43 protein-coding genes and 1 pseudogene (1 of these 44 running past the window's edge) are annotated in these 56,983 nt (G+C 74.8%); 18 read left to right on the top strand and 26 right to left on the bottom strand.

Annotation, left to right across the window (positions count from 1 at the left end):
* Nucleotides 1-374 precede the first annotated feature (374 nt).
* Together OYE22_RS32065 and OYE22_RS32060 are read left to right on the top strand one after the other, a co-directional pair.
* Nucleotides 375-1,136: a DeoR/GlpR family DNA-binding transcription regulator gene (locus OYE22_RS32065; RefSeq protein WP_277324417.1), complete on the top strand. Its 762-nt coding sequence runs from the start codon at nt 375-377 to the stop codon at nt 1,134-1,136.
* Entirely contained in the window at nt 1,133-2,458 is a 1,326-nt protein-coding gene (locus tag OYE22_RS32060) for a 6-phospho-beta-glucosidase (protein WP_277323705.1), read from the top strand. The genes OYE22_RS32065 and OYE22_RS32060 overlap by 4 nt, the downstream gene beginning before the upstream one ends.
* Before the next feature lie 153 nt (nt 2,459-2,611).
* Here the strand turns inward: OYE22_RS32060 and OYE22_RS32055 are convergent, their stop codons facing one another.
* The 6 genes from OYE22_RS32055 to OYE22_RS32030 all read right to left on the bottom strand — a co-directional run bounded on the left by OYE22_RS32055 (nt 2,612) and on the right by OYE22_RS32030 (nt 9,532).
* Nucleotides 2,612-3,361, bottom strand: coding sequence for a histone deacetylase (locus OYE22_RS32055; protein ID WP_277323704.1), 750 nt, complete (start codon nt 3,359-3,361; stop codon nt 2,612-2,614).
* 4 nt (nt 3,362-3,365) lie between these two features.
* The gene (locus OYE22_RS32050; protein WP_277323703.1) at nt 3,366-4,085 is read right to left on the bottom strand and encodes a 2OG-Fe(II) oxygenase; all 720 of its coding nucleotides are present in this window, start codon (nt 4,083-4,085) and stop codon (nt 3,366-3,368) included.
* Between the two features lie 234 nt (nt 4,086-4,319).
* Nucleotides 4,320-5,918, bottom strand: coding sequence for an AlkA N-terminal domain-containing protein (locus OYE22_RS32045; RefSeq protein WP_277323702.1), 1,599 nt, complete (start codon nt 5,916-5,918; stop codon nt 4,320-4,322).
* 200 nt (nt 5,919-6,118) lie between these two features.
* Nucleotides 6,119-7,027, bottom strand: coding sequence for a sugar phosphate isomerase/epimerase family protein (locus tag OYE22_RS32040; RefSeq protein WP_277323701.1), 909 nt, complete (start codon nt 7,025-7,027; stop codon nt 6,119-6,121).
* Nucleotides 7,024-8,247 (bottom strand): dihydrodipicolinate synthase family protein, encoded by a 1,224-nt coding sequence (locus OYE22_RS32035; protein ID WP_277323700.1) that lies wholly within the window; start codon nt 8,245-8,247, stop codon nt 7,024-7,026. Before OYE22_RS32035 ends, OYE22_RS32040 begins: the two co-directional genes overlap by 4 nt.
* 160 nt (nt 8,248-8,407) lie before the next feature.
* A complete protein-coding gene (locus OYE22_RS32030; protein ID WP_277324416.1) occupies nt 8,408-9,532 on the bottom strand; it encodes a Gfo/Idh/MocA family oxidoreductase in 1,125 nt (374 codons plus the stop codon).
* A gap of 481 nt (nt 9,533-10,013) precedes the next feature.
* On the opposite strand from OYE22_RS32030, the gene OYE22_RS32025 reads away from it, so the two are divergent.
* From OYE22_RS32025 to OYE22_RS32010, 4 genes are all read left to right on the top strand, one after another.
* A complete protein-coding gene (locus OYE22_RS32025) occupies nt 10,014-10,967 on the top strand; it encodes a TetR/AcrR family transcriptional regulator (RefSeq protein ID WP_277323699.1) in 954 nt (317 codons plus the stop codon).
* A gap of 143 nt (nt 10,968-11,110) precedes the next feature.
* Entirely contained in the window at nt 11,111-11,998 is an 888-nt protein-coding gene (locus OYE22_RS32020; protein ID WP_277323698.1) for a 3-keto-5-aminohexanoate cleavage protein, read from the top strand.
* 55 nt (nt 11,999-12,053) lie between these two features.
* Entirely contained in the window at nt 12,054-13,019 is a 966-nt protein-coding gene (locus tag OYE22_RS32015) for a 3-hydroxyacyl-CoA dehydrogenase NAD-binding domain-containing protein (RefSeq protein ID WP_277323697.1), read from the top strand.
* A complete protein-coding gene (locus OYE22_RS32010) occupies nt 13,016-13,564 on the top strand; it encodes a thioesterase family protein (RefSeq protein ID WP_277323696.1) in 549 nt (182 codons plus the stop codon). The genes OYE22_RS32015 and OYE22_RS32010 overlap by 4 nt, the downstream gene beginning before the upstream one ends.
* Before the next feature lie 95 nt (nt 13,565-13,659).
* Here OYE22_RS32010 and OYE22_RS32005 read toward each other — a convergent pair whose 3' ends face one another.
* The 3 genes from OYE22_RS32005 to OYE22_RS31995 form a co-directional block, all read right to left on the bottom strand.
* Entirely contained in the window at nt 13,660-14,280 is a 621-nt protein-coding gene (locus tag OYE22_RS32005; protein ID WP_277323695.1) for a TetR family transcriptional regulator, read from the bottom strand.
* A 131-nt stretch (nt 14,281-14,411) separates the two neighbouring features.
* Nucleotides 14,412-14,651 (bottom strand): DUF2277 domain-containing protein, encoded by a 240-nt coding sequence (locus tag OYE22_RS32000; protein ID WP_277323694.1) that lies wholly within the window; start codon nt 14,649-14,651, stop codon nt 14,412-14,414.
* A 36-nt stretch (nt 14,652-14,687) separates the two neighbouring features.
* On the bottom strand, nt 14,688-15,515 hold the full coding sequence (locus tag OYE22_RS31995) for an alpha/beta hydrolase (RefSeq protein WP_277323693.1): 828 nt from the start codon (nt 15,513-15,515) through the stop codon (nt 14,688-14,690).
* 326 nt (nt 15,516-15,841) lie between these two features.
* Between OYE22_RS31995 and OYE22_RS31990 the strand changes: the two genes are divergently transcribed.
* Nucleotides 15,842-16,420 carry a TetR/AcrR family transcriptional regulator gene (locus tag OYE22_RS31990; protein WP_277323692.1) on the top strand — a complete coding sequence of 193 codons (579 nt, stop codon included), beginning with the start codon at nt 15,842-15,844 and terminating at the stop codon, nt 16,418-16,420.
* A gap of 108 nt (nt 16,421-16,528) precedes the next feature.
* On the opposite strand, the gene OYE22_RS31985 is transcribed toward OYE22_RS31990, so the two are convergent.
* The 5 genes from OYE22_RS31985 to OYE22_RS31965 form a co-directional block, all read right to left on the bottom strand.
* Complete coding sequence (locus tag OYE22_RS31985; protein ID WP_277323691.1) at nt 16,529-17,509, bottom strand: lysophospholipid acyltransferase family protein; 981 nt, start codon at nt 17,507-17,509, stop codon at nt 16,529-16,531.
* Nucleotides 17,510-17,598: 89 nt separating this feature from the next.
* Complete coding sequence (locus tag OYE22_RS31980; protein ID WP_277323690.1) at nt 17,599-18,357, bottom strand: GNAT family N-acyltransferase; 759 nt, start codon at nt 18,355-18,357, stop codon at nt 17,599-17,601.
* A 450-nt stretch (nt 18,358-18,807) separates the two neighbouring features.
* Entirely contained in the window at nt 18,808-19,926 is a 1,119-nt protein-coding gene (locus OYE22_RS31975; protein WP_277323689.1) for an isoaspartyl peptidase/L-asparaginase, read from the bottom strand.
* Between the two features lie 271 nt (nt 19,927-20,197).
* The gene (locus OYE22_RS31970; RefSeq protein ID WP_277323688.1) at nt 20,198-21,115 is read right to left on the bottom strand and encodes an SGNH/GDSL hydrolase family protein; all 918 of its coding nucleotides are present in this window, start codon (nt 21,113-21,115) and stop codon (nt 20,198-20,200) included.
* 793 nt (nt 21,116-21,908) lie between these two features.
* A complete protein-coding gene (locus OYE22_RS31965; RefSeq protein WP_277323687.1) occupies nt 21,909-22,262 on the bottom strand; it encodes a metalloregulator ArsR/SmtB family transcription factor in 354 nt (117 codons plus the stop codon).
* A gap of 95 nt (nt 22,263-22,357) precedes the next feature.
* Here OYE22_RS31965 and OYE22_RS31960 point away from each other — a divergent pair, with 95 nt between their 5' ends.
* On the top strand, nt 22,358-24,748 hold the full coding sequence (locus OYE22_RS31960; protein WP_277323686.1) for a heavy metal translocating P-type ATPase: 2,391 nt from the start codon (nt 22,358-22,360) through the stop codon (nt 24,746-24,748).
* A 135-nt stretch (nt 24,749-24,883) separates the two neighbouring features.
* Here OYE22_RS31960 and snpA read toward each other — a convergent pair whose 3' ends face one another.
* Nucleotides 24,884-25,561, bottom strand: coding sequence for a snapalysin (gene snpA / locus OYE22_RS31955; protein ID WP_277323685.1), 678 nt, complete (start codon nt 25,559-25,561; stop codon nt 24,884-24,886).
* Between the two features lie 271 nt (nt 25,562-25,832).
* Nucleotides 25,833-27,032, bottom strand: a complete 1,200-nt coding sequence (locus OYE22_RS31950) for an MFS transporter (RefSeq protein WP_277323684.1) — start codon at nt 27,030-27,032, stop codon at nt 25,833-25,835.
* Nucleotides 27,033-27,085: 53 nt separating this feature from the next.
* On the opposite strand from OYE22_RS31950, the gene OYE22_RS31945 reads away from it, so the two are divergent.
* Nucleotides 27,086-27,835: a helix-turn-helix transcriptional regulator gene (locus OYE22_RS31945; protein ID WP_277323683.1), complete on the top strand. Its 750-nt coding sequence runs from the start codon at nt 27,086-27,088 to the stop codon at nt 27,833-27,835.
* A gap of 104 nt (nt 27,836-27,939) precedes the next feature.
* Nucleotides 27,940-28,428, top strand: coding sequence for an Rrf2 family transcriptional regulator (locus OYE22_RS31940; RefSeq protein ID WP_277323682.1), 489 nt, complete (start codon nt 27,940-27,942; stop codon nt 28,426-28,428).
* 164 nt (nt 28,429-28,592) lie between these two features.
* On the opposite strand, the gene OYE22_RS31935 is transcribed toward OYE22_RS31940, so the two are convergent.
* Both OYE22_RS31935 and OYE22_RS31930 read right to left on the bottom strand, forming a co-directional pair.
* Complete coding sequence (locus OYE22_RS31935) at nt 28,593-30,197, bottom strand: DEAD/DEAH box helicase (protein ID WP_277323680.1); 1,605 nt, start codon at nt 30,195-30,197, stop codon at nt 28,593-28,595.
* Nucleotides 30,198-30,539: 342 nt separating this feature from the next.
* Complete coding sequence (locus tag OYE22_RS31930) at nt 30,540-30,743, bottom strand: cold-shock protein (protein WP_176160216.1); 204 nt, start codon at nt 30,741-30,743, stop codon at nt 30,540-30,542.
* Nucleotides 30,744-31,152: 409 nt separating this feature from the next.
* Between OYE22_RS31930 and OYE22_RS31925 the strand changes: the two genes are divergently transcribed.
* From OYE22_RS31925 to OYE22_RS31915, 3 genes are all read left to right on the top strand, one after another.
* Complete coding sequence (locus tag OYE22_RS31925; RefSeq protein ID WP_277323679.1) at nt 31,153-32,181, top strand: sulfotransferase; 1,029 nt, start codon at nt 31,153-31,155, stop codon at nt 32,179-32,181.
* A 435-nt stretch (nt 32,182-32,616) separates the two neighbouring features.
* On the top strand, nt 32,617-33,675 hold the full coding sequence (locus OYE22_RS31920) for a 2-dehydropantoate 2-reductase (protein ID WP_277323678.1): 1,059 nt from the start codon (nt 32,617-32,619) through the stop codon (nt 33,673-33,675).
* 73 nt (nt 33,676-33,748) lie between these two features.
* The gene (locus OYE22_RS31915; protein WP_277323677.1) at nt 33,749-34,630 is read left to right on the top strand and encodes a GNAT family N-acetyltransferase; all 882 of its coding nucleotides are present in this window, start codon (nt 33,749-33,751) and stop codon (nt 34,628-34,630) included.
* A 26-nt stretch (nt 34,631-34,656) separates the two neighbouring features.
* Here the strand turns inward: OYE22_RS31915 and OYE22_RS31910 are convergent, their stop codons facing one another.
* On the bottom strand, nt 34,657-35,631 hold the full coding sequence (locus OYE22_RS31910; protein ID WP_277323676.1) for a TIGR03557 family F420-dependent LLM class oxidoreductase: 975 nt from the start codon (nt 35,629-35,631) through the stop codon (nt 34,657-34,659).
* A 360-nt stretch (nt 35,632-35,991) separates the two neighbouring features.
* Entirely contained in the window at nt 35,992-38,316 is a 2,325-nt protein-coding gene (locus tag OYE22_RS31905; RefSeq protein WP_277324415.1) for a glycoside hydrolase family 3 N-terminal domain-containing protein, read from the bottom strand.
* A 298-nt stretch (nt 38,317-38,614) separates the two neighbouring features.
* On the opposite strand from OYE22_RS31905, the pseudogene OYE22_RS31900 reads away from it, so the two are divergent.
* Together OYE22_RS31900 and OYE22_RS31895 are read left to right on the top strand one after the other, a co-directional pair.
* Nucleotides 38,615-39,013 (top strand): annotated as a pseudogene (locus OYE22_RS31900) (TerD family protein); the annotation flags it as partial.
* A 166-nt stretch (nt 39,014-39,179) separates the two neighbouring features.
* The gene (locus tag OYE22_RS31895) at nt 39,180-39,995 is read left to right on the top strand and encodes a CAP domain-containing protein (protein WP_277323675.1); all 816 of its coding nucleotides are present in this window, start codon (nt 39,180-39,182) and stop codon (nt 39,993-39,995) included.
* Nucleotides 39,996-40,043: 48 nt separating this feature from the next.
* On the opposite strand, the gene OYE22_RS31890 is transcribed toward OYE22_RS31895, so the two are convergent.
* Nucleotides 40,044-40,634 (bottom strand): hypothetical protein, encoded by a 591-nt coding sequence (locus OYE22_RS31890; RefSeq protein WP_277323674.1) that lies wholly within the window; start codon nt 40,632-40,634, stop codon nt 40,044-40,046.
* Between the two features lie 275 nt (nt 40,635-40,909).
* Between OYE22_RS31890 and OYE22_RS31885 the strand changes: the two genes are divergently transcribed.
* Together OYE22_RS31885 and OYE22_RS31880 are read left to right on the top strand one after the other, a co-directional pair.
* Nucleotides 40,910-41,284: an RNA-binding S4 domain-containing protein gene (locus tag OYE22_RS31885; protein ID WP_277323673.1), complete on the top strand. Its 375-nt coding sequence runs from the start codon at nt 40,910-40,912 to the stop codon at nt 41,282-41,284.
* A gap of 250 nt (nt 41,285-41,534) precedes the next feature.
* Nucleotides 41,535-42,182 carry a phosphoribosyltransferase family protein gene (locus OYE22_RS31880; RefSeq protein WP_277323672.1) on the top strand — a complete coding sequence of 216 codons (648 nt, stop codon included), beginning with the start codon at nt 41,535-41,537 and terminating at the stop codon, nt 42,180-42,182.
* 309 nt (nt 42,183-42,491) lie between these two features.
* Here the strand turns inward: OYE22_RS31880 and OYE22_RS31875 are convergent, their stop codons facing one another.
* Nucleotides 42,492-43,829, bottom strand: coding sequence for an SGNH/GDSL hydrolase family protein (locus OYE22_RS31875; RefSeq protein ID WP_277323671.1), 1,338 nt, complete (start codon nt 43,827-43,829; stop codon nt 42,492-42,494).
* 722 nt (nt 43,830-44,551) lie between these two features.
* Here OYE22_RS31875 and OYE22_RS31870 point away from each other — a divergent pair.
* Nucleotides 44,552-45,124, top strand: a complete 573-nt coding sequence (locus OYE22_RS31870) for a zinc ribbon domain-containing protein (RefSeq protein ID WP_277323670.1) — start codon at nt 44,552-44,554, stop codon at nt 45,122-45,124.
* Between the two features lie 187 nt (nt 45,125-45,311).
* On the opposite strand, the gene OYE22_RS31865 is transcribed toward OYE22_RS31870, so the two are convergent.
* The 4 genes from OYE22_RS31865 to OYE22_RS31850 form a co-directional block, all read right to left on the bottom strand.
* The gene (locus OYE22_RS31865) at nt 45,312-46,529 is read right to left on the bottom strand and encodes a S8 family peptidase (RefSeq protein WP_277323669.1); all 1,218 of its coding nucleotides are present in this window, start codon (nt 46,527-46,529) and stop codon (nt 45,312-45,314) included.
* Between the two features lie 977 nt (nt 46,530-47,506).
* Nucleotides 47,507-51,748: a hypothetical protein gene (locus OYE22_RS31860; RefSeq protein ID WP_277323668.1), complete on the bottom strand. Its 4,242-nt coding sequence runs from the start codon at nt 51,746-51,748 to the stop codon at nt 47,507-47,509.
* Between the two features lie 3 nt (nt 51,749-51,751).
* Nucleotides 51,752-55,438 (bottom strand): hypothetical protein, encoded by a 3,687-nt coding sequence (locus OYE22_RS31855; protein ID WP_277323667.1) that lies wholly within the window; start codon nt 55,436-55,438, stop codon nt 51,752-51,754.
* Between the two features lie 430 nt (nt 55,439-55,868).
* Nucleotides 55,869-56,983: the 3' portion of an abortive phage infection protein gene (locus tag OYE22_RS31850; protein WP_277323666.1), read on the bottom strand. The gene runs 61 nt beyond the window's last position; 1,115 of the gene's 1,176 nt are visible here — the last part of the coding sequence; the start codon falls outside the window, past its right edge; it ends in the stop codon at nt 55,869-55,871.

Here is a 56,983-nt window from a genome sequence, read left to right as displayed (position 1 = left end):
TCCCTCGGGCGCTCCGGGTCGCGGGGCTGGGCCGCGACGTCCTGGCCGCGGTCCGCCGCGGCCGGTCCCGCGCCTTCGGTGACCCCGGTGACCTGCTCGGCGTCCTTGGCCTTGGCGTCCTTGGCGGCACTCACCTGACGTGCCCCTCCCCTTCCGTGCGGCGTCCACGACGGCGTGCGGCGAACGGCGGTCGCCGCCCGTGGGCGGTGCCGCCCGGGCTCCGGGGCGGCGCGCCGGCACGGCCGACTGCCACGGGGCGTCGATTCGACGTGTCCACCGCTTCGTGTGACGGAAACCTTGCACTGCGTCGCCCTGCTTTTGCAAGACTTCCATCACACTCGCGCACACTCGCTCACATGCAGTACGTTGCGGGCATGCTGCGAAAGGCCCGCCACGAGAAGCTGCTGAGCCTCCTCGGCGCGGAAGGGGTGCTGCCGGTCCGGGAGATCGCCCAGCGGCTGGCGGTCAGCGAGGCGACCGCCCGCCGTGACCTGGACGCGCTCGGCCGGGCCGGACACCTGACCCGGGTCTACGGCGGCGCGCTGGCCGGCGGGCGCTGCGGCGACGAGCGCCCCTTCGCCGACGTCGCGGACGACGACCTGGCCGACAAGGTCGCCGTGGCCCGCCGCGCGGCCGAACTCGTCGCGGACGGCGACGTGCTGCTCCTGGACATCGGCACCACCACGCTCCAGCTCGCCAAGCAGCTCAGGGGGCGCGAGGTGACCGTGGTGACCAGCAGCCTGGCGGTCTTCGACGAGCTGCGCGAGGACCCGCGGGTGACACTGATCCTGCTCGGCGGCCAGGTGCGGCGCAACTACCGCTCGCTGGTCGGCTTCCTGACCGAGTCCAGCCTGCGCCAACTCCACGTCGGCCGGCTCTTCCTCGGCGCCAGCGGCGTCCTGCCGGACGGCGGCGTGCTCGACAGCACCGCGGTGGAGGTACCGGTCAAGCGGGCCATGCTGGCCGCGGCCCAGCACGTGGTGCTCCTCGCCACCGGCGACAAGTTCCCCGGCGCGACCGGCCTGGCGCGCGTCTGCGGACCCGGTGACATCGACACCCTGATCACGAACGACACCTCGGACCCGGCGACCCTCGCCGTGTTCCGCGAGGCCGATGTGGAGGTACTGACCGTATGAGGCTGACCGTGCTGGGTGGCGGCGGATTCCGGATGCCGCTGGTGTACCGGGCACTGATGGACGACCAGGGCTCCGCCGCCGGGCGCTGCACCGAGGTCACGCTGTACGACACCGAGCGGCGGCGCCTCGACGCGATCGGCGCGGTCATCGCCGAGCAGGCCGCGGGGCGCGCCGACGTCCCGGCCGTGCGCCTGACCACCGACCTGGACGAGGCGCTGCGCGGGGCCGACTTCGTCTTCTCCGCCATCCGCGTCGGCGGCCTCGCCGGCCGGGCCCGCGACGAGCGCCTGCCGCTGGCCGAGGGCGTGCTCGGGCAGGAGACGGTCGGCGCGGGCGGCGTGCTCTACGGGCTGCGCACGCTGCCGGTGGCGGTGCGGATCGCCGAGCGCGTCGCGGCGCTGGCGCCCGACGCCTGGGTCATCAACTTCACCAACCCGGCCGGCATGGTCACCGAGGCCATGCAGCGCGTCCTGGGCGACCGGGTGATCGGCATCTGCGACTCGCCGGTGGGCCTGTGCCGGCGCGCGGCGCGGGCCGTCGGCGTCGACCCGGACCGGGCCAGCTACGACTACGTCGGGCTCAACCACCTGGGCTGGCTGCGCCGGATCACCGTCGAAGGCCGGGACGTACTGCCCGAACTCCTCGCGGACGAGGCGGCGTTGACCTCCTTCGAGGAGGGCAAGCTCTTCGGCTCCGACTGGCTGCGCACGCTCGGCGCGCTGCCCAACGAGTACCTGCACTACTACTACTTCAACCGGGAGTCGGTCGCCGCCATCCGGGACGCGCCGCAGACCCGCGGCGAGTTCCTGCGCACCCAGCAGGCGGCGTTCTACGAGGAGGCCGCCGCCCGGCCCGACGGCGCGCTGGCGGCCTGGGAGCGCACCCGCCTGGAGCGCGAGGAGACGTACCTGGCCGAGGGCCGGGAGGCCACCGGCGGTTGGCAGCGCGACGCCTGCGACCTGGAGGGCGGCGGTTACGACCGGGTCGCCCTGGCCCTGATGCGCGCCATCGCGCGGGACGAGCGCACCACGCTCATCCTCAACGTGCGCAACCGCACGGCCGTCCCGGCCCTGGACGCGGACGCGGTCGTGGAGGTGCCCTGCGCCGTGGACGCCAACGGGGCTCACCCGCTGGCCGTCGGCCCGGTGGCCCCCGGCCAACTCGGCCTGATGCTCACCCTCAAGGAGGTGGAGCGGGCCGCCATCGAGGCGGCGGCGAGCGGCTCCCACCAGGCGGCGCTGCGCGCCGTGGCGCTGCACCCGCTGGTGGACTCGGTCAACGTCGCGCGCCGCGTGCTCCAGGCGGCGGAGGCGGGAGCCTGACCCACAGGGCCCGGGGGCCGGGCCTCGCGCCGCCGCCCCGGTTCTCGACCTGGCTCCGGCCGGGTGGGCTGGGCGAGTTGGCCGAGATCGTGTGGTCGGGCGGTACGGGGAAGGCTCGCCGGCCAGCGGCGGAGTGCGGTGGCGGCCCGGCGCTCAGCGCGGCAGCGGGCCCGCCCGGGGTGGGCCCGCGTCGGCCACGGACGCGGGCCCGGCGCCGGCCTCCTCGGGCGCGGTGAGCAGGGCGGCGATGTCCGGCTCGGCCCAGTGGCCGGCCGCGCCGGAGCAGGCGGCCAGGTAGCGCGCCGCGCGGGCCGCGCTCCAACCGTGCGCCTCCCGCAGGCCGGCGGCCAGGTGGCGCAGGTACGGCGCGGAGGGCGCCAGCGGCGGCAGCTCGCCAACCCGCCACGGGGCGGTGAAGGTCACCATGGGGAGGCCGTCCAGCGCGCCAGGGCACACCAGCGTCTCGTACCGGCCGGGCCCCACGCTGGCCCGCCCGGCCGCCACCACCTCGGTCAGATCCAGGTCGCGACCGCTGCCGGGGGCGCGGTACATCTCCTGGGCCGCGATGTCGGAGAACTGCGAGCGGGTCAGCAGGTAGGCGCGGGCGGCGGTCTCACCGGTGGCGTCCGGGTCGTGGAAGGCCCGGCCACCGCCCCAGCGGGGCGAGCGCGTCGCGAAGTACAGGCAGCCGGGCAGCATGACCGGCAGGCTGCGCTCCGGTGGCCTCGGGTCGCGGCAGCCGACGTGTGCCACGGTCCCGCCCGGTGGCACGCCGCCGCCGAGGTAGCAGGCCAGCCGTGCGGCGTGCAGGTTGGAGCCGTAGGCCACGTACCACAGCCGGTCCCCGAGGGAGGTGGGGCCGGCCGCGCGGTCCGGGCGGCGCGGGGTGCTCACCCCACCCATCCCATCAGGCCGCGTCGTGGAAGACCAGGCCGAGCGTGTGCCGGTGGCCCGAACGCACCAGGCTCACGCCGTGCCGCATCGGGGCGGTGGCGAAGCCACGGGTGGAGCGCACCGGGCGGTCCCGCGTGGTGAAGATCAACCCGTGGCCCTGCGGCAGCAGCGTCGCCGTGCCACGGGACTGGGCCCGTGGCCGCTGCTCGACCAGCAGGAACTCGCCGCCCGTGTAGTCGGTGCCCGGCTCGTCGAGACCGATGACCACCTGGAGCGGGAAGACGAGATCGCCGTACAGGTCGCGGTGGAGCGCGTTCCAGCCGCCCTTGCCGTACCGCAGCAGGATGGGGGTGGGCTTGGTCTGGCCGGCCGCGTGGCAGGCGTCGAGCCAGGCGTCGAGCGTCTCGGGCCAGGGGGCGGTGCGGCGCAGCTTGGTCGCCCAGTCCCGGGCGATGCGCAGCAGGTACGGGTAGAACGCGGCGCGCAGCGCGGCGACGGGCTCGGGTATCGGGTGGTCGAAGTACCGGTACTGGCCGAAGCCGAACCCGTAGCGGCCCATGTCGATCGTGGACCTGAACCGCCCTGGCTCGTCGTACCAGGCGGCGATCTCCCGGCACTGGTCACGGTCAAGGAGGCGCGGGGTCAGGGCGCTGCCGTGGGCGTTCATCTCCTCGGTGAGCGCGTCCCAGTCGGCGTCGTGGACGGCGGCGGTGAGAGGTGTCGTGCTGGTCATCGGTGCTCCGGACGTCGGGGTCGGGCTGTGGTGCGCGGCGCCGCGCGGACCGCCGCGAGGTGCCTGGTGGGTCGTACGGGTGTGGGCTGGCCGGGCAGCATACGGGCAGGTCGGGGGCGTGATCACGGGCAGCGGCGGGATCGGGCCACGGTCCGCCGGGCGCGCGGGGCCGTCCCTCGGGGCCGGGTGTGGCGGTTCGGTCGTATCGAGCCATGGGCGCCACCGGGTGGGCGGTCAGGCGTGGGCGGGTTGCCGCGCCGCCCACAGGTAGTGGGTCGCGTACGAACGCCACGGGCGCCAGGCGTCCCGCTCGGCCTCGGGCGCCGCCCCGGCGCCGGCCCCGCGTCCGCCACCGTCGGCGGTGTCGGTGTCGGCCAGCAGGACGTCGGGGTCGCCGAGGGCCCGCATGCGGACGTAGCCCGCCGTCCTGGGGGCGATGCCGGGCAGGGCCCGCAGGCTCCGCTCGGCCTCGACGCGGTCGGCGCCCGGATCCAGGCTCAGACCGCCGTCTGCCAGGGCGGTGGCGAGGGCCCGCAGCGCACTCCGCCCCTCCGGCGACAGGTCCAGGTCGTCCAGCGGGGCGTCGGCCAGCGCCTCGGCGCGCGGGAAGAAGTGGGTCAGCCCACCGCTGGCCGTCGGCAGCGCCTCGCCGTACGCCGCGACCAGCGCCTCCCCCACCCGGCGCGCCCGCCGCGCCGTCGCGCCCTGGCCGATGACGGCGCGTACGGCGAGTTCGTGCGGGTCGGCCGAGCCGGGTGCGCGCAGCCCGGGGCGGGCGGTGACCAGCGGGCCGAGCCGTGGGCAGCCGCCGAGCCGCTCGGCCACCGCGTACGGGTCGGCGTCCAGGTCGAAGAGGCGCCGCATGCGCTGGCTGGCCGTGGTCAGGTCGCGCAGTTCGCACAGGTGGAGCCGGCATTCCAGCCAACCCTGGTCGAGGGTCGGCTCGCGCACCTCGGCGATGCCGCCCCCGCCCGGCAGCCGGAGCGTGCGCCGGTACAACCGGGCGCCGGGCTCGCCCGTCACCTCCTCGACGCCGGGGACGTGCCGCCGCTGGAGGTAGTCGAAGATCTCCCGGCCCGCGTACGCGCCCCGGTAGGCCAGCCGCAGGGGGATGCCGCGCGGCGCCCCGGGCACCGGTCCGGCCGGCGCCGCGAGGACGGCCTTCCCGGCGCCGGCCGCCAGCGGTGCCCGCCCGGACCGGACCGCGCCGGTGGCCCCGTCCCCGCCGCTCCAGGCGTCCTCGCGCGCCACCGAGCCGTAGCGCGCCGTGGCGCCCGGGCGGGCCAGGCGCAGGGCGGTGGGCGTGCTGGCGTAGATCTCGCGGATGGTGTCGTTGAACTGCCGCACGCTGGCGAAGCCGGCCGCGAAGGCGATGTCGGCCGCCTGCATGTGCGTCGTCTGGAGCAGGACCCGGGCCGTGTGGGCGCGCTGGGCGCGGGCCAGGGCGACCGGGCCCGCGCCCAGTTCGGCGTTGAGCTGGCGCTGCACCTGGCGGGCGCTGTAGCCGAGGCGCACGGCGAGCCCTGCCACGCCCTCCCGGTCCACGACGCCATCGCCGATCAGCCGCATGGCGCGGCCGACGACGTCGGCGCGGGCGTTCCACTCGGCCGAGCCGGGCACGGCGTCGGGACGGCAGCGCCGGCAGGCCCGGAAGCCGGCGCCCTGCGCCGCGGCCGCCGTCGCGAAGAACCGCACGTTCTTGCGCTTGGGGGTGACCGCGGGGCAGCTCGGGCGGCAGTAGATGCCCGTGGTCGTCACGGCGAAGAAGAACTGGCCGTCGAACCGCGCGTCCCGGCTGCACACCGCTTCGTACCTGCTGTCCTCGTTCGTCACGCCCTCCACTATGCGCGCCGGCCGCGCGCCGGGCTGGCGGAAATCGGACGTGGCGTTCGGGGGCGCCGGCACGGCGCGACGGGGCGACCCCGCGCCGCCGGGCGGCCCGCGGCCGTACGTCGGGCGCGCGGGCGGCGGGGGCCGTGCCGGCCCGCCGGCCGCCGCGCGACCGGCGTCCGAGCGGCGCGCGGGGCCCGGCGTCACAGCACGTGAGCCCGGTACCGCCGTACCGTCTCCGCCAGCACCTCGGCGCCCGCGCGCTCCCACAGCGCGGGGTTGAAGATCTCCACCTCGATCGGGCCCCGGTACCCGGCCGCGTCCACCACCTCGCGGAAGTGGCGCAGCGGCACGCAGCCGTCGCCCAGTTGGCCACGTCCGAGCAGCACGCCGGCGGGCAGCGGCGTGACCCAGTCGGCGACCTGGAAGGCCGCGATGCGCCCCCCTTTCCCGGCGCGGGCGAGCTGGGCGTCCACCGTGTCGTCCCACCACAGGTGGTAGGTGTCCACCACGACCCCCACCTGGTCCGCGGGGAAGCGCTCGGCGAGGTCGAGCGCCTGGGCGAGCGTGGAGACGACGCAGCGGTCCGCCGCGTACATCGGGTGCAGCGGCTCCACCGCGAGCCGCACCCCGCGTTCGGCCGCGTACGGCGCGAGGTCGGCCAGCGCGTCGGCGACCCGCTCGCGCGCGCCGAGCAGGTCGCGGCTGCCGGCCGGCAGGCCGCCCGCGACCAGTACCAGCGTCCGGGTGCCGAGGGTCGCGGCCTCGTCGATGGCCAGCCGGTTGTCGGCGAGCGCCGCCGCGCGCTCGGCCGGCTCCGCCGCGGTGAAGAAGCCGCCCCGGCACAGGCTGGTCACCGCGAGGCCGGCGGCGCGCACGAGTCGGGCCGCCCGGGCCAGGCCGTACTCCCGCACCGGCGCGCGCCACAGCCCCACGCCCGGCACGTCCGCCGCCACGCAGCCCTCGACCAGTTCGGGCAGCGACCACTGGCGGATGGTCTGCTGGTTCAGGCTCAGCCGGGGCACCTCGGCCGGGGGTGGGTCGGGCGCGGCGCCCGGGTCGGGTGGGCCGCTGGCGCCGGCGCGGGGGTCCTGGGCGGGTTCCGGGGTCATGAGTCCACTCCGTAGACGGCGAGCAGGTGGCGCATGCGGGCCTCGGCGAGCGGCGGGTCGGGGAAAAGACCGAGTTGGTCGGCGAGTTGGTAGGCCCGGGTGAGGTGGGGCAGCGAACGCGCCGACTGGTGACCGCCCAGCATCGCGAAGTGCCGCTGGTGGCCGGCGAGCCAGGCGAGCAGCACCACGCCGGTCTTGTACGAGCGGGTGGGCGGCTGGAAGAGGTGGCGGGCCAGGTCGACGGTCGGGTCGAGAAGGTCGTGAAAGCGTTCGCGCCCCGTGGTTCCGGCCTCCAGCGCCCGCACCGCGTCGGCGGCCAGCGGCGCCAGCGGGTCGAAGACCCCGAGCAGCGCGTCGCTGTGCCCGCGCGCGTCCCCGGCGATCAGCTCCGGGTAGTGGAAGTCGTCCCCGGTGTAGCAGCGCACGCCGGCCGGCAGCCGGCGGCGCAGCGCCACCTCGCGCGCGGCGTCGAGCAGCGAGACCTTGACGCCGTCGACCCGGTCCGGGTGGGCGGCGATGACCTCAAGGAAGGTCTCGCTCGCCCGGTCGAGGTCGGCGCTGCCCCAGTAGCCGTGGAGCGCCGGATCGAACATCGGGCCCAGCCAGTGCAGGATCACCGGCTCGGCAACCTGGGTCAGCACGCGCTCGTACACCCGCAGGTAGTCGTCCGCGCCGCGCGCCAGCCCCGCCAGCGCCCGCGAGGCCATCACCACGGCGCGCGCCCCCGCCGCCTCCACCACGGCGAGCTGTTCCTCGTACGCCGCCACCACCTCGTCCAGCGAGCGCGCGGGGCCGGTCAGGTGGTCGGTCCCCGCGCCGCAGGCGATCACGCCGCCCACGGCGCGGGCCTCGGCGGCGGAGCGCCGGATGAGCGTGGCGGCCTCGGGCCACCCCAGGCCCATGCCGCGTTGCGCCGTGTCCATGGCCTCGGCCACCCCGAGGCCGTGCGACCACAGGTGGCGCCGGAAGGCCAACGTGGCCTCCCAGTCCACGGCGCCCGGCGCGCCCGCGCCCGCGCCCGCGCCGGCGGCGAGCGGGTCGGCGACCACGTGCGCGGCGGCGAAGACGGCACGGGCCGCCGGCCGGGCCCGCCACCCGGGCGCGCCGTCCGCGTCCCCTCGCTGACGTCCGGTGTGCGCGCCGGCGGTGACGGAGGGGGCGGGCGTGGCGCGCGGGGTGTAGGGCCGCAACGCGCCGTCGGGGCCCGGGAGTCGGATCACCGCGCACCTCGCGGGTGCCGGGGGGCGCGGGCCGGGCGGTCGGGCGCCGCCGGGCTGGGTGAGGTTGGCCCGTCGGGCGGGGTCGGCCGGTCGGGCGCGGCGTGGCGGACCGGCGACGGGTGGGCCGGCGACGGGTGGGCCGGGCCGGGGTGGTGGCCGGTCACAGCTCCAGCTCCGGGACGGTCAGCCGGCGGCCCTCGGCCGACGAGCGCAGCCCGAGTTCGGCGAGTTGCACCCCGCGCGCGCCCGACAGGAGGTCCCACCGCCACGGCTCGTCCAGCACCACGTGGCGCAGGAACAACTCCCACTGGACCTTGAACCCGTTGTCGAACACCTCGTTGTCCGGCACCTCCTGCCACTGCTCGCGGAACGGGGCGGCGACCGGCACGTCCGGGTTCCACACGGGGCGCGGCGTGACCGACCGGTGTTGCACCCGGCAGCCGCGCAGCCCGGCCACGGCCGAGCCCTCGACCCCGTCGACCTGGAACTCCACCAGCTCCGGGCGGTCCACGCGAACCGCCCAGGAGGAGTTGATCTGCGCCACGATCCCCCCGTCGAGCTGGAAGACGCCGTACGCCGCGTCGTCCGCCGTGGCCTCGTACGGCCGGCCGTGCTCGTCCACGCGGTGCGGCAGGTGGGTGGCGACCTGCGCCTGCACGGTGCGTACGGGGCCGAACAGTTCGCGCAGCACGTACTCCCAGTGCGGGAACATGTCGCGCACGATGCCACCGCCGTCCGCGACGCGGTAGTTCCACGAGGGGCGCTGCGCCGCCTGCCAGTCCCCCTCGAAGACCCAGTAGCCGAACTCCCCACGCACCGACAGGACGCGGCCGAAGAACCCACCGTCCAGCAGTCGCCGCAGCTTGCGCAGCCCGGGCAGGAACAGCTTGTCCTGCACCACGCCGTGTTTGACGCCCGCGGCGGTGGCCAGCCGGGCGACGTCGAGGGCGTCGTCGAGGTCGGCGGCCGTGGGCTTCTCGCAGTAGACGTGTTTCCCGGCGGCGATGGCCCGTCGCAGGGCGTCGGCGCGGGCCGAGGTGAGCTGCGCGTCGAAGTAGACGTCCACGGCCGGGTCGGCGAGCACATCGTCCAGGCGCGTGGACCACCGGTCCAGGCCGTGCCGCTCGGCCAGGGCCCGAAGGGCCTGTTCGGAGCGGCCGACGAGGATCGGCTCCGGCCAGAGCACGGTGCCGTCCCCCAGTTCCAGGCCGCCCTGTTCGCGGAGGGCGAGCAGGGAGCGGACGAGGTGCTGGCGGTAACCCATGCGCCCGGTCACCCCGTTCATGGCGATCCGCACGGTGCGGCGCCGGCCGGCGGCGCCGGGACCGGGCAGGGACCGGGGCACGGGGTGGGGCGCGGACTGGGTGGCGGGCTGGGTGACAGGCTGGGGACCGGTCGCGGGCCGAGGGTGGGTTTCGGGCTGGGGGTGGGCAGCGGTCATCCGTCCTCCTTACGGCTGCGCCACGGGCGTCGGGGTACGCGGCGGACGGCCGTTCCCACGGCAGCGCGCCCCGTACCCGCCGCACGCGACAGCAAGCGCTTTCCCTCGCACGGTAGCCCACCCGCCGCACCGGCAAACCGCGACGCACACCCCGGCGGGCCACCGGGACGCCCCGCTCGTGGTACCCGCCGCGACCCCACCTCATCACCTGACTCGCTCATCAGTTTCCGGCAAGCCCGCAAACCAGCCATTCACCTGGCAGTTCGCTCTCCGCCCTGAGCCGCTATGTTGTGGTGATCTCAACACGCTGCTACGGTCGTCGGCCATGGAAGAACCCCCAGCGCAGCGCGGCGACCGCACCGCGGACACGGCGGCCGGCCCCGTCACCACGGCCGGCGCGTCGACCGAGGCGGTGAGCGCGGCCAACGGGCACACCGTGCGGGCGCGCGTCGCCGAGGTGATCGACGGGCTCGGGTGCAGCCGCAGGGAGTTCGCCCGCCGGATCGTCATGGACCCGTCCAAGCTGTCCCGCTCGCTGGGCGGCACGCGGCGGTTCACCATCGCCGAGGTGGTCCGGATCGCCGACGCGGGCGGCGTCGACCCGGGCTGGTTGCTCGGCGGCCAGGGGCAGGCAACCGCGCGCGGGGCGACCGTCGAGCGGCCCGCCGCGCGCTCGGCCCGCGCCGCCGCGCCGCGCGAGGGCCGCCCGTCACAGATCGTCCGGGAGACGGTGCGGCTGATCGCCGAGCACGGCTTCCACGCCGTACGGGTCAGCGACATCGCCGCGGCCTGCGGCACCAGCACGGCCGCCATCCACTACCACTACCCCGGGCGGGACGAACTGCTCGAAGCCGCCGTGCGGTGGTGCATGGACGAGGACATCGCGCGACGGGCCGCCGAATCCTCCGAAAGCGCCGACGCGCGCACGGAGTTGCTGCGGCTGATCGCGCTCCAGACGCCGCGCACGGAGCAGCAGCGCCGGCAGTGGCTGGTGTGGCTGGACCTGTGGGCGGAGGCGGCGCGCTCGACCGAGATCGGCCGCTTGCACGCCGACTTCTACCGCCAGTGGCGGGCCACCCTCGCCGACCTCCTGCGGCGTGGCCGTGCCCAGGGCGCCTTCCGGCCGGACCTGGACCCGGACGCCGCCGCCCTGCGGCTGGCCGCTCTCATCGACGGGCTCGCCACCCAGGTCCTGGCGAGCACGCCGGAGGGCACCACGCCGGACGACATGCACGCGATGCTGACCGCGTTCGTCGACGACGAACTGACCGCGACCTGAGCCGCGACGAGGCCCGACCCACCCTCACGTACGCCCGTACGCCCAGCGCCCGACGTACGCCCGCGCACCACCCGTGCGCGACCCACTCGCGCCGACACCCAGCACCGGGGCTGCCGCGCCCCCCACTCACGAAGGGACACCCCGTGAACGAAGAGGTCATCATCACCTGCGCGCTCACCGGCGCCGGCGACACCGTGGGCCGTAGCCCGCACGTGCCGGTCACCCCGCGACAGATCGCCGCGTCGGCGGTCGAGGCGGCGGAGGCGGGCGCGGCCGTGGTCCACGTCCACGTGCGCGACCCGCAGAGCGGCGCGCCCTCGCGCGACCCGCGGCTGTACGCCGAGGTGGTCGAGCGGATCAAGGAGACCGGCACCGACGTCATCATCAACCTGACCGCGGGCATGGGCGGCGACCTGGTGATCGACCCTGAGCAGCCGCTACGCCAGTTGCCGGGCACCGACCTGGTCAGCGGCCTGGACCGGCTGCCGCACGTGGAGCAACTGCTCCCGGACATCTGCACGCTCGACTGCGGTTCGCTGAACTTCGGCGACGGCAGCAACCTCTACGTCTCCACGCCCGACATGCTGCGCGCCGGCGCCAAGCGCATCCAGGAGCTGGGCGTACGGCCGGAGTTGGAGATCTTCGACACCGGGCAGCTGTGGTTCGCCAAGCAGTTGCACGCCGAGGGCCTGCTCGACGACCCGACCGTCTTCCAGCTGTGCATGGGCATCCCGTGGGGCGCTCCCGCCGACGTCGGCGTGCTGGCCTCGATGGTCAACATGCTGCCCGCCGGCGCCCAGTGGGCCAGCTTCGCGCTGGGCCGGATGCAGATGCCGTGGGTGGCGCAGGCCATCCTGCTCGGCGGCAACGTACGGGTCGGGCTCGAGGACAACCTGTACCTGAGCAAGGGGGTCAAGGCGACCAACGGTCAGCTCGTGGAGCGGGCCGTCAGCATCACCGAACTGCTCGGCGCCCGCGTGGCCACGCCCGACCAGGCCCGCGCCCGCCTCGGCCTCGCCCCCCGTGGCTGACCGCGACCTCCGCGCCCCCTCCCCCACCACCGTCCCCACCCGCGAGGAGCCCGTCATGTCCCCCATCGCACCCGAGAGCGTCCGCCGCGTCGCCTGCGTCGGCGCAGGAGTCATCGGCGGCGGCTGGGCCGCCCACTTCCTGGCACGTGGCTACGACGTCACCGCCTGGGACCCGGCCCCGGACGCCGAGGCGCGGCTGCGCCGGCTCGTCACCGCGGCCTGGCCCGCCGTGGAGCAGCTCGGGCTGGCCGACGGCGCGTCGCCGGACCGGCTGACCGTGACCGACACGCTCGAAGAGGCCGTGGCCGAGGCGCAGTTCGTACAGGAGAGCGCGCCGGAGAAGCTGGAGCTGAAGCGGGAGCTGCTGGCCGAGCTGGACGCGGCCACCGCCCCGGACGTGGTCATCGCCTCCTCCACCTCCGGCTACCCGATGACCGACATGCAGACCACGGCGGCGCGCCCGGAGCGCCTGGTGGTCGGCCATCCCTTCAACCCGCCGTACCTGATCCCGCTGGTGGAGGTCGTGGGCGGCGAGGCGACCGAGCGCTGGGCCGTGGACTGGGCCTCCGCGTTCTACACGGCGGCGGGCAAGTCCGTGATCACCATGGAACGCGAGCTGCCCGGCTTCATCGCCAACCGGCTCCAGGAGGCCCTGTGGCGCGAGGCGCTGCACATGGTGGCGGCGGGCGAGGCGACGGTCGCCGACATCGACGCGTCCATCACCGAGGGTCCGGGGCTGCGCTGGGCGTTCATGGGCCCCTGTCTCACCTTCGCCCTCGCGGGCGGCGAGGGTGGCATGGCGCACATGCTCGACCACTTCGGCCCGTCGCTGAAGGCGCCGTGGACACGCCTTGCGGCCCCGGAGCTGGACGACGCGCTGCGCTCGGCGATGGTGGACGGTTGCGCCGAGGCCGCGGGCGGGCGCGGCCACGCCGACCTGGTGGCCGAGCGCGACCAGGGCGTCATCAACGTGCTGCGGGCCACCGGACGACTGCCCCAGCGCGCCGGGGAACAGGCGTGAGCGGCGCACGGCGCCCGCTCCCACCGCACCGCGAGCCGGTCCGCGCCGAGTGGATCGACTACAACGGGCACCTCAGCGAGGCGTACTACGTGCTGGTCTTCGGGCACGCGACGGACGCGCTCATGGACGAGATCGGGTTGGACGCGGACTACCGGCAACGCACCGGGTGCTCGCTGTACACGGTCGAGGCGCACGTGCGATACCTGCGCGAGGTGGGCGCGGGCAGCGAACTGACCGTAGTACCCCGGCCGTTGGGGGTCGATGGCGGCAAGGTGCGGTTCGTGCACGAGATGTACGCCGCCCCGGCCGGCGCCCTCGCCGGGGCTGGGCCCGTCGCCGGGCCGGCGGGGGCGGGCCCGGAGGGCGAACTCGTGGCGACGGAGGAACTCTTCGCCCTCCACGTCGACCAGCACACGGGGCGCTCAGCGCCGCTGCCCGACGGCGCCCGGCGCGAACTCGCGGCCCGCGTCGAAGTGGCCCCACCGTGGGCGGGACGGGGCATCCGGCCGGTGGCCGGCGGCGCGGCGGTGGCGACGGACGGCTGAGCGGCCGGGACCCGGGCGCGCGCTCCGTGGCGGGCGGCGCACCAGCGGCGGTGCTCGTTGGCCGTGGCCGCTGTCGTCCGCGATGCCCGTGGCCGTCAGGGCGCGGCGGCGGCGCGCATCGCCCGGGTCAGGCCGGCGCGCCGCTCGGCCCTGCGCGGGTCCGGGTCCGGGCGCGCCGGGGCACGCCGCGCGCCGTCCGGGGCGCCCTGGCCCGACGGCGCGGCCGTGGGCGACCACGCGCCGGCCAGGCCGACGGTCAGCGCCAGCACGTCCACCGGCTCCAGGGCGGCCGTCGCCACGCCGCGCTCCCGGGCGGTCGTCACGACTCCCCGCTCCCGGGCGTCGGTGACAGCCCCGGCCGCGCGGTGGCGGTCGGCGATCCGGGCCGCCGTGGGCCCGGGACGCTCCAGCAGCGCCCAGGCGATGAGCCGCGGCAGCGCCGGGTGCGCCGTCAGGTGGTCGAAGAGCGAGCCCGCGTAACCGGGCAGGTCGTCGGCGGTGAAGGGCACCGCGTCGGTCAGTTGCCCGAGCGCCTCGGCGACCACGAGGTCGAACAGCTCGCACTTGTTGCCGAAGTACACGTAGAGCAGTCGCTTGTTGGCCTTCGCCGCCGCCGCGATCCGGTCCACCCGTGCGCCCGCGACCCCGTGCCGGGCGAACTCGGCACGGGCGGCGGCGAGCAGGCGGGCCTTGGTGGCCGTGGAATCCGGCGGCATTCCCCCACCATAGGGAAACCGGCACCCAGGCGGCACGGTGGGCGAGCGGCTCATGACCCACTGTGCCGGCGCGCGGCAGGGCCGCCCCGCGCGTGTCGCATGCGCGCCGCGCTCAGCCGGGCGTGGCGTGCTCAGCCGGGGGTGGTGCCCGCGCGGCGGGCGCCGGCGCCCCGTACCTCCAGGCTGCCGAGCAACTGTCTGGTCGCGTCCGTCACGGCGGCGACGGCCTCGTCGAACGCGGCCCGGTTGTGCGCGGCCGGCGCCCGGAAGCCGGACACCTTGCGGACGTACTGCAGGGCGGCTGCCTGGATGTCTTCTTCGCTCACCTCGGGCATGACCGGGGGGCGGAGCGTCTTGATGCTTCGGCACATGCTTTCAGCGTAGGCCGGGGGTGTGACAACGCCCGCTCAACGGGCCCACGCCGCCTCGGGTAGGGCGTCGAGGAAGGTGCCGACGACGCTGGCGAAGCCGGCCGGGTCGTCGTCGTGCACCCAGTGCCCGCAGTCGGGGAAGGTGCGCAGCGTGGTGCCCGGGCGCCGGTCGGCCATCTCCCGGGCCAGCTCGGTCGGCAGCACGAAGCTCTCGCCCCCGTGGACGAGCAGGGCCGGACACGTGGAACCCAGCCAGTCCCGCCACCAGTCGCCGACCGCCGCCCGCTGCGAGGCCATCATGGCGTCGAGGTCGAAGAGGAAGCCCCAGCCGTCCGGGTACTCCACGGCGCTCTCCAGGAAGTAGCCGGCGTCCGGGATGCCCCGCTCGCGCACCCGCTCGCCGAGGGCGGCCAGCGTGGGCGCGCGGCGCGGCCACGCGCGCACGTCGAGCACGGGGTGCGGAACGCGGGACCGCCGGTTGTCCGCGCCGCCCTCCTCGACGATCAGCGCGCTGACCAACTCGGGCTCGTGGGCGGCGAGTTGGAAGGCGGTGACGCCCCCCACCGAGTGCCCGACGACCGGCACCCGGCCCAGGTCGAGTGCCCGCAGGAAGGCCGCGGCGTCGGCGACGTACGCCTCGCGCGTGAAGTCGCCCGCGTCGGCGCGCGGGTCGGCGCTGCGGCCGTGCCCGCGCTGTTCGAGGGCGATCACCCGGTAGCGCGGGGCCAGCGCCGCGATCAGCCCGGCGTACACCCGCGCCCGGCCGAAGTGGCCGTGCAGCGCGAGGACGGGGCGGCCGGGGCCGCCCGGATCGAGGTAGCGCAGCGTACGACCGCGGACGTCGGCGATCCGCTCGGTGGGCATGACGGCCTCCTGGTACGGGCCCGCGTGGGCCCTGCGGGCGAGGGATTGGGTGGGTGGCGTGGGCGCCAGACCATTAACGTAACGTTCGTTTCCTTAATGTGCAACGCGCGCCCGTGCGCCCTCCACCCCGCTCCCCCGCTCCCCCGCTCGCGGCTACCGTCGCCACGCGACCCTCACCACTCAGCCCGCGCCGCTACCGCGCGGGCCGGCGCCCCGGGCCGGCCTCGCGCGGGCCTAGGGTGGCTCCGGGCCCCGCCCGGCCCGGCGGCCACCGGACGCCGGCGCGGCCACGACCAGCCGACCGAGCCACCCGAGGAGCACCGCGCATGGCCAGGCCGCGCGACCCCCAGCGCCGCACCGAGTTGCTGGACGCGATCATCGAGTACCTGGCCGAGCACGGCCTCGCCAGCCTGTCCATGCGCCCGCTGGCGCAGGCGCTCGGGCACACCACCCGCGTCCTCACGCACCACTTCCGGGACAAGGACGAGCTGATCGACGCCGTCCTGACCCGGCTCGACGAGCGCCAGCGCGACCGGCTCAGCGCCTTCCCCGGCTGGGCGGAGGGGCGCAGCCTGGGCGCCGTCATCCGGGCTTCCTGGGACTGGCACCTCACGGACGACTACCTGCCGGTGATCCGCCTGCTGCACGAGATCGAGGGCCTGGCGGCAGGCGGCCGGCTGCCCGGCTCCCAGGTGCCGGCGATGCTCACCCAGCGGACGCTGTACGTCGCCGACGCGCTGCGGGTGCACGGCGTCCCGGCCGAGGCCGCGGAGCGGCGCGCCACCCTCCTGAACGCCGCGTACGCGGGGCTCCAGATCGACTACCTCACCACCGGCGACGAGGCGCGCGCTCGGGCGGCCCTGGAGGACCTGGTCACGCTGGCCGACTCCTGGACCCGCCCCTGACACCGGTGGCCCCTCCCGTCGCCGCGACGAACGGGCCGCCAGCCGCCGGCGTTCACCGGCGGGCGGGGCCGCGTCGGGGCGGCCCCGCGCCGTCCGGTGCGCACGGGCTCAGCGGCGCTGTCGACCGCCGCGGGCCGAGGAGGCCTCCCGCTCCGCGAGCGACCCGCGCGGGCGCCGTACGACGGGCGTGGGCCCGCGCTCCGCGCCGGCCACGGCGTCCGCACCGCAGCCGATGTCGACGCCCCGTCCGGCGGCGGGGAGCACCGGCAGGCCGCGACCGCAGGCCGCGCCCCGTACGCCCGTCGCGTCGGCCTCGGCCCGTGGCCAGTTGGCGGTGGTCGGGGCCGTGTCGCGTACGGCCTCCCGGGCGAGCGCGGCCAGCTCCCGGCGATCGCGCGCCGCCGAGGCCGGGATCGCCGGATGGACCTGGACACGGGCCGTGACGCCGTCGGCGCTCATCACGCGCCGCAGCGAGCTGCCGAAGTCGTCGTCGCCGACGAAGGCGGCCACCGTGCTCAGGGCGTGGTGCTGGAAGTAGCCCAGGGTCACCGGGCGCACCGGGGCGCCGGCGTCGATGGCCGCCTGGAAGGTGGCCCGGCGGAAGTCACCGGTCGACCCGGCACACCAGGTGGCGCCCTGCGGGAAGACCATGACCGAGTGCCCACCGCGCAGCAACCCGGCGATCTCGTCCACCGTTCGGGGCAGCCCGCGCACGCTGTCGCGGTCGATGAACCGGGTGCCGGCGCGCCTGGTCAGCGTGCCGACCAGCGGCCAGTCGCCGACCTCGCGCTTGGCCAGCATGGTCACCGGCTCCACCGCGAGCAGGGCGATGACGTCGAGCCAGGAGATGTGGTTGGCAACGACCAGCGTTCCCACACCGCCCGTACCGCCCACACCAGCCGCGGCGCTCGGCCAGGCTGTCGCGGTCGGCCCGGCTGTCGCGGTCGGCACGCTCAGCGGTCCGCCGACGTGTTCCACGCGGACGCCGATGGCCGCCAGGATGCCCCGCGCGTGGGCGCGTACGGTCGCCGGGTCGGCCAGGGCCTCGCCCGCCGCCAGGGCGCTGAGGACGCGGCGGGCGAAGGCCATCGACCGGCGGGTGGCGCGCGCCGCCGTGACCCGGGCCGCGGCGTGAGCGACGCACCGCTGGTCACAGGGCGAGCTGGGGGCCCAGGCATTCACTGGGCGTCGCCGAGGAAGTAGCGGCGGTAGCGGTCGTTCATCTGCTCGGTGTCCAGGACGACGAAGAAGTCGGCGTCGTCGAAGTCCCGCTCGTGGTGCGGGGCGCCGCACATCCACGCGCCGACCCGCAGGTAGCCGCGGAGCAGGGGCGGCAGGTCGGCGTAGCTGGGCTTGGTGTTCAGGGTCGCGGGCGGCGTCCACGGGTCGCGCGGCTGGACGCGCAGCTCCGGCGGCGCGGTGTGCCGGGCGGTGCCGAGCAGCCAGGCGTTGCTGGCGGCCCGGCCGCCGTCGGCGAGCGAGACGGAGGCGCAGCCCGCGAGGTAGCGGTGCCCGGAGAGCAGCACGTAGCGGGCGAGCCCGGCCCACATCAGGTTGATCACCGCGCCGGAGCGGTGGTCGGGGTGCACGCAGGCGCGGCCCGCCTCGACCAGCGACGAGCGTACGTCCAGCGGCAGCCCGCGCAGGTCGAACTCGCCCTCCGAGAAGAGCCGTTCGGTGCGCCCGGGCGGCAGCAGCCGGTAGGTGCCGACGATCTCACCGGTGGTCTTGTCGCTGACGATCAGGTGGTCCATCACGGCGTCGAACTCGTCGACGTCGAGCCCGGCGGCGTGTGAGGCGAGCTTGGCCCCCTTCTCCTCGCCGAAGACCTGGTACCGCAGCCGCTGCGCGGCCTCGATCTGCTGCCGCGTGTCCGCGATGGCGGTGATGTAGGAGTCGGTGGCCGCCGTTACGGTGGACGTCGAGAGCGTAGGCATTCCTGGTCTCCGTTCAGGGGGAATTCAGCAGCGTCGGCAGTCTCGGTCGGCAATTGTTCGCTGCCCGGCTATGTATCGTTCTTCCGCGCGTCGGTAGAATGCCCCGCTCGCCGGCGGCCCGGGTTACGACCTTGGGCAGGCATTTCTCTGGCGCTCGCCAGTATTCCGAAGAACGCGAAAGTCGCAGTGTCCGTGCGGTTATTCGTATGCTGCCAGGTGATGACGAAGACGGAACGCCAGGGGCCACACCCCGCCGCCGGCGAGGTGTGGCCCGAGCCCCGTGAAAGAGCGGTTCCCGCGCGTGTCGCCCGCCGTTCGACCCCGTCACGGAACACGAAATCGTCGCGCTCGCAGATGACGGAGAGGCGAACTCGCGCGGATCACGGGTTCATTCGCGACCGAGCTCCCGATTGTCGCGGAAATGTCACCGCTTCCCGCGCCTGCGGTCACTTATTCATTGGCCGGCGATTCGCTGGGGAATATCTTGGTAATGATCCTTCCGTCGCGGGTGAGGTAACCGTAGAGCATCCCGGGACTGCTGTGCGGGGCGTCGAATGTGCCCTTGGCGTCCAGGGCGATCACGCCGCCGTCACCGCCGAGTTGGGGCAATTGCTTGATCAGTACCTGGTGCGCGGCCTGGGCCACGCCCAGCCGGCTGTATTCCATGAGGTGGGCGATGGTGGCGGTGGCCGCGCCACGGATGAACACCTCGCCGTGCCCGGTCGCACTCGCCGCGACCGTGCCGTCCTTCGCGTACGTGCCGGCGCCGATCAGCGGCGAGTCACCGACCCGGCCCGGCATCTTGTTGGTCATGCCACCCGTGGAGGTCGCGGCGGCCAGGTGGCGAAGATCGTCGAGGGCCACCGCGCCGACGGTGCCCTTGGTCGAGTCGGCGCCCTTCGCCCCGGCGCCCTTGGTGCCGCCCCGACCGTCGCGCCCGCCCCGCTCCTCGGCCTTGGCCTCCATGAGTTGGTCCCAGCGGCGTTGGGTCCAGTAGTAGTCCTGGGTGACGGTGGGCAGGCCGGCACGGGCGGCGAAGTCGTCGGCGCCCTCGCCGGCGAGCAGGACGTGCCGGGTCCTGTCCATGACCAGGCGGGCGGCCGAGATCGGGTTGCGCACGCTGCGCACGCCGGCGACGGCGCCCGCCGCCTGGTCGGAGCCGCGCATGATGGAGGCGTCCAACTCGTGTCCGGCGTCCGCCGTGAACACCGCCCCCTTGCCGGCGTTGAACAGTTCGTTGTCCTCCAGCACACGCACGGCGGCCTCGACCGCCGCCACGCTGTCGCCGCCCCGGCGCAGCACGCGCTGCCCGGCGCGGAGCGCGTCGCTGAGGCCGGCACGGTACGCGCGCTCCTCGGCGGGGCTGGTGTGGTCGGGGTCGAGGGCGGTGCCGGCGCCGCCGTGGACGGCGAGCACGACGTCGCGCGCCTCGGGCCGCGCGGGCCCTCCGCGTTCGGCGGAGCTGGCGGCCACCCGCTCGGCCCCGGGCGCGGACGCGCCCGCCGAACTGGGCACGGCGCTGGTGAGCGAGGCGGTGAGCGCGACGGCCGCGGCGAACACGGTCGTCATCCGCGCCCGCGCGGGGAGTCGCCTCCGCGGGGTTCGCAAACGCATTGCCTGTCCTCTCGTCGCAAGGCCGTGGAGCACGGCCAGCACGCCGAGCGGGACCGGCACACTGGCGCGCCACGGATGTCCCCTCAGCTCTGCCCACCACCGCCCTCGTTGTCCCCTCGGCTTCGCGCGCGAGCGCGCGAGCGCGCGACGGCGGGTGGGTCGGGCGGCGGCGCGCGGGGCGGCGCGTCGGCGCGTGACCAGCCGTGCCAGTGCTCCGTCGCGGCCGTCAGCGCCGGGCGCGCGCACCGTCCTCCAGCGCGCGTCGCACCTGCTCCGCCACGCCCTCCATGGCGGCGCGGCGCGGGTGGTAGGAGGCGGCGGCGAGCGGGTCGGTGTCCTTGCCCTGAATCCACGCCTGGTCACCGGGCGCGCAGGCGTCGTGCCCGAGCGAGGCGGCGTACGTGTCGACGTACTGGGCCGCCCCGTCCCGCTCGGCGGCGTCCGCCATCGAGGTGTTCAGCGCCCGCTCCACGGCGTCGAGCCAGCGCAGGTCCCCGTCGGCGAACGGCAGGATCGTGGGACAGGTACCGCTCGGTGGCGCGATGCGCGGGTAGCCGACGAGCACCACGTGCGCCCGCGGGGCGCGCTCGCGCACGGCCCGCAGGATGGTCGAGACCCGTTCCGAGACCCGGCGCGCGTGGTCGACGAGGGTGTCCACGCCGTCCACCGTGTAGTGCCGTTGGCACGGGTTGCCGGTGGGGTCCTGCGGGCGTAGTTCGGGGCAGGTCCTGGTGAGTTCGCCGAAGATGCCGAAGTCGTTGCCGCCGATGCTGAGGGTGACCAGGTCGGTCTGTCGGGTCAGCGGGTCGAGTTGCGGCGGGTTGGAGCCGCCCAGCGGTACGGACTGCGGCCGGGTCATGTGCGTGGTGTCGGCGCCGCCGCAGCTCATGTCCGTGAACGAGGCGACGCGCAGGTCGCGGGCGAGCAGGGCTGGGTAGTTGGCGGTGGACCGGAAGCAGCCGGGCGGGTCAAGGCGCATGAGGGGGATGAGCGGCCCGGAGACGTAGGAGTCGCCGAGCGCCACGTACCGGCTGTAGCGCGCGTCGCGGTCGCCGGCCGGCGCCACGGCCGCCCCGTCGGGCGCCGCCGACGCGGTGCCGGGCGCGAGGGTGAGCGCCCAGGTGGCGGCCAGCGCGCCGGCCACCGCGAGCGCGGCGCGCCGCGCCGGACGCGGCCGGACACCTGCCTCGCCCGGCGTCGGGCTCCCCCGCCCGGGCAGCAGGCGGCCGATCCCGCCCCGGGGGGGGCGAACCCCGCGCGCTCGGAGCGCCGCGCGCCGGGGGTGCCGGTGGAGCGACGGGAGGGGGCCGTGCGCGCTGCGTGGTCTTGCCGTACGTGCCGTAGAACCATGGTGACCTCACCCGAGTTGACGTGGCCGGTACGGAGCACCGGGGCCCGTGCGGGGCGGGGCGGCGGGCGAGGCGACCGGGTCGCCCGGTGGGGCCGGGCGCGGCGGCCCGACGCCGAGCGGAGTGCGCGCCGATCGTCCGGTGGCGGCGCCGGTGCCCTGGTGCCTCGTCTCGTGCCGCTCGCCCTCGACGTGGGAGTGCCGGTGTCGAGCTACGGATGTGCGCGGTGCGGACTCGCGGTGACCCGACCGCGTCGACCCGGTCGCCGGAGGGTGGGCGGTGACGGCGCGCCGTTGCGGTGCGGGCGGTGCCTGGCGGCGTGTCCGGTCGTACGCGCTGACGCGCCCGGCTCACCCGCCGCCCCGGGCCCCACGCGGGGGCCACCCCCACAGAGGTGCCCGCTTTCGGCGAGGCGACAACTATCCGTCGTGGCCTCGACTGTGCGGATTTCACGCCGATGTCGGGCACAAGCGGTGACGGCCCACCGTGACCAGCGACGGAGCAGCGGTGGTGGCGGCCAGCGAGGCGCTGGCGGGAGCGGGGAGGCAGAGGCCGCCGGGGCGGGTGAAAGGCGTGGGGCGATCGGTGCTAACCGGCCCGGCGGGTCATCGCGTCGCCGGCGGCGGCCGAGCGGTGGTGCCCGACGTGGGTGAGGGCCTGCTCGATGAGCGTGGCCACGTGGTCGTCGTGGAGCGAGTACAGGACCCGGCGTCCCTCGCGGTGCCCGGCGACGAGCCCGAGGTGGCGCAGCATGCGCAGGTGGTTGGAGACGGTGTTCTGCTCCATGCCGACCTCGGCGGCGAGTTCACCGACCGGGCAGGAGGACCGCAGCAGCCGGTCCAGGATCTGTACGCGCGCGGGCGAGGCCAGCGCCTGCATGACTTCGGCCACGGCGAAAGCCTGCTCCTGAGAGATCAGTTCGCCTGCGTTCCCTCGTCCCATAACGCAAATGGTACCGGTAATCATGTGACTGGCCCGGGGCTGATCGTGGCCGAATCCATCCGTGACACATCACGAAGTCATGATATTTTGAACTCATGATTTCGAGGGAAGATTGCGCGGGCGCGGACACGCTGCGCCTCGACATCACCGATCTAATCCCCGGCCCGCCCGCACCCTGTGAGCCGTGCGTCGAGCGCGTCGTCATCTCACTCGGGCGGAGCAAGGCCATCGACTCCGCGCACCGCGAGTCGCGCGGCGCTCGCGCGGCCGGAGTGGTGTGCGTGCACTTCGACGCCGCCGCCCTCGGCGCGGAGGAGGTGCGCCGGGCGGCGCGTACGGTCGGCGCCCGCGCCGGCTGCGCACACGGCGACCGCGCCCCGGCGGGCCGGCGCGCCCCCATCGCCGTCCCCAGCCCCCCGGTCGCGGCCCCCGCGACACCCGCCCGCACGGGGCCCCACGGGCCAGGGCCGGCGCACGACGCCGGCCGGGCACACGCACACGCGCACGGCCACGCCCACGGCCCGTTCGGCGAGCGCGCCGAGTTGATCTTCGCGCTCCTGTCCGGTGTGGCCTACCTGACCGGGCTGCTGCTCGGACTCGCCGCCGACGCGCCGGAGCCGGCCTTCCTCGCCTGCTACCTCGCCGCCTACGCCTTCGGCGGGTTCTTCACGGTGCGCGAGGCGGTCAGCACCATCAGGGCCGGCCGGTTCGAGGTCGACTTCCTGATGCTGGTGGCCGCCGTGGGCGCCGCGGCGATCGGCCGGTGGGCCGAGGGCGCGGTCTTGCTGTTCCTGTTCAGCCTCGGTCACGCACTGGAGGAGTACGCGATGGGGCGCGCCCGGCGCTCTATCGAGGCGCTGGCCGACCTCACCCCGGCCACGGCGCTGTTGCGCTCGGGCGAGCGCGTCACCGAGGTGCCCGTCGAGCGCCTGTCCCCGGGTGACACGGTGCTGGTCAGGCCGCACACCAGGGTGCCGGCCGACGGCTTCGTCCGCGCCGGCGAGGGCTCCGTGGACCAGGCAGCGGTCACCGGCGAGAGCCTGCCCGCCGACAAGGTGCCCGTCGCCGATCCGCTGGCGGCGCTGCGCGACCCGGCCGCCGTCGCCCCCGACAGCCGGGTCTTCGCCGGCACCGTCAACGGCGCGGGCGCGCTGGAGGTCACCGTCACCAGCCGGGCCGAGGACAACACGCTGGCCCGCGTGGTGGCGATGGTGCGGGACGCGGAGAGCCGGCAATCGCCGACGCAGGCGTTCACCGCGCGCTTCCAGCGGGTCTTCGTACCCGCCGTGATCGGCACCGTGCTCGCGCTGCTCGGCGCCGGCCTGGTGGTGGACGAGCCGTTCACCGCCTCGCTCTACCGCGCGATGGCCGTGCTGGTCGCGGCCAGCCCCTGCGCGCTGGCCATCGCCACGCCGGCCGCCGTGCTCAGCGCCGTGGCCCGGGCGGCCCGCAGCGGCGTGCTGATCAAGGGGGGCGGGCCGTTGGAGGAGTTGGGAAGGCTGACGGCCGTCGCGTTCGACAAGACGGGCACCCTCACCGAGGGCCGCCCGCGCCTGACGGACGTGGCCCCGGCGCCCGGCGTGTCGGAGCGCGAGTTGCTCACCACGACGCTGGCCGTGGAGCGGCTCAGCGACCACCCGCTGGCCCGGGCGATCGTCCGCGACCTCGACGCCCGGCTCGGCGACGCGCCCGTGCCGGCCGCCAACTCCCTGCGTGCCGTGACCGGGCGCGGCGTCCTCGCGCGCCTGGGCGGCGTGCCGGTGGCGATCGGCAGCCCGGCGTTCTTCCCCGCGGGCGAGCGGGCGCGCCCGGTGCCGACGGAGCCGGCCGGGCCGCGCCTTCCCGGCGAACTCCGCGCTAAGGCGGAGGAGTTGGAGGCCGCGGGGCGTACGACGATGGTCGTGCGGCATGGCGCGCGCTACCTGGGGGTCATCGGCGTCATGGACACCCCGCGCCCCGAGGCGGCGGCCGTCGTGGCGCGGCTGCGCGGGCTCGGCATCCGGCGTGCCGTGCTGATCTCCGGGGACAACCAGCGGGTGGCCGACGCGGTGGCGGCACGGGTGGGCCTCGACGACGCCTGGGGCGATCTGCTGCCGGCGGACAAGGTGGCGGCCGTGCGGCGGCTGCGCGCCGACGAGCACCGCACCGCCATGGTCGGCGACGGCGTCAACGACGCCCCGGCGATGGCCCACGCGACGGTGGGCATCGCGATGGGCGCGGCCGGATCCGCGGTGGCCCTGGAGAGCGCGGACATCGCCCTGATGTCGGACGGGTTGGGCAAGTTGCCGCTGGCCACCGGCCTCAGCCGGCGCACCAGCGCGGTGATCAGGCAGAACCTGCTGTTGAGCCTCGGCATCGTCGCGCTCCTGGTGCCGGCCACCGTGTTCGGGTTGGGCATCGGGCCCGCGGTCCTGGTCCACGAGGGCTCCACGTTGCTCGTGGTCGCCAACGCGCTGCGGCTGTTGCGCTACCCGGAGCAGGCCTGACGCCCCGCGCCGAGCCCGCGGCCCGGCGGGCGGCGGGTCGCGGCGCGCGACGGTGGCCCGACTCCGGGTTCGGAGCCGGGCCACCGCTTCGCGCCACGCGGGTCAGGGGCGTCCCACAGTCAGGGCGCTACGGGCTCAGCGCGCCGCCTTGAGGAACGAGCCCTTGTCGAAGGCCGTGAGGCCGTTGGCCCACAACTGGTTGACGCGGGCCGACTCCTGCGCGTTCGGGTTGGGGTTCCGGCACGAGGGGCCGGGGCCGCCACCGGACATCAGCTCGCTGCACGGACCCGAGTAGCGGTCCGGCAGGCCGAGCACGTGGCCGGTCTCGTGCGAGGTGACGCGGGTCGAGTCGTACTGCTGGTTCTGCCGGTAGTCGAGGAAGATGTAACCGCGACCGTGGCCGTTGGTGCTGGCGTACGAGCCGCGCGGGTCGTTGCCCTCGCGGTACTCGAAGTCGTAGCTGCTCGAGCCCTCGCGCAACTGCACGTTCTGCACGGAGCTGTTCCAGATCTGGGTGCTGCGGGCGATCTGGGAGGCGAAGGTGGGTGCTCGTCTCGCGCTGTACGTCACGGTGACGGCGGCCGCGCCGGTCTTGGCCTGCTTGGCCTTGGCCGACTTCATGACGGCCTCGAAGAACGCCTTCGTGGCCGCCCGGTCCTCGCCCGAACCCTCGTAGGCCGCGATGCTCGCGGCGGTGCTGACCTGGGACTCCGCCTTCGCGGGCGAGGCCGATGCGGTGGCCGGCAGGGTGGCGACCGCGGTGGCCAGACCAAGGCCGAGCGAAGCCGTCAGAAATATCCTGGAGCGTTGCATGGGGGGTACTCCATTTCCGACCCGAAGCGCCGACCAACCGCTCGGATAGCGGTGAAAGCGCTCCGGATACAGCTCAGTTGTGGCCCTGAGTCTCGGGGAGAATTCCGCGCGCGTGGAGCATGTCACTTGTCGATAGCGCGATGTAATGGACCGCATAGGCGGCACACACGGACAAGTGCCGGCATGAGGTGACACGGCCGTACGCCCTCCCGCGAGCGGCCATCCGTCGGCGACGGCCGACAGCGGACAGACGGCGGTCAACGGGGCGGGCTCACTCCGCGACGCGCGCCTTCGGCTCGGTCGACCGGCTCTCCATGGCCGCCGGTTCGGTGAGCGTGTACGACAGGACCCAACAGGCGATGGGCATCGACACCAGCGAAGCCAGCGCCCAGCGCAGCGAGGTGGCCTCGGCCAGGGCGCCGACCAGCGGGCTGGCAATGCCGCCGATGCTCACGGCGAGCCCGAGGGTGACGCCGCTCGCGGTGCCGACCCGGCGCGGGAGATAGTCCTGGCCCAGCGTGACGTGCAGCGAGAAGGGCACGTAGAGCGCGACGGCGGTCGCCGCGACGAAGACGTACACCAGCGGCCCGGGCGCGAAGGGAATGCCCGCCACGGACGGGACGGACACCGCGTACGCGACGCGCAGCGTCCGCACCCGGCCCCAGCGCGCGGCCAGCCGGCCGCCGAGCAGGGTGCCGATCGCGCCACCGCCGAAGAGGATGAACAGGGCCGCCGCGCCGGCCGTGTCCCCGGCGTCCAGGTGGTGGCGCACGTACAGCGAGATGAACGCGCTCAGCCCCACGTACGCGATCGACCGGCAGACCACGACCGCCGAAAGGCGCAGGAACAGCGGCCAGTCGTCCTCGCCCGCCCGCTCCTTGGCCGCGCCGGGGCCGGCGCCGTCCCAGCCGGCCCGGCCACGGGTCCACAGCACCAGGGCGACGCCGACGGCGGCGGGCACGATCAGCAGCGGCGTGGCCGAAAGCCCGCCGACGGCCAGTACCGGTGTCACGAGGACGGGGGCGAGCGCCCAGCCGATATTGCCGCCGAGCGAGAACCAGCTCATGCCGATGTGGCTGCCCGCCGTCACCGAGCGCGCCATCCGGGCGGCCTCGGGGTGGTACGCGGCCACGCCGAGGCCGGAGAGCGCGACGGCGATCCAGGTCAGCGCGTACACGTCGGTGAGCCCGGACAGGGCGATGCCCAGCCCGGCCGCCGCGATGCCGCCCGGGATCAGCCACGGCATGGGCCTGCGGTCGGTCAGGGCCCCGAAGGCGGGCTGGACCACGGAGGACAGCAGCGTGGCGGCCAGCACGATGCCCGAGACCCCCACGTACCCGTAGTGGCGCTCGGCCACCAGGAAGGGCACCAGGGCGAGCACGGCGCCCTGGTAGACGTCGTTGCAGGCGTGCGCCACGGCAAGCAGACCAATGGCCGACGGGCGTCGGCCGGTGCGCGGGAGACGTGTCATGAATCGATCATCGGCGGGCAAAAGGTGGCCTGCTTCCGATAAAATGCCAACCAATGTCGGAGATCCGCCACACGCCCCGCGCCTCCACCGCCGTGCGCAGGCTCCCACCCGGGTTCGGGGTCGGGGCACACCACCACGACGACCACCAGATCATCTACGCGGGGCGCGGCGTGCTGTCCGTGACGACCGACGCGGGCAGTTGGGTCGCCCCGGCGACCAGCGCGCTGTGGGTGCCGGCCGGCACCGTCCACGAGCCCCGCGCCTGGGGCGAGACCGGCCTGCACACGGTGGGGCTGCCCGCCACGGTGAACCCGCTGCGCCTCGACCGGCCCGCCGTGATCGCCGTCGGGCCGCTGCTGCGCGAGCTGATCCTGGAGTACACGCGCGACCCGGCCGACGCGAGCCCGGAGCGGCGGCGCCTGCTGCGCGTCCTGCTCGACCAGCTCCGGCACTCGCCACGGCGCCCCATCCACCTGCCGACGGCGCGCGACCCCCGGCTGGCCGCGGTGTGCGCGCTGCTGGCCGACGACCCGTCCGACGGCCGCACGCTGACCGCGCTGGGAGCCGCGGTGGGGGCGAGCGATCGCACGCTGGCCCGGCTCTTCCGCGCGGAGATGGGCATGACCTTCCCGCAGTGGCGCACCCAACTCCGTCTGCACCGCGCGCTGTTGCTGCTCGCGGACGGCATGCCGGTGACGGCGGTGGCGCACCGGTGCGGGTGGGCCTCCGCGAGCGCCTTCATCGACGTCTTCCGGCGGACCCTCGGCCATACGCCGGGCGCGCGGAAGCTCCCGTACGACTGACCCGCGCACCGAGCGCGCGCCGGCGCGGCACGCACCCTGACGCCCCGACGCCGCCACGGCTCAGGGGCCACTCCGAGTAAACCTGGACGTGTAGCATCTCGAAAATGCAACTGGCCAAGGGCGTGGAGTGGGGACTGCACTGCTGTCTGGCGCTGGCGTGGCTCGGGGACGCCGAGCCGGTGCCAACAGCCAAGCTGGCCGCGGTGTTCGACCTCCCGCCGCCGTACCTGAACAAGCGCCTGCAGGCCCTGGTGCGGGCCGGCATCCTCAGCTCGTCCCCCGGCGTCCGGGGCGGCTTCCGGCTCGCCCGGGCGCCCGAGCGGATCACGCTGATGGACGTGGTGGTGGCCATCGAGGGGCCCGAGGACCCGTTCCGCTGTACGGAGATCCGCCAGCACGGCGCCGGCGCGGACGCCGAGCCGGGCGAGTTCGCCCAGCCCTGCGGCATCGCCACCGCCATGCGCCGGGCCGAACTGGCCTGGCGGCGCGAGCTGGCTGCCCAGTCGCTCGCCGACCTCATCGCCGCCACGCCGCCGGCGTCCGCCGACCGCGTCCGCCGCTACTACGCCCGGCTCAGCGCCACCGCCACCTGACCCACGGGGCCGGCGGCTTCGGCTCGGCTGCCGGCGGCAGGGCGGCAGGTGCGACCGCAGGACAGCGAAGACCGGTGGGGCGGGCCGTCAGCACGGCCCGCCCCACCGGTCATCCGGCCGTGGCGACGGTGGCGGGCGATCGCCGCTCCCGCGCCACGGCGCCTTTACGCCGCCGAGCCGCGCCCGAGACCGCCCCGGCCCTGCTGCCCGCCGCCGCGGCCACTGGCACGGCCCCGGCCGGCGCCGCCGCCCTGGCCCGCGCTCCGCTGGCCCGTGCCACCGCGCTGGCCTGCCTCGCCACGCTGGCCGGTCTCGCCGTGCGGGGCGCCGCCGCGTCGGGCGCGGGCGGCCCGGCTACGGCGCCCCCGCGAGGAGGCGCTGCCGCCACCGCGCTGCGCGGGCGCGGCGCTCGGGGGCGGCGCGATGGTGACGGGAACGCCGGTCGGCTCCTGGGCGCCGGTCACCCGGACCAGTTCCACGTCGCCGGGGCGCGCCTGCACGCTGCGCGGCGTGATGCCGGCCGCGTGCAGGAGGCGGGTCATCTCGCGCCGCTGCTCGGGCAGGACCAGCGTGACGACGCTGCCGGACTCCCCCGCGCGGGCGGTGCGACCGCCCCGGTGCAGGTAGTCCTTGTGGTCGGTGGGCGGGTCGATGTTCACGACCAGGTCCAGGCCGTCGACGTGGATGCCGCGGGCCGCCACGTTGGTGGCGATCAGCGCGGTGACGCCGCCGTTCTTGAACTGGTCCAGGGTGCGGTTGCGCTGCGGCTGCGACTTGCCGCCGTGCAGCGCCGCCGCCCGTACACCGCTGGCCAGCAGGCGCTTGGCCATCCGGTCCACGGCGTGCTTGGTGTCCATGAACATGATCACTCGCCCGTCGCGGGCGGCGATGTGGGTGGCCACGGTGTGCTTGTCGGTCTCGGACACGTGCAGCACGTGGTGCTCCATCGTGGTCACGGCCCCGGCCGACGGGTCGACCGAGTGCACCACCGGGTCGGTGAGGTAGCGGCGCACCAGCTTGTCGACGTTGCGGTCGAGCGTGGCGGAGAACAGCATCCGCTGGCCGCCCGGCGCCACCTGCTCAAGGAGCGCGGTCACCTGCGGCATGAAGCCCATGTCGGCCATCTGGTCGGCCTCGTCGAGCACGGTGATGCCCACCTGGTCCAGGCGGCAGTCGTCGCGCTGGATCAGGTCGGCGAGGCGCCCCGGGGTGGCCACGACGACCTCGGCGCCGCCGCGCAGCACGCTCGCCTGCCGGGAGATGGACATCCCGCCGACGACGGTGGCCAGGCGCAGCCGCAGGCCCTTGGCGTACGGCGTCAGCGCGTCGGTGACCTGCTGGGCCAGCTCCCGGGTGGGGACCAGGACCAGGGCCAGCGGCTGCCGGGACTGGGCTCGCTGCCCCGCCGTGCGGGCGAGGAGGGCGAGGCCGAAGGCGAGGGTTTTGCCGGAGCCGGTCCGGCCACGGCCCAGGACGTCGCGCCCGGCCAGCGAGTTCGGCAGGGTGGCGGCCTGGATCGGGAACGGCGCGCTCACGCCGTTCTCGGCGAGCACGGTCAGCAGGGCGGCCGGCATGTCCAGGTCGGCGAACGACTCGACGGCGGGCAGTGCGGGCGTCGTGCTGACGGGCAGCGCGAACTCGGCGTGCCCGACGGCGGGCGCGGGCTTGCGCCGGCCCTGTCCCTGCGGGCGGGGGCGGGGGCGACCGGCGCGGGACTGGCCCTGGCCGGAACGGGGGGAACGCTCGGTGGAGCGGGTGGAGCGGTTCATGCGGAACCTTTCCTCGAAACGGCACGTATCGAGGAAGTCCCGGCGGCGGCCTGGCCGCGCAGGAATCGCAAGAACGAACCGAAGGGGTGATGACAGAACACGGCAGGAAACCTGCCCCGCACTATCTGGGGGCGACGCCCGTATCTTTGTCGAACTCTTTTCGACGATTTCCTGGACGCGCGGTGACGGAGAGCGTCACGCGCACCGCGGAACCGCTTGGGGAATTCGGGCGGGCACCGGTCAGACACAAGACGCCGCCGTCACGTCATCGGGACGGCGGCATGGGCCGGGCCCGCACCCTGGGGTGCGGGCCCTGCCGCGCGGCGCTGTGGCCGCGCCGGATCAGACGGGCTGGATGTTCTCCGCCTGCGGACCCTTGGGGCCCTGCGTCACGTCGAACTGGACCTGCTGGCCCTCAACGAGCTCACGGAAGCCCTGAGCGTTGATGTTCGAGTAGTGGGCGAAGACGTCGGGGCCGCCGCCGTCCTGCGCGATGAAGCCAAAGCCCTTTTCGCTGTTGAACCACTTCACGGTACCGGTCGTCATATCCGTCTCCTAACGGGTCGTACGAGAATCCGCACCTTACGGAGCCTCTGTAGTCGCGCTGATCACCCGGCCGGAGAAAATACACACCGGAAAACAAAAATGCGCCTGAAGGTCGAGAACCAGCAGGCGCACACAACGTCTATGGGAACCACAACTGCAACTGGATCTAAGGTAGCACGCCCCATCGGGCGATGGGTGATCTTCGATGGTTACCACGGTCACATCGCGCCCCGACCGCGTACACCGCGCATGCGCCAGCGAGCCGCCGCTCCCTCCCCCCGCCCCGGCCTCGCCCCTGCCCACGGGGGGCTCGCGGCCCCGCGCACGGGGCGGATCACCGCCCCTCGCCCGGCGAGCCAGCCGTCAGTACGCTGTGATCGTTCACGCGGCCGTCGGCTGGGAGAGGCACATGCGGTCCTTAACATTCATCGTGGGCACCGGGCGCAGCGGCTCCAGCGCCCTGTCCCGGATCGTCAACCTCCACCCCGACGTCCTCAGCCTCAACGAGCTGTACGCCTCGCTCGGCTCCAGCGCCTTCCCCGCCGAGCCGATCACCGGGACGCGGTTCCGTCGGATCCTCACCGACCCCAACCCGGTCTTCGACACGCTGACGCGCAGCGGGGTGCCGCTCCCGGAGTTCCTGTACGTCCGGCGCCCGGGCCGCTACTCGGCCGAGACGACCGGCATTCCCGCGCTGTCCCTGATGGTGCTGCCCCATCTCACCGACGACCCCGACGGCCTGCTCGACGAGGTGGCCGACGAGGTGTCGGGCTGGCCGCGACGGCCGGTGGCGCGGCACTACGTGGCACTGTTCGAGCTGCTGGCCGCGCGGTTCGGGCGCTCGGCCGTGATCGAGCGCTCGGGGTACTCGCTCGGCTGGGTCCCGCGACTGAGCGCGGCCTTCCCCACCGCCCGCTTCGTCCACCTCTTCCGCGACGGCCCGGACTGCGCTCTGTCGATGAGCCGGCACTGCGGGTACCGGGCGATCGCGCTGCTGCGGGAGGTCATGGAGCGCTCGAACGTCACGGATCTCACCGAGCTGACGCCCGACCACGTCCGCGCGCTGCCGGCGGACCTGTCGGCGCTGCTCGGCGACCGGTTCGACGGTCAGCGGCTGATCATGGATCGACAGATGCCGGTCGAGGGGTTCGGGGCACTGTGGTCGGAGTTGGTCACGGAGGGTGTCGGGCTGTTGGCCCAGCTTCCGGAGGAGCGCCGGATGACGCTCGCGTACGAGGACTTGTTGGACGCGCCGGAGCGCGAGCTGACCCGGCTGGCCGAGTTCGCCGGCGTGGCGCCGCGCGCGGACTGGCTGGCCGCCGGCCGCGCCGAACTCCGCGCCGGCAGCCGGGGCAGCGCGCTGCGGCTGCCCGACGCGGAGCTGGCGACCCTGCGCGAGCGCTGCGCTCCGGGCGCGCGGGCCCTGGGCCGGGCGTAGCTCGGGCGGCACGCCACACCCTGTCGTCCGGCTGTACGTTGCTACGTCGCACCCGAGCCAGGTGCGGGCGGGCCGGGCGGCCGGGTGTGCGGCGGCCGGGCCCGTGCGGAGCTGCGCGGCTCCCCGTTTGGCGGGTGCGCCGGCGCACACTCGGGCGTGCCCGGATCTGGACGCCCGTCCGCACTGAGCGTTAGGTTTGGAGCCGGAAGCGTAGTCGAGGGTGCGCTGTTCGCCCGCGCTGGGCAGGCCCGCGCCCCGCCCCCATCGGTCCCTGGATTCCGGGCCGCGGTCATCCCCGTGTGGCGTGCACGGGCCGCACGATCCCGATCCGGCGGGCGGCACCTCGGCGGGCGGTGGGGTGGTCGGTGGTCACGAGCCGCGGGTCGGCATCCCGTCCGCGTCACGGCCGCCACGACACCGCCAGGAGACGGCTCCATGTCACAGCCCGCGCCCCTCCCCCACCACCGTCTTCGGATCGCCGTCCTCGGCGCCGGCAGCATCGGCTGCCACCTCGGCGGCAGCCTCGCCGGCATAGCGGACGTCACGCTGATCGGCCGGCCCGCCGCCATGGACACGCTCCGCGAACACGGCCTGTCCCTGACCGGGGGCGGCCGCCCCGCCCTGCGCGTGGGCACCTCGGGCGGGCCCGCCGGGGTGCGCCTGGCCACCAGCGCGGACGCGGCGGCCGGCGCGGACTGCGTGCTGGTCACCGTCAAGTCGGCGGGCACCGCAGAGGCCGCGCGGCAGCTCGCCCCGAGGCTCGCGCCCGGCGCCGTGGTGGTCAGCTTCCAGAACGGGCTGCGGAACACCCACGCCCTGCGCTCCGTCCTGGCCGAGCACGCGGTGCTCGCCGGGATGGTCCCGTACAACGTGGTGCGGACCGCGCCCGGCGCGTTCCACCAGGGCTCGGGTGGCACGCTGATGGTGGAGGCCGCCGAGCGCGCCGAGCCGCTGATCGCGGCCCTGGCCGCGGCCGGGCTGCGCGTCGAGGCGCGGCACGACATGCGCGAGGTGCAGTGCGCCAAGCTGCTGATGAACCTCAACAACGCGATCAACGCGCTCTCCGGGCTCCCGCTGCGTGACCAGCTCGGCCAGCGCGCGTACCGGGAGTGCCTGGCGCTCAGCCAGTCGGAGGCGCTCGCGGCGTACGAGGCCGAGGGGATACAGCCGGCGCGGCTGGGCCCGATCCCGGCCCGGCTCACCCCACGGCTGCTGCGGTTGCCGGACGGGATCTTCCGTCGGGTGGCCGCCGCCACGCTGGCCATCGACGCCCAGGCCAGGTCGTCCACCTGGGAGGACCTCCAGCGGGGCCGGCCCACCGAGATCGACTCGCTGCAGGGCGAGGTGGTGGCGTTGGCCGCCCGGCACGCGCTGCCCGCGCCCGTGAACGCCGAGCTGATCTCCCTCGTACGGCGCATGGAGGCGGCCGGCCCCGGGGCGGCCCGGCGGTGGTCGGGCGGCGAGTTGCTGGCCAAGGTGACCACGATCCGCTGAGGGCCGCCTGCGGGCCGGGGCGCGGCGGCGTAATTCGCGTGCGCCCGGCCTGTCCACGGGGAGAGCCTGTGGCATGACGTGGACGACGACCGACGACAACGGCGCCTTCCGTGCGACGGCGGGCCCCTTTCTGGGCGGGCGGCCCGACGAGCACACGATCCTGATCTCGCTCGCCGCCTCGCTGCGCGACGCCGGGCCTGACCGGTACGGGGACCAACCGCCGCGTTACGGGTGGTGGCACGAGCCTGACGGGGCGGTGGCGGGGGCGTTCGTGTGGACGCCGCCCTATCCCGTGCAGCTCTCACCCATGGCGCCCGCGGCCGCGGCGGAACTCGCGACGCACCTGCTGGGCGGGCCGCGACGCCTCGTCGGCGTGGGCGGCCAGCGGGCCGCCACCGAGGCGTTCGCCGCGCGCTGGGCGCGGGCCACCGGCGGCGCCTGGCGGGTGACCGGACGACAGCGCCTGTACCGGCTCGGCGAACTGGTACCGCCCTCGCCGGCACCGCCCGGCCGGGCGCGGCGGGCGACGCGGGAGGACCGCGGGTTCCTGCTGGACTGGTTCGCGGCGTACCACCGTGACATCGGCGAGGACCAGGCCGGCAGCTCGCGCGCGCTCGACGACCGGCTCGGCTACGGCGGTTGCACCCTGTGGGAGGTGGACGGCGCGCCGGTCTCGATGGCCGGCGTGACCCGCGCGCAGGGGGGCATGGTGCGCGTCAACGGCGTCTACACGCCCGACGCGCTGCGCGGGAAGGGGTACGCGGGCGCCGTCGTGGCCGCCGTATCCCGGGAGGCGCTGGACGCGGGGGTGACGCGGGTGCTGCTCTTCGCCGACCTCGCCAACCCGACGTCCAACGCGCTCTACCAGCGGCTGGGTTACCAGGTCATCGGGGGCCACGTGACGCTCGCGCTCGACCCGGCGCCGGTTCACGCGCGGCCGGGTGGCCGCGCCTGACCGGCTCCCGGTGACGGCGCGTGGGGTCAGGCCGATCCGCCAGGCGTCAACTCGCGTAGCGGTCCGTCGAGTTCGGCCGCGTAGAAGTCCAGGAAGCCATCGGGGTCGGGGCCGGCGTTCTGCATGACCAGGTGGTCGAACCCGGCGTCGGCGAAGCCTCGGGCGGCGGCGACGTAGCGGGCCGGGTCGGGGCCGCAGGCGAACTTCTGGGCCACGTCCTGCTCGGTGACGGTGGTGGTCGCGGCCGCGAAGTTGACCGGGTTGGGCAGTTCGCTCATCACCTTCCAGCCGGTCAGCGCCCAGCGGGTGGTCTCGTGCGCGGTCTTGGCCGCCGTGTGCTCGTCGGGCGCCCAGGCCACCGGCACCTCGGCGTACTTCGGGCCGGCGCCCCCGGCCTCGGCGTAGTGCCGCACGATCTCGGGCTTGTCCTCCGTGGCGAACAGGCCGTCACCGAGTTCGGCGGCGATACGCGCGGAGGACGAGCCGCTGGCGGCCACGGCGATCGGCGGCGGCTCGTCGGGCAGGTCGAAGACGCGAGCGTCCTCCAGGCGCAGGTAGCGGCCGTCGTACGAGCGGTAGCCGCCGCGCCACAGCAGTCGGATGATCTCCAGCGCCTCGCGCAGCAGGGCGTGCCGGGCCCGGACGGCGGGGAACTCCCGTCCCACCACGTGCTCGTTGAGCCGCTCGCCCGAACCGACGCCGAGCGTGAAGCGGCCGTCGGAGAGCAGCGCGAGGGTGGCCGCCGCCTGGGCGATGACGGCCGGGTGGTAGCGCACGGTGGGGCAGGTGACGCCGGTGGCGAGCCCGATGCGTTCGGTGCGCTCGGCGATCGCGCCGAGCACGGTCCACGCGAAGGGCGAGTGGCCCTGGTTGTCCAGCCAGGGGTGGAAGTGGTCGCTGATCTCGACGAAGTCGAAGCCGACGGCCTCAGCGCGCTGGGTCTGCCGGACGAGTTCGGCGGGTCCGAACGCCTCGGCGGCCAGCTTGTACCCGATCTTCATGTGCCTCCGCTCCCTGCCGATCGCTGATCTGCCCACCACCCGGTGCCGTACGCGCTACGCGAGGCCGCGTACGCCGTACGCGTCGCGCGCTGGCGGCCCGTCGCGCCGCCGCCTGGGCCCGTGTCCGGCCGTACGCCTCTGACCTGGGAGTTACCGGGGCCCGGGGCGGGTGGCTGCGCGGCTTCGGGTGCCACGGGAGGGGCCCGACTAAACCCGCGGGCCCGCATGTGACCCGGCGGGCCCGGGCAGCATGGGAACGGGCCCGTCCGAAGCGGCTGAGCACAGTCGACCGGTTCCTGAGCGGCCCACCGCGAGCGCACCCGGCCGGGGCCCGGGTTCACTCGCGGCGGGGCGTGGGCGTCAGGTGACGCGCAGCAGGGCCTTGCCTCGGGCCGTGGAGTCGCCGCCCACGTACACCTCGATGGTGCCCGGTTCGACGACGAAGCGGCCCGCGCTGTCGTTGGTCCAAAAGCCCAGGTCGTCGGCGCCGAGCGAGAAGCGCACGGTGCGACTTTGACCCGGGTCGAGGCTGACGCGGCGGAACCCGCGCAGCCGGCGCACGGGTTGCGTGATGCTGGCGACCGGGTCGTGCACGTAGAGCTGTACCACCTCGTCGCCCGGCCGGTCGCCGGTGTTGCGGACGGTGGTGGTCACCTCGACGGTGTCGCCCGCGCGCAGCGCGTCCGCGCCGATCTGGTCCGCGCCGAGCCGGGGCGGCGTGATCTCGAAGGTGGTGTAGCTCAGGCCGTGGCCGAACGGGAACTGCGGCCCGGGCGGCAGGTCGAGGTACTTGGAGGTGTACTTCTCCTCCGCCCGGTAGGGGCGCCCGGTGTTCTCGTGGTTGTAGTGGATGGGGATCTGTCCGACGGCCCGGGGGAAGGACGCGGGGAGCTTGCCTCCGGGGTTGACGGTGCCGAACAGGACGTCGGCGATGGCGTTGCCGCCCTCGATGCCCGGGTGCCAGGCCATCACCACGGCGGGCGCGGAGGCCAGCCAGTCGCCCACCGTCAGCGGGCGGCCGCCGACCACGACGGCGGCGAAGGGCTTGCCGACCCTCGCGATGGCCGCGATCAACTCGGCCTGTGCGCCGGGCAGTCCGAGCTGGCTGCGCGAGCTGGCCTCGCCGCTGATTGCCGAGGGCTCGCCGACCACGACGACCGTCACGTCGGCCGCCCGTACCGCGGCCGTCGCCGCCCTGATGCCGCTGGTGTCCCCGCCTTCGGGGGGCACGCCCCGGGCGTGGCTCACCCTGGCCTCGGGGGCCGCCTTCCTGATCCCGTCGAGCACGGTGGTGGCGCGGAACTTCTTTCCGCCCGGGCCGGCCCAGGTCCCGTGCAGGTCGGGCGAGTCGGCGAACGGGCCCACGACCGCGACCGACGGCGTGTCGCGGCGCAGCGGGAGCGTTTTCCGTTCGTTCTTGAGCAGTACCAGACAGCGGCTGGCGACCTCGCGGGCCGCCTTGCGGGCCGCCGGGGTCGGGGCGGTGACGGCGGCGCCCTCGTCGACGTACGGGCTCTCGAAGAGCCCGAGTTGGAACTTCACGCGCAGGACGCGGGTGACCGCGTCGTCCAGCCGCCGCTGGCTGATGTCGCCCGAGGCGAGCAGCCTGGCGCCGTGGTCGCGGATGGTGGTGCCGACCATCTCCATGTCCACACCGGCCGTCAGCGCCAGTCGGGCCGCGTCCGCGGTGTCGGCGGCGAAGCCGTGCGTGATCATCTCCTGCACGCCGGTGTAGTCGCTGACCACGAAGCCGGGAAAGTCCCACTCCTGCTTGAGCACGTCGGTCAGGGTGTGCGGGTTGCCGTGCGCGGGCACGCCGTTGATGGTGTTGAACGAGGCCATGACGGTGGCGACCCCGGCGTCCACGGCCGCCTTGAAGGGCGGCAGGTACAGGTTGCGCAGCCGCGCCTCCGAGACGTCGACGGTGTTGTAGTCGCGCCCGCCCTCGGCCCCGCCGTACGCGACGAAGTGCTTGGCGCAGGCGGCGATCCGGTCCGCGCGCGCCAGGTCGGTGCCGTCGGCCCGGCCCTGGTGCCCGGTGACCTTGGCCGCCGCGAACCGCTCGGCCAGGTACGGGTCCTCGCCCGAGCCCTCGGCGATACGCCCCCAGCGCGGCTCGTGCGTGACGTCCATCATGGGGGCGAAGGTCCACCGCACGCCGTTGGACCGGGCCTCGACCGACGCCACCTCGGCGTCCCGGGCGGCCACCGCCGGGTCGAAGCTGGCCGCCTGGGCGAGCGGGATGGGGAAGGTCGTCCAGAAGCCATGGATGACGTCGAGGCCGAACAGCAGCGGGATGCCGAGCCTGGACTCCTCGACGGCGAGCCGCTGGAGGGCGTTGGTGTGCGCCGCTCCGTGCAGGTTGAGCACGGAGCCGATCCGGCCGCTGCGCGCGGCCCGCTCGACCTCCCCGTTCTGGCCACCACCGGGCCCGGTGTCACCGTTCCAGGTCAGTTGCTGGAGTTGGCCGAGCTTCTCCTCGACCGTCATCCGGCCCAGCAGCTTCCGGATCCTGTCCTCGTGGGGTCCCACGCGGTTGCCCGACGGCCGCGCCGCGTCCGCCATGTCGCCTCTTCCCGCGGCCTGGGCCGCCCCTCCCGTGGCCAACTGGGCTCCCGTCGCGCCGCTCACGGCGACCGTGCCGCCGATCGCCGCGAGCAGGGTTCGTCTGCGCATGCCGTCCATGCTCTTCATCCTCTGTACGAAGTTGACTGAGTGTGCGGCGTGTTCTCGGTGCGAGGTGCCGACGTTCCTGTCTCTTCTTGTGCCCTGCGGTGCCGGGCGGGTCAAGGGTCGGGACACGCCGTCCAGCAGCCAACCCCGTACGGGCCGGGCACGGGAGGCGGACGCGCGCGCCACGCGCGGGAGGCGGCACAGGACCACCCGTTCGCAGGCCAACCCGCCGGGGTGCGCGGGGCGCGACGGCGTGGGAACCCGGCACGAGGCGCGCGCGTTGGCCAGGTGAACCGAGCGGGGGTGCACGATGGACGAGCTGGTTCCCGGTGCCAACCAGGCCCTGCCCGAGGGCGCGCTGACGCTTCGCGTGCCCGGGCCCTTCGACGTGTCGGCGTTGATCACCGACGAGGGTGGACGGGTCGGTGGCGACGCGGACTTCGTCTTCTTCAACCAGCCCAGCGCGCCCGGCGTGCGGCTGGACGGGAACGCGCTCACGCTGCGGCCCGAGCACCTGCGCCCCGGCGCCAGCCGGGTCACCGTGGTGGTCAGCCCGGCCGAGCCCGGCGCGGCGCTCAGCGCGCTGCCGGCGCCCGCGTTGAGCGTCGCGGGGCCCGACGGCGGGCTCGTCACCCGCTTCACCCCGCGCCGCACGGGCCGGGAGACGGTGCTGCTGCTCGCCGAGGTCTACCGGCGCGGCGCGCGGTGGAAGGTGCGGGCACTGGGCCAGGGGTACGCGGACGGGTTGGCCGGGGTGGCCCGCGACTTCGGCGTGGACGTGCTGGACGAGGCCCCGCCTCCCCCGGCCCCCCGCGCCCGCCCCGTCGGCGGGCGCCCACCGCGCGCCGCTCGCGCCGGCCGGCGGTCGCGGCCCGTTGGCGCCGGGCGACGCCGGTGCGGACGCGACCGGCGAGGCCCTGGCCCGGGTCAACGCGCTGCGCTCGCGCGCCGGCGCGCGTCCCGTCGCCCCCGACGGGCGCCTGACCAGCGCGGCCGACGCGCACGCCGCGGCGATGGCCGCCCAGGAGCGGTTGGACGCCCAGGGCCCGGACGGGGTCTCGGTCTACCAGCGCGTCGCGCGAACCGGCTACGTCTGCCTGACCATCGCCGAGCACCTGGTCTCCGGGCCGCGTACGGCCGCCGAGTTGGTGGACTACTGCCGGTCCGACGCCGCGCGCGGCGGGCCGCTGCTCGATCCGTCGGTCGCCCACGCCGGCGTCGGCCGGGCCGTCGGCGCGGCCTCGGGCGACGTGTACTGGACGGCGCTGTGGGCATCGCCGTTCTCGACCACGGGCCTGGCGCGCCTGGTGGCGGAGGTGGTGGCGCTCACCAACGCCGAGCGCTCGGCCGCCGGGCTGCGCCCGCTCGCCGTCGACCCCGGCCTGGCGACGGCCGCCCAGGCGCACAGCGCCGACATGGTGGCCCGCGACTTCTACGCCCACACCACGCCCGAGGGGCGGCAGCCGTGGGACCGGGCGGCGGCGGCCGGCTGCCGGCACCGCGGCATCGGCGAGAACATCGCCTGCGGCCAGCGCGGCGCCGCCGACGTGCTCCGCGGCTGGATGAACAGCCCCGGCCACCGGGCCAACATCCTCTCCCCCGGCTTCGACGAGATCGGCGTCGGGTACGCCACGGGCAGTGTGGCCGGCACGTACTGGACACAGCTCTTCGGCACGGCGAGCCGGCGCTGAGGCCGGCCCCGATGCTGGCGCCCGCACCGGTGCTTGCGCGGCACCGGGTCACACGCGCCCGCTCCAGCGCGGGCCGACCTCGGCCCAGGCGCGCTCCCACTGCGCGGCGCGTTCCCGGTCGAGGCGTCGCCGCACCTGGCGGTGGGCGCTCAGGGTCAGGCAGCAGAAGCCGGTGGCCGTTATGGCACCCACCACGGCCGCCCGGGTGGCCGCCTGCGCAGGGCTGAGCGGCGCGGTGGTCAGTTCGCCGCGCTCGTCGGTCCAGATGGTCACCCGCTCGCCCGCCTCGCGCCCCTCGTCCACCCGCGTTTGCCCGGTGTGCGTGGTGCCCGAGACGTCCGTCCAGCGGACGGTGGCCCGCACCCGGTTCGCTCCCGGTTCGCCCAGTTCCGTGGGCCGCTGCGGCACGTCCCTGACGAGTACGGCCTGCGTCTGGTGCCGGTTCTCGTGCTGCTCCATGAGCGGCTCCCGCGCCAGCAGGGCCGTCGTGACGCCGAGGGCCACTCCGCCCACCGCCATGATCACGGCCGCGAGGAGCAGGGACCACGCCTCGATCACGTCCGTACGGCGGCGCAACGGGTTGCGCCGCCAGCGCCACAGCGGGCGGCCCAGGCCACGCCGCGTCGCTCTCGCGCTCATCGACTCACTCCCTCGGTGCGGTGCCACCCAGCAGGTCGGCCACCCGGCGGGTCGAGCGGGCTACGGGCCGTGACCCACGGATCACACTCGTCGCCAGTCGGGTACCGTGCCCGTCCCATCGCATGCATGCCACCTGCCACGCCGGCCCGCCACGCGGACGGGGAGCGCGACGGTCTCCCGCGCGCCGCCCGCGCGCCGTCCGACCGGGAGCGCGGGGCCCGGCCCGGGCGAAAACCCACCCCGGTGATCGCGGGCACGGCGCTAGAGTCGGTGCCATGACGGCAGACGAGGGCACCGTACGAGTCGACAGTTGGATCTGGTCGGTGCGGCTGACCAAGACCCGTTCCGCGGCCGCGACGGCGTGCCGGGGCGGCCACGTACGTATCAACGGCGACCGGGCCAAGCCCGCGGCGGCCGTGCGGCCGGGGGACGAGGTGCGGTTGTTCCACGCGGGACGCGAGCGCGTCGTCGTGGTCTCGAAGCTGGTGCGCAAGCGGGTCGGCGCCGCGATCGCCGCCGAGTGCTACGTGGACAACAGCCCGCCCCCGCCGCCGCGCGAGGAGATCGCGCTGCTCGGCGTACGGGACCGTGGCGCGGGCCGGCCCACCAAGCGCGACCGGCGCGAGATGGAGCGCCTGCGCGGCAACTGAGTACGGCGGCGGTGACAGCCGGGTGGCTCCCGATCTCGGGGCGTCACCCGGCTGTCGTGGTGCCGGGCCCGGTGCGCGGCCCGGCGCGGACCACCCGGATGCGGGGACGCCCGGGGGCCGGCGGCGGGTAGGGATCGTGGGCGCGGGGCGCCGAACCCGTCGGCGCGGCCGTCCCCGCCACCCGGCGCCGCGCGCCGCGGCTGCCCCACCCCGAGGGCGGCCCGACACCTCGCGGAGAGGAGAGCCACCGATGCGCTTCGCCGATCGCCGCGCGGCGGGCCGCGCCCTGGCCGAGCGGCTGTCGCACTACCGCACCGGCGGCCGGCACCCCGATCCCCTGGTGCTGGCGCTGCCCCGGGGCGGGTTGCCGGTCGCGGACGAGGTGGCCCGGGCCCTGGCCGCGCCGCTGGACATCATCGTCGTACGCAAGATCGGGGCGCCGTTCGCCGCGGAGGTCGGGCTCGGCGCGGTGGTGGGCGACGACCCGCCCCAGTACGACCAGGCGGCGCTGGCGCAGCTCGGGCTGGTCGAGGACGATCTCGCGCCGATCGCGGACCGCGAGCGGGAGGAGTTGCGGCGGCGTACCGCCCTGTACCGGCAGGGCAGGCCGGAGCCCGAACTCGCCGGCCGCACCGCGATCGTGGTGGACGACGGCCTGGCGACCGGCTCGACGGCCCGGGCCGCCCTGCGCTTCGCGCGCGCCCGCGGGCCGGCCCGCCTGGTCATGGCGGCGCCGGTGGGCGCGCCGGACGCGGTGGACCTGCTGCGCCCGGAGGCCGACGAGGTCGTCTGCGTGGAACAGCCGCCCGCCTTCCACGCGGTCGGCTCCTGGTACGCGGACTTCGCGCAGCTCACGGACGCGGAGGTGCTCCGGGTGCTGCGGGCCGACCGCCCCTGACGGCCACGTGCGCCCTGGCCGTCCGTCCTCCGTCCTCCGGGTGCCCGCCGGGTCCGACGGGGCTTCCGCCCACGGGCCACGCCGGTCGCCCCGATGCCCGGACAGGGCTCGGGACGACCGGCGGGTGCCCGCCCACGCGCGCCCACGCCCCCAGCGCACGGCCCGCACACCCGCCCGTGGGCCGGCCCGCCGCTCGCCTCCCCGCGACGGCTCGGGAGTGCTGTGCCCGCGTGGGCTTTCGCTCCCAACCAGCTTCCCTGGTACGGGCGTTGTGCCGTTATGACTGGTCAGCGGAGGCCGCGCGCCGGGTCACAGCTCGTCGATGTCGATGGCCTCGGCCATCGCGTGGTAGCCGGCGTCGCTCGGGTGCAGGTGGTCGCCGCTGTCGTAGGCGGGGAGCAGCCGGTCCTCGTCGGCGGGGTCGGCCAGCACCTTGTCGAGGTCGACGACCTCGTCGTAGGCGCCGGAGGTGCGTATCCACTTGTTCAGCTCGTCGCGCTTGGTCTCGCCGCGGTCGGTGTAGTACCCGGCGCCCTTGAAGGGGACCAGGGTCGAGCCGATCACCTTGAGGCCCTTGGCGCGGGCCTGACGGATGATGTCGCGGTGGCCGGCGATCAGTTGCTCGACCGACACGTCCGGGATCTGCCCCATCCCACCCAGTCCGATGTCATTGATGCCCTCCAGCACGATGACCGTGCGGATGCCCGGCTCGGCCAGCACGTCCTTGGCGAAGCGGTCCACGCCGCTCTCGCCCGTGCCCGGGGTGCCGACGGTGACCATGTTGCCGCTGATCCCGTGGTTGAGGATGCTGCGCGGGCCCTCCTCCCGGACGAACCGTTCCGCCAGGTCGTCCGGGTAGCGGTTGTTGGCGTCGATGGTCGAGCCCATCCCGTCGGTGATCGAGTCGCCGAAGGTCACCACGCCGTCGCGCCGCCCGTCGCCCTTGCCGCGCACCTCGACGTCGGCGAGGTAGTACCAGGACGCCGAGGTCTCGGTGAAGGGCTTGCCGCTCTCGTCGGGCCGCTGGTCGCCCGCCGCCCGGTAGGCCGTGGCGGAGGCCGCCATGTGGTACGTGGCCGGACCGGTCGGCTCGTGCAGGTACAGCGTGACGGTCAGCGATTCCAGCGCCCTGACCCGCAGCGGCACCGCGTCGGTGAACACCTCGCCACCCGCCGGGATCGTCACCGACTCCTTCTTCCCGAAGGCCAGCGGCCGGCTCGTGTCCTCGCGCACCGCCGCGCCCTTGTCCGTACGGCCGACCGTGGCCCCGGTCACCTTCAGCGGGGCGGTGCCGTAACGGTTTGAGAGCTTGAAGCGGGCGCTCGTGCCCCCGACGCTGACCCGGACCACCTGCCGCAGCGTCTGCTGCTTGAAGCCCTGCTGCGACCAGTTGGGGAACAGACCTCGTCCGGGCTGCTGGACGGAGGTCGACCAACCGCCTTGCCAGGTCTTGCCGTTGAGCCGTTCGGCGCCCGCCGTGGTGGTGGTCGGCGCGCCGCTGTCGGCCACCGACATCGGCGCGGGGGGCAGCACCAGCAGCGCCCCCGCCGAGAACAGCACCGCCAGGGGGCGGGCCGCCGCCCGTAAGCGCCGGGACCCGAGGTCCGCTCCCCGGCTCGCCGATGCGTGTCGTGTCCGGTCACTCATGGATGTGCTCCTTGTCTTCTTCGTCTCGCGCGCGTCTCGTTCGTGGCCGTGGTTCTCCCGTTCGTTGGTGCGCACGGCGGCTCGGCCACCGGCTTCGCTCGTCTCGCTCCGCATCGCCGGCCTCGACGGCCCGGCGCGGCACGGGCGCACCAGGGCACGCACGCGTCACCGTGGGACGCGCGCACGACCTGGGGCACTTGCTCCGCTCTCGTACCGGCTCGCTCAGGAGCCGACTACCGCACCGCGGATGCTCGGGCTCTACGTCACCACCTCCCCCGTGCGGGCGTCTACGGGGCCCACGTACGGGCGAAGCGGGAATTGGCCACGGTCCGCGCGTCGGCGCGCGCGTTGGACCCGGCCCTGGGCACGGCACATGGCGCGGCGCGTCCGGAGGCGCCGACGCGCCACGCGGCGCTCCCGGCGCGTGCGCGGTGGTGAGCGCGCCAAGCGGCGTCGCGGCAGACGCCGCGCCCGAACGGCCGGTACCGATCGGAGCTTCCCCCGCCCCTTGGTCCCCATCTGTCCCGCTAGCCGCCCATCCCGCCCCCGAGGCTCCGTCCGACCGGCCCGTGCGGGCCCCGGCGTCCGGAGGGCCGACGGGCCAGGGTCGGCTCGCGGTCAGGGTCGGGGTCGGGGACGGCTCACGGTCGGAGAGCGCGTCGTTCGTTTCGTACGATGCGGAACACTGTGCCGAAACAGCCGAGCCGAGAAAGGGGGTCCTGGTGGCAGCGGTCCCTGAGCCCCGGGTGCTCGCCCAGGTGAGCGAGCTGACCGAGGAGGCGGCCACGGAGCAGCGCGGCGCCCTGTGGCGGCTCGCTGTCGACCAGCGACAACTGGACGCCAACGTCATCCGGCTGCCCCCGGGCGCCCGGGTCGCGGCGCATCTGGAGGCGCGGTTGGACGTGCTCCTGTACGTCATCGAGGGTGACGGGCACCTGACGGGCGGCGGCGAGGCGGCTCCGGAGGGCGGCGCGGTCGGACGGTCGGACGAGGCAGACGAGGCGGACCGGGCAGACGGGGCGGGCGAGGCTCAGGCCGCGCTCGGGCCGGGTGCGCTCGTGTGGCTTCCGCACGGCTCGCGGCGGGCGCTGTACGCCGGCGCCGCCGGTCTCACCTACCTCACCGTGCACCGCCGCCGCCCCGGGCTCACCGTCGGCGCCCCCGCCCCGGTCGAGCGGACCGGTGGCGAGGCGGCCTGCCTGTTGCACCGCGTGTGCGTCGAGTGCGGGCGCCTCGCGCCCGAGACCGACGCCCGCTACTGCGGGCGCTGCGGCACGGCCCTGCCCGAGCACTGAGCCATCGCGGCCCCGGGTCCCCGGTGGCGGCCGGGCCGCGATGGCCGGTCCCGGCGTGCGCACGCGTGGCGGCGCACCGCGCCGGGGTGGCCCCCGGGGCGGTGCGCCGTGTGGTGCGTGGTGCGTGTGGTGTCAGGCCGTGTGGCCGAGGCTCCCGTGACTCAGCACGGGTCGCCGTTCGGCGGGGTTACGGCACGATGCGCAGCAGCTTGTTGGGCGAGCCGCTGCCCGGGTTGGTCACCTTGCCCGGGGTGGCGCCGTTCACCAGGGCCGTGGCCACCTGGGCCGGGGTGGCGCTGGTGTGGTTGGCCAGGTAGACGGCGGCCGCGCCCGCCACGTGCGGGGTGGCCATGGAGGTGCCGGAGATGGTGTTGGTGGCGGTGTCGCTGGTCCGCCAGGCAGCGGTGATGTCGGAGCCCGGGGCGAACAGGTCCACGATGGAGCCGTAGTTGGAGAAGCTCGACCGGGAGTCGGTGCGCGTGGTGGCGCCGACCGTGATGGCCTCGCTGACGCGGGCGGGCGAGGTGTTGCGGGCGTCCCGGTTGTCGTTGCCGGCCGCGACGGCGTAGGTGACGCCCGCGCGGATGGAGTTGCGCACGGCCGTGTCCAGGGCGGAGCTGGCGCCGCCGCCGAGGGACATGTTGGCCACCGAGGGGCCGCTGTGGTTCTTGGTCACCCAGTCGATGCCGGCCACCACGCCCGCGGTGGTGCCCGACCCCTGGTCGTTGAGCACGCGGACCGCCACGACCTTGGCCTTCTTGGCGACGCCGTGGGCGATGCCCGCCGTGGTCGAGGCGACGTGCGTGCCGTGGCCGTTGCCGTCCTGGGCGACGTTGTCGTTGTCCACCGCGTCGTAGCCGTTGACGGCCCGGCCGCCGAAGTCCTGGTGGCTGATGCGCACGCCGGTGTCGATGATGTAGATGGTGGTGCCGCCGCCCGCGCTGTCGGGGTAGGTGTACTTCTGGTCCAGCGGCAGGTTGGCCTGGTCGATGCGGTCCAGGCCCCAGTTGGGCGGGTTGGTCTGGGTGGCGGTCGCGTGCACCGCGGTGTCCTGGATGACCTGGTCGACGGCCGGGTCGGCGGCGAGCTTCTTCGCCTCGCGCTCGCTGAGCTGCGCGGAGTAGCCGTTGAGGGCGGCCGTGTAGGTGTGTCTGACGGTGCCGCCGTACTCGGCGATCAGGCTCTTGCCCTCGCCCGACGTGGAGGCGATCCCGGCGGCCTTGTTCAGGGTGACGATGTAGCTGCCCTTGATGGCGCCGGCCGTGCCCGCGTCGACGATCCGGCCCTCGGCGGCCTTGGCCTCGGTGGCCTGGGCGGGGAGCGCGGAGACGGCGCCGATGGCGGTGACGGCGGCCACTGCGGCGACCGCCGTGGCCAGTCGGGACTTGCGCATGGGTATTGCCATGGTGAGGGGTCCTCCTCATCGTGGCGCGCTGCGGTACGCGCGCTGGGGATGCAGGGTCTGCATGCGCGGTTCTCTTCGGGCTCGGCGACGGAGTGGCCGAGGGAGGTGCCTGGGACGGACCGTGTTGCCGAGCCGAGCCGTGCTGTCGCGGTCTGGTGGAGGTCGGTGTGCCGGCCCCCGCCGGAGGTGTCGCGGCAGCTCAGGCAGTCCGTCGCTCCCGTGGGGGCGAGCGCCGGTGCAGGCGGTCGGTACGAGGTGGGTGACGGGCTGCCGTGGCTGAACCTTGGCGCACCCCGCGTACATGACACAAGAGCGCACTGAAGGCCGTTTTCCACAGTGATGCACGCTCACGCGAGCCGGCCGCGCCCTCCACGCGCCGCGCCCCGGCGCGCATCAGGGCGCGGACCTGCGTCTCCCGCGCGAACTGTGGTGGTCAGCGCGGTGGCCGTACGACGAAACGGGTTTCACAACGAGGCGTGCGGGTGTGAACCGGGCCACACGGAAGGGCCGTTGGAGCGCCGGACAGCGCAACAAACAGTTAACACTCCGCGGCGCGCGGCCCGTGCACCGCCCCCCCTCCCGACGCGCGTGCCACCTCCGCTTCACCTACCTGTGTCGCGGCAGCCGCTTCCGCCCCTGGGTGCAGGTCCATTCGGGTGAGCCCGGATTGACGACCTCTCCGGTGGGCATCGCCCCCCACATCCCCTCCGGGCGGACAACAACAGGCCGGACACCATCTCCGACCCGCCCAACGGGTGCCGCACGCTCAACGGCGGCGCGGCCAACGCCAGCAACCGCACGGACACGGTGGCCACCGTCTACCGGTTCTCCGACTGTCGCGCCTCCGGGAGGATCGCCACCGTGCCGGCGCGCGGTGGCACCTGGAACGGCGGTCCGACGCTGACCGTCGCGCACGGCGTCAGGTTCGGCTGAGCCCCGGCGGGGCGCCCCCGCCCGGGGCGCCTCGCGCGGGCAGGTCACTCCTGGAGCACGAGCTTGCCCAGCAGTGTGCGCGTCAGGGCGAAGTGGTCGGCGTGGATCAGCCGGCGGCCCACCGGGAGCGGCCCGCCGCCCACGGTGACCGTGTCGGTGGCGGTGGCCGTATCGGTCAGGTACGTCTCGTGCTCCTCGATCCGCAGCCGGTGCGCCGTCAGCGGCGCGAGGGGCGGGGACGGGGGCGTGAGCAGCCCGGTCCAGACGAAGCCGCCGTCGCGTGCCGCGCAGCCGAGTTCCACCGGTGGCCCGACGTCGGTCCAGGCCAGGTCGCTGGCGGCCACCTCGCGCCGCTGGAAGGTGGCCCGCACGCGCCGGCTGGCCGCGATGCCTGGCAGGCCCGTCCCGGCGCGTTCGCCGAGCGAGTTGGCCGCGAACGGGCCGGCCAGCTCCAGTTGGATCCTGCCGTCGGAGGTCATGGACCCGGTGGCCGTGCGTCGCGGCACCAGTTGGGTGAACTCCGTCGTAGTCACCTTCGACAGGTGCAGCGGATCGATGGAGTGCGGCTGGTAGCGCGCCAGGGCCAGCCGCAGGTACGGGAAGTACGCGGTGGCATCGGCCAGTTCGCCCAGGCTGACGTCGATGTCGCAGTACCACAGTCGCAGGCTCTCGTCGTACTCCGGTGTGAACGCCGCGACGGCGGCCGTCACCTGTTGTCCGTCGACCGGCTCGGCCAGCGCGCGATCGGTCGCGGTGGCCGTGGCGTTGGGAAAGTTGGCGGGCGCGAGGAGGGGCGAGGCGGTGCGGTCCGCCCACAGCGGGTCCGTCGCGTAGCGGGTCACCAGGTGGTCGGGCAGGTCGGGGCCCGGGGCGGCGCCCGGGTCGAGGACGACGGCCAGCATCTCGTCGTCGCCCGACGAGTACCAGGGGCGCTTGAGGTAGGCCCGCACCCCGGCGCGGTGGCGGGTGCGCGTCACCCGGTGCCGCTCGTGGTCCACCTCGCGCTCCCAGGTGAAGGTGGGCACGAGGTGGCTCAACTCCGGCGGCTCCGGCCTGCGAGTGCTGGGTACGGGCCAGCCCTGGCCGGTGGGGCCCGGGTTGTCCGGGCCGCGCCGGGTGACGAGTTCGGTGCGCCGGGTGATGTCCGGGTGGAAGTACTCGCGGAACCGGGTGGTGGCGGTCGGCGTGTAGGTGACGTCGCGGTGCCGGGTGTCGCGGAACTCGTGGCGTACGCCGGACAGCGAGCGGCTGTCCTGCGCCGGCCCCACCGTGACGTCCCCGACGTGGGCGTGGACCGTGACGCGCTCCGGCGCGTCCTGGGTGACGTCGTCGATCCACTCCTGCCAGGTCGCGTCCACGTCGACCCGGCCGGTGCTCCCGGCGTGGTTGCGCACGCTGCCACCCAGGTCGGCGAAGGTCTCCTCGGCCCTGCGGCGGAAGGTGAGGTCGCCGATGACCGGCCGCTCCAGCGGCTTCTCCACGGCGTGCACCAGGGTGAGTTCGACCCACGGGGTGATCAGCCAGTTCTCGCCGTCGGCGGCGGCGTCCGTCAACTCCTCCCGCTTCTCCGGCGGCAGCCCGGTCGTCGGGTCGCTCCACAGCGGAGTGCCGGTCAGCAGCCGCCACTGGTGGAAGGTGGTCAGGTCGTCGCGGTGCACGTGGCAGCTCATGCGGACGGTGGCGAAGGTGGCCTTGGGCAGGAAGACGGTCAGCTCCCGGTCGACGAGCCCGCGCCAGACCGGCGGGCCGCTGCCCTCCTCGATCTTCAGCCGCAGCGGCCTGGCCTGCGGCCACGGGCCGGGGAAAGCGTACGTCTCGGTCGGCTTGCCACCGGGCAGCCCCCGGAAGGAGACGCCGCGCGCGAGCACGTCGGGCAGGTACGGCAGGAGCAGTCCGCGGCCGTCGTGGACGACGTACTCGCCGGGGGCGAGGCCCGCGCCACGGGGCACCGGTAGCGGGGTGAGCGGCACCGGGTCGTGCGGGCCGTGCTTGGCGACGTGGATGGCGCCGATGGCCTTGAGGTCGATGACACGGTCCGGGTCCTCGGCGAGGCTGACCCTGGTGTCCAGGTAGCTGCCAGCCTCGCGGGAGGCCGCGGCGAAGAACTGCCGCCGCTGCGCCGGGGGCTTGCCGGGCCCGAAGGCCGCGTCGTACAGGCCGTGTTGCTCGGCCATCTGGAGCGCGGTCTTGGGTGGGCTGACGTGTCGCTCGTCGAAGGGGCGGTAGCGCCGGTCGAGCTTGTCCACCGGCGTCTGGGCCTCGTGGTCGGGGACTTCGGCGTTGCGCTGGATGGCCCACATGTCGGGCGGCAGGGGCGTTCCGTCGTCGGAGACGGTGCTCCGGATCACCAGCCGGGGCTCCGACTCGCCCTCCAGGAAGGGCCAGCGGGGGATGACCGCCGGCGGCGGCACCGGCTCCCACCGGCCGTAGGTCAGCGCCTGGGTGACGGCGTTCGGCGGGGTGTCGGCGTCGAGGTCGGGCCCGTTGCCCGCGAGGTCCACGAGGCGGGCGCGCAGGCGGTAGGTGCGCCCGTAGCGCAGTGCGGGCAGGCTGCCGGGGCGCGGCCGGAAGCTGGTGTCGAGCGGGAAGTCCGGCGAGAGGTCGGGCTCGGGCACCTGGGGCAGGTTGTCCTCGCCGATGGTGCGGCCGGGCGGCGGTGCGGCCAGGCTCCAGCCGTGCCAGCCGAACAGCGCCTGGTGGACGTAGTGGTGGCGCTCGTCGGTCCGGTCCTGGGTGAGCGTGCTGGCCTTGACGTGTCCCTCGTCGGGTTCGGCCTGGATGGTGACCGGGGGCTTGCCGGGGCGCCTGATGGCGTAGCTGCCGGTGCGGGCGCAGAGCGGGTACCAGCGGGCCACCTGGCCCGTGGCGTCGTCCACAACGCCGACGTCCACCCGGTAGCCACGGACGAGGTGCGACGCGTCCAGGACGGCTGCGGAGAGGGGGATGCCGCTCTGGTCGACGCCGGCCACGTGGCGCGCGTCGGCCTCCAGTTGGTCGGCGAGGTCCGCGTCCCGCCCCTCGACGAGCACGGTCAGACCCGCGCCGTGCAGCGCTGGGGGCGCGGTGGTCTCGGGCGCGATCGCGCCGGCGGGCTCCGACGGGCTGGTGAAGAGTTGGTCGAAGATCCGGGAGAACTCGACGAACTTCATCGCCGCGCCGTCCACGTCGAGGTCGGTGACGTGCACGCGGCTGTCGCCGAGGCCGAGCATGCGGTGCCCGTACGGGCCGGCGTCGTCCGCGTACGCCTCGAACCGCTGCCCCGCCACGTGGCGCAGCCGGGTCCACGGGCGCAGGCTCTCGTCCCCGTTCAGCCCCTCGTGCGGTGGGGCGAAGGTGACGCGGGCCTGCCACTGGTCGGCGAGCCCGGGCGGCGGGGTGACCAGCAGGTCGAGGGCGAGGCCGAAGCGCCGCAGCAGCTCGGGGTAGTCGGCGAGGAGCGCGCAGGCCGCGTGGAAGTCGAGGTCCGGCCGCTCCGGTGGGGGTGGCGGCGGGTCGGGCTCGGCGCCGGGCTCGGGAGGCGCGGGGCGCCGGTCGTAGAAGCGGTACGCCTCGGCGAGGCCGAGTTCGGCCTGGAAGGGCGCGTAGTCGGGGTGCGAGCGGTCGATGTAGCGGGGCCGGTACGGGTTGGCGGCGGCCTCGGTGGCCGGTTCGCCCGAGCCCTCCGTCGGGGCGCGCCCGATGAGCCGGTCGAGCCGCTGGTAGGACGCGCCGACGGAGCGGGCGAGGTCGCGGACGGGCTCGGTCAGCGGCGTCGTCAGGTCGTCCGTCTGGGGGTGGTCCCAACTGGGCGGCGGCTGCGGCGGCACGCTCGGCGCGCCACCCGGCGCCGCCACGCCCTCGCCGCCCGGGTCGGGGAAGGCCCGGCGGGCCGCGGTGGCGGTCGCGGCGTTCTCGTACAACGTCGTGACCTGGGCGTGCACGGCCCGGCTCGGGAAGGACCGGAGGGTGATCGGCTCGGCGTCGGCCGCGAGGAGCGCGGCCGTGGGCACGGTGACCCTGGTGTCGGTGGGGAACAGCTCGCACCACAGCGTGCTGTCGGGCGGCGGGTAGCGGTCGGGCCGCACGGTGGTGGGGACCGTGGCGCTCGCCCCGCCCGGCGCCGCGCGGAACTCCACCTGGAGGGCGCCGGCGTAGCGGGCCAGGGTCCGGGGCCAGTCGACGAAGTCGGCGAAGTCACCCAGGGTGGTCCCGCCGGTCAGGCGGGGGGTGACCAGCACCGTCAGGCGGAGCTTGGCATCGGTGGTGAGCCCGTCGGGCAGGACGGTCCACCGGATCGACTCGGGCATGGGTCAGCTCACTTCCGCGAAGGCGGTGCAGTACTCGTCTACGGGCACGCGCTGGACGCCGGTGACCGGGTCGGGGTAGGGGCTCATCATCTCGGCGAAGGTGGGTGGCCGTACCGCGTCCGCCGCCGCCCCGCCGAGCGCGGCCAGGCTGTCGCCGCCACCGCCCACGAAGGTCTTCTCGCACTCGATGGTGACCGACTGTGACCAGAAGCCGATATGGATGCTGACCGAGATCCTGGCCCGGCCCGACACGCGGCCGGGCTGCCAGGTCAGTTCGAGGTACAGCTCGATGGAGGCCGACACGATGCCGAGCACGTCGACCTCGCCTCGGGCCCGGAAGTAGCCGCTGAGCCGGGCCTCTCCGGTGTCCAGCTCCAGCCGGAAGTAGATGCCGGCCATCACCGACAGGCTGCCGCTGGCCACGCCGAAGTTCATGGAGACCGCGGCGCCGAACTCCAGGGCCGCTTCCAGGACGGCCACCCGCTTGGGGGTGAGCACGATGCCGAAGAACCCGCCGCCGCCCAGCATGGAGACGGTCAGCCGGAAGGGGGCCTGCCGGGTGCAGAAGGAGAACCCGACCTCCAGCGACTTCCCGACGAACGGCAGGTCGAGGTAGGCGGCCAGGCGCAGGTTCTCCAGACTGAACACGCCGACCGCGAGGTTGGGCAGTGGCAGCGCGTACGAGGCGACGCTGCCGCTGCTGGTGACCTGGATGCCGGGTGGGTCGCTGAAGCCGTCGATGGGGATGAGCTGTCGCAGCGTCTCCACGAAGGACAGCGGGCCGGTGAACTCCACGCCACGGAAGGCGACGTCGACGTCGAGCTTCTTGCCCGCCCGCGCGGTGAAGCGGATGCGCTCGAAGTCCAGCCGCATGGCCTTGAAACCGGGGATGAGGACGAGGTCGAACTCTTCCAGGCTGCAGGTGATGTCGGCGCCGGCCGTCAGGTCGGAGCGCAGTGACCCGCGCAGGTCGACGATGAGTGAGAAGCGCCCGGTGGTCCTGCCCTGGTCGTCCTGGTGGGGGACGAAGACCGGGTCGCGCGCGGGGAAGGGTTTGATCTCCGGGTTCCACTCCAGGCGCGCGTTGACGGTCTCGGGCAGCTTGGCGCCCCGCCCGGCCTTCTCCAGCGCCTGGCGCACGGAGAGCACCTGTCCGGCCCCGTTGTTCCAGGTCGCGACCGTCTGCCGGACCCGCTCAAGGAGGGCGCGCACGCCCGGGTCGGCGCCGGGCGGCAGGGTGTTCAGCAGGTCGGTGAGGGCTGTGCTGAAGGCGTTGAAGGCGTTGTCGACGTCGGTCAGCCTGATGGGCCCCGGGTGGCCGGCCAGGGACTGGGCGAGGTAGTCGCCGATGATCGTGACCAGCGCGTCCGCGGTCTGCGTCACGCGGCGGCCGACCGCCGCGTAGCGCTCGGCCTCGTTGCGGATCAGGTCGCGGACCCGGCGCAGTTCGGAGAGGAAGCCGGTGACGGCGTTGATGGTCTCGGTGAAGAAGTTGGGCACCTTCAGCGGCTGGTCGAGTCCGGCTTCCTTGATCAGGTCGGCCAGCGGCAGGATGCCGAGCAGGTTGGCGCCGAGGGCGCCGATGACGTCCGACGCGTGGAAGAAGTCGGCCGGTTTGAAGTCGCCGTTGGCGACGGACTCCAACGCGTCCGCGCCGCCGGCCGCGACCCCGGAGACCGGGCCTGTCCTGCGGGAGAGGCCGGCCACGTCGAAGCTGGGCGCGACCAGCCCGCCCGAGCGGTCGCTCTGGCCGCTGAAGTTCATGGTGAGCGGGGTGTCCGGGGCGCCGAGCACGGGCAGCACGTTGAGGAAGACCTCGCCCAGGTTGGCCTTGCGCAGACCCTGGTCGACCTGGCGGAAACCGGACTGGGCGTAGCGCTGGGCGTACGTCACCGGCACGGTCAGGTCGTTGCCGCTGAGCTGGCTGACCGCGGGCACGGTGACGGCGGCCCAGCGGAGTTGCGGCAGGAACTGGGCCTGGCGCGGCGAGGGGCTGGCGAGCCCGGGTGGGGCCGCGACACCCCACACCATGTGGGCCACGTCCAGGCTGGTGTCGTCGGGCTTGGCGCTGGGGGCCAGTGCCACGGCCTGCCCGAGGAGGTCGGCCTTGGTCTCCGGGGCCGGCTCCAGGGCCGCGTCGGTGGTGGCCAGGGGGAGCGGGCTCAGCCCGTTGTACCTGGCCACGACGGCGGCGAGCTTGTCCCGGCTGCCACGGTCCTCGGTAAGGAAGAGCAGCGGCGTACGGAACTCCACGGTCCGCCCCTCGTGGTCTACGGCGGTGACCTTGAACCGGAAGGGGCTCTCGGAACGGGTGGTGGGGAAGAAGTCACAGGACTCGGGGGTGGGGATGTCGTTGGTGAGGTTGGGGGTGACCAGCGTGTCGATGCGTACGGTGGTGAAGGGGAACAGCGCGTTGGCCAGGGGGCCGGTCGCCGGGTCGCCGATCGGCAGGTCGCGTTTCGGGTCGTAGGTGCGCAGCGGCTCGCGTACGACGATGAACCGGCGCTGGAGGAGGTAGCCGGCGCGCGCGTCGTCGAACTTGCGCTCGGTGACCTGGATGAGGTCGGCCCGGTGTCCGAAGGGGCACAGGAAGCCGGAGAACATCAGGCGCACGTAGTGGTCGCGGCCCATGGTGGCGCGGTGTCGCCACTCGGAGAGGGTGACGCCCTGGGGGCGCTGGTCCTGCCACTGGCCCAGGCTGTCGAGCCAGCCACCGACGGCCGACAGCATGAGGTTCTCCACCGCCACCGGAAGCGGCGTGAACGGCTGCCCCTCGGGCGTCGTCAGGCCGTCGTTGGCAGTCAGGTCCACGATGGCGGTGCGCTGCGGGCCGCTGATCGAGGCGGTGAAGGTCTCGGGGGCGCCCGGGTCGGGGTCGCGGTCCCGGTTCCACACCGCGCGCACGGTCCGGTCGGCGGGCCGCCCGCTCGGGTGGGTCAGCCGGGTGTGCCACAGCTCGACCCGCTCCCCCGGCTCCGGGTCGATCGCCCCGCGGTGGACCCACCGCGCCCGCTGCGAGGGCGAGAGCAGGAGTCGGTAGGGCAGTTCGATGCCGGTGTGCGGGCGGGCGGGGTCGGCCAGCGGGTCCTGCGGTACGCGCCCGGCCGCGCCGGTGGCGGCCGGCCCGGGCGCGGCGGCCTCCACCTCGGCGCCGGCGGCGGTCGCCGCGGCGAGTGTCGCCTCGGTGCCGTAGCGGGCGCTCAGCTCGGCGGTGGTACGCAGCAGGCGCAGCAAGGCGGCGGCCCGGAGCGCCGGGTCCGCGTCGCGGCCGGCGGCGGCGTCCTCAATGGCAGGCGGGTCGGGGACGGTGAAGCGGAGGGTGGTCGGGGTGTCGGGTTCGCGGGCCGCGTCCACGACGCGCAGCGGCAGCGTCCGCATGGCGTCGAGCAGCCCGTCCTCGGCGTACTCGACGGCGTCGTCGGGGCCCACCTCGAAGACCAGCACGCTGCGCCCGCTGATCAGCGAGCCGACGGGCGGGTCGGCCGGTGGGGTCGGGCTCTCTTCCTGGAACACCTCCTCCAGCACGTGCTGCGGGCCGAAGGTGACGACGAGGAGGCCGTCGCGTTCCGCGTCGGCGCGGATCAGGTAGCGGCGTCCCAGCCGGTTCTCGATGACGAGGCCGACGAAGCCGAAGGCGAGGTCCAGCAGGTCGGTGCCGCGTAGTACGCGGAGTGGTGACGGTGTGCTCATGATGCCCCTCGGGCCGTGCGCTCGGGGATGGGCGGAGGCGGAGCAAGAGCGGCCACCTGCCCGGGGGGCCAACCGCCGCGAGCAGGCACATGCTGCATCTAGCGCTTATCTATCGCGCACGGCGCGAGCGCAGTAGCGCCCGAACAGGTGATGTGGGAGCCCGCCCCGCGCGGCCCGCGACCCGCCGCATCGTGGGACGGGCGCCCCGCACACCCCCCACCGCACCGCGCTGACGTGGCCGTCACCGACATGACATGGGCCCCGCTCCCCGCCCGAGCGCCGGCGCGCGCCCGGCACGTCGAGCGGTGCGGCCGGGTACGCGGGGATGGCGATAGGGCGGGGGCGGGGCGGAGCGCGCGGGGACGGGCGAGCGGGGGACGAGCGGGGACGGGGGCGGGGCGAGAGCGCGGGGCGGGGGGTCGGGGCGGGTTCAGCGCACGCGTCGCGCGCGCTCGAAGTGCTGGGCCAGGGTGTGGAAGGACTCCTTGGGCTCCCAGTGCCAGTCGGACGCGGGGTCGTCGGACCGCGCCCTGATGGTCTTGACGATGCTGTAGCTCGCCATGTCGAGGTCGTACAGCGGGTCGGCGACGTGTGGCGAGTCCGGGCTGACGAAGCTGAACGCCGTCGCCGCGTACAGGTCCATCGACTCGAAGACGCCGAACACCTCGCCCAGGTAGGCGGCCTGGGTGCGTTCGCTGCGCACGAGGCCGCCCTTGACGCGCGGCGGCCGCACGTCGTAGTCCACGACGTTCCAACCCATGCCGCCGTGCTCGGGCGCGCCGACGAAGGTGCAGGTGCCACACTCCGCGATGGCCACCGGCTTCCCCCACCGCTGGAAGGGCCGCAGTTCGCGGACGTAGTCGGCGCGCCGTGGGTGGTACCCGTAGTAGTTGACGCTGACGATGTCGAAGAGACTCCAGTCCACCTCCTCGTCGAGCGCCGCGCCGTACGTCAGCGCGCCCCGGAAGACGGACCGGCCCACCGCTGCCGCGCGGGCGGTGAACGCCCGGAGCCGGCGCGTCATCTCCTCGCGGTCGTACGTACCGTTCAGCAGGTTCTCGACGCGCTCCAGCACGTTGTCGCCCGGCACGATGCCGGGCACGTAGAGCACGAACTCGCAGCCGACGCTGAGGTGGACCTCGGCGCCCGCGCGGCGGAGCCGCTCGGCGTGCCGGCCGGCCTCCGCGAGGTGGTCCAGGATCTCCTGTTCGGGGCGGTCCGCGAGCCGGGGTTGGAGCCAGACGTGCAAGCCGCGCTCGGCCGCCTCCGACGAGGTGGCCGCCAGGTGGTCGATGCCGTCGCCCCAGACGGAGACGGTGCTCGCGTGCAAATCGTCCCTGATGGCCCGGATGTCGGCACGCATCCTGGTCAGGGTCCACCCCGCGTCGACGGCCTCGGCGCCGACCTCGTAGCACACACCCCGGTGGGTGAGCCCGCCTCCTCGCCGCGCCCCGGCCGTGGGGCCTCCCGCTCCCGGTGTCGGCGTCGCTCCCCCGCCCGATGCCGCCGCCGGGCCCGCGCCCAGCAGCGTCCCCGACGCCGCCG

It is taken from the genome of Streptomyces sp. 71268 (assembly GCF_029392895.1).
Classification (GTDB): Bacteria; Actinomycetota; Actinomycetes; order Streptomycetales; family Streptomycetaceae; genus Streptomyces.
This window is presented reverse-complemented; position numbering and strand designations above follow the sequence as displayed.

What these genes read in the sequence shown, in the direction of transcription:
- OYE22_RS32065 (WP_277324417.1), top strand. Translation starts at nt 375, where the DNA reads ATGCTGCGAAAGGCCCGCCACGAGAAGCTGCTGAGCCTCCTCGGCGCG.
- OYE22_RS32060 (WP_277323705.1), top strand. Translation starts at nt 1,133, where the DNA reads ATGAGGCTGACCGTGCTGGGTGGCGGCGGATTCCGGATGCCGCTGGTG.
- OYE22_RS32055 (WP_277323704.1), bottom strand. Translation starts at nt 3,361, where the DNA reads ATGGGTGGGGTGAGCACCCCGCGCCGCCCGGACCGCGCGGCCGGCCCC.
- OYE22_RS32050 (WP_277323703.1), bottom strand. Translation starts at nt 4,085, where the DNA reads ATGACCAGCACGACACCTCTCACCGCCGCCGTCCACGACGCCGACTGG.
- OYE22_RS32040 (WP_277323701.1), bottom strand. Translation starts at nt 7,027, where the DNA reads ATGACCCCGGAACCCGCCCAGGACCCCCGCGCCGGCGCCAGCGGCCCA.
- OYE22_RS32030 (WP_277324416.1), bottom strand. Translation starts at nt 9,532, where the DNA reads ATGAACGGGGTGACCGGGCGCATGGGTTACCGCCAGCACCTCGTCCGC.
- OYE22_RS32025 (WP_277323699.1), top strand. Translation starts at nt 10,014, where the DNA reads ATGGAAGAACCCCCAGCGCAGCGCGGCGACCGCACCGCGGACACGGCG.
- OYE22_RS32015 (WP_277323697.1), top strand. Translation starts at nt 12,054, where the DNA reads ATGTCCCCCATCGCACCCGAGAGCGTCCGCCGCGTCGCCTGCGTCGGC.
- OYE22_RS32005 (WP_277323695.1), bottom strand. Translation starts at nt 14,280, where the DNA reads ATGCCGCCGGATTCCACGGCCACCAAGGCCCGCCTGCTCGCCGCCGCC.
- OYE22_RS32000 (WP_277323694.1), bottom strand. Translation starts at nt 14,651, where the DNA reads ATGTGCCGAAGCATCAAGACGCTCCGCCCCCCGGTCATGCCCGAGGTG.
- OYE22_RS31995 (WP_277323693.1), bottom strand. Translation starts at nt 15,515, where the DNA reads ATGCCCACCGAGCGGATCGCCGACGTCCGCGGTCGTACGCTGCGCTAC.
- OYE22_RS31990 (WP_277323692.1), top strand. Translation starts at nt 15,842, where the DNA reads ATGGCCAGGCCGCGCGACCCCCAGCGCCGCACCGAGTTGCTGGACGCG.
- OYE22_RS31985 (WP_277323691.1), bottom strand. Translation starts at nt 17,509, where the DNA reads ATGGCCTTCGCCCGCCGCGTCCTCAGCGCCCTGGCGGCGGGCGAGGCC.
- OYE22_RS31980 (WP_277323690.1), bottom strand. Translation starts at nt 18,357, where the DNA reads ATGCCTACGCTCTCGACGTCCACCGTAACGGCGGCCACCGACTCCTAC.
- OYE22_RS31975 (WP_277323689.1), bottom strand. Translation starts at nt 19,926, where the DNA reads ATGACGACCGTGTTCGCCGCGGCCGTCGCGCTCACCGCCTCGCTCACC.
- OYE22_RS31965 (WP_277323687.1), bottom strand. Translation starts at nt 22,262, where the DNA reads ATGGGACGAGGGAACGCAGGCGAACTGATCTCTCAGGAGCAGGCTTTC.
- OYE22_RS31960 (WP_277323686.1), top strand. Translation starts at nt 22,358, where the DNA reads ATGATTTCGAGGGAAGATTGCGCGGGCGCGGACACGCTGCGCCTCGAC.
- snpA (WP_277323685.1), bottom strand. Translation starts at nt 25,561, where the DNA reads ATGCAACGCTCCAGGATATTTCTGACGGCTTCGCTCGGCCTTGGTCTG.
- OYE22_RS31950 (WP_277323684.1), bottom strand. Translation starts at nt 27,032, where the DNA reads ATGACACGTCTCCCGCGCACCGGCCGACGCCCGTCGGCCATTGGTCTG.
- OYE22_RS31945 (WP_277323683.1), top strand. Translation starts at nt 27,086, where the DNA reads ATGTCGGAGATCCGCCACACGCCCCGCGCCTCCACCGCCGTGCGCAGG.
- OYE22_RS31940 (WP_277323682.1), top strand. Translation starts at nt 27,940, where the DNA reads ATGCAACTGGCCAAGGGCGTGGAGTGGGGACTGCACTGCTGTCTGGCG.
- OYE22_RS31935 (WP_277323680.1), bottom strand. Translation starts at nt 30,197, where the DNA reads ATGAACCGCTCCACCCGCTCCACCGAGCGTTCCCCCCGTTCCGGCCAG.
- OYE22_RS31930 (WP_176160216.1), bottom strand. Translation starts at nt 30,743, where the DNA reads ATGACGACCGGTACCGTGAAGTGGTTCAACAGCGAAAAGGGCTTTGGC.
- OYE22_RS31925 (WP_277323679.1), top strand. Translation starts at nt 31,153, where the DNA reads ATGCGGTCCTTAACATTCATCGTGGGCACCGGGCGCAGCGGCTCCAGC.
- OYE22_RS31920 (WP_277323678.1), top strand. Translation starts at nt 32,617, where the DNA reads ATGTCACAGCCCGCGCCCCTCCCCCACCACCGTCTTCGGATCGCCGTC.
- OYE22_RS31915 (WP_277323677.1), top strand. Translation starts at nt 33,749, where the DNA reads ATGACGTGGACGACGACCGACGACAACGGCGCCTTCCGTGCGACGGCG.
- OYE22_RS31910 (WP_277323676.1), bottom strand. Translation starts at nt 35,631, where the DNA reads ATGAAGATCGGGTACAAGCTGGCCGCCGAGGCGTTCGGACCCGCCGAA.
- OYE22_RS31905 (WP_277324415.1), bottom strand. Translation starts at nt 38,316, where the DNA reads ATGGACGGCATGCGCAGACGAACCCTGCTCGCGGCGATCGGCGGCACG.
- OYE22_RS31890 (WP_277323674.1), bottom strand. Translation starts at nt 40,634, where the DNA reads ATGAGCGCGAGAGCGACGCGGCGTGGCCTGGGCCGCCCGCTGTGGCGC.
- OYE22_RS31885 (WP_277323673.1), top strand. Translation starts at nt 40,910, where the DNA reads ATGACGGCAGACGAGGGCACCGTACGAGTCGACAGTTGGATCTGGTCG.
- OYE22_RS31880 (WP_277323672.1), top strand. Translation starts at nt 41,535, where the DNA reads ATGCGCTTCGCCGATCGCCGCGCGGCGGGCCGCGCCCTGGCCGAGCGG.
- OYE22_RS31875 (WP_277323671.1), bottom strand. Translation starts at nt 43,829, where the DNA reads ATGAGTGACCGGACACGACACGCATCGGCGAGCCGGGGAGCGGACCTC.
- OYE22_RS31865 (WP_277323669.1), bottom strand. Translation starts at nt 46,529, where the DNA reads ATGGCAATACCCATGCGCAAGTCCCGACTGGCCACGGCGGTCGCCGCA.
- OYE22_RS31860 (WP_277323668.1), bottom strand. Translation starts at nt 51,748, where the DNA reads ATGCCCGAGTCGATCCGGTGGACCGTCCTGCCCGACGGGCTCACCACC.
- OYE22_RS31855 (WP_277323667.1), bottom strand. Translation starts at nt 55,438, where the DNA reads ATGAGCACACCGTCACCACTCCGCGTACTACGCGGCACCGACCTGCTG.